We start from the raw sequence: 57671 nt of genomic DNA on the forward strand, positions 1-57671 counted from the left end.
CACACTTCAAGGCCATTTTGTTGCAGCGCTTTTTGCAGTTCAATTTCAAGCCATAAGCGCATGCGCGCTTCTTTGTTCATTTGATCGTTGAACTTAATCAGACGGTTTCTACCACGATCTTTGGCTTCATACATCGCCGTATCGGCGTTTTGCAACAATACGCGTGCATCGCTACCGTCACCAGGGTAGGCGACACTACCTATGGAGCAGGCTAAGCGTTTACTGAAATGGTGCAGATCAAACGGTTGGTTAATCAAAGAAATGATGCGTTCAGCCAACATTTCAGCGGCGCGACTATTTTCAGGATCAGGCAGTATTAGTCCAAATTCATCGCCGCCAAGGTGGCCCACAATCGCTTGTTGCGGTAGTAAACGTTTCAGCCGTGCTGAGACCTCTTTAATGACTTTATCGCCAATATGATGGCCTAAAGAGTCATTGATGTTTTTGAAGTTATCAATGTCTAAATAGAGCATCACAAGGGGTGTTTCATTTTGAATGAACTGTTCTAAACGTTTAGTGAAACCAAAACGGTTATACAAGTTAGTCAGCGAGTCAATGTGGATATCGGCATGCATAGTCGAAGACAACTGCTTAGGTGCATCTTCTGCATCTTGAATCAAAATCAGTTGTGAGCTGTTGCCCAGCACGACGGTGGCTCCAGCGTGCAGTTGAACTTTACGTTCAAAGCCACACTTTGGCCCAGTGAGGCAGACCAATGGTGCCCCTGCGAGTAATAAACTAAGTGGAGAGCTGAATACGGTTTTACTTTTTTCATCGACAAACAAGCGCGATAGCTCTTCACCAAGAAGCTCTGAGGTATTTTCAAAACCGAGTAAACGAGCCGATGCGGGGTTAGCAGAGATAATGCAGTCGTCATCGACCAGCAACAATCCATCGGGAAGCAAGCTAGTCAAGGTTGAAAACTTATTTTCCGACTCTTCTAATGAGCGAATGAGGATCTGTTTTTCGGAGGTGTCGATGGCGTGAAACACAATATTTTCGACTTTTTTATCACCCATGATAGGTGATAAAGAGAAATGCAAACTCGTTTCTAAATCGATCTCGTGAAGCGTCAGTTCGGTCTCAAGCGTTTCTCCTTGAAATGCCCGTTCATAATAGGGTTTGAGATGGCGGTAGAAATGCTCACCCAGAATTTGTGAGTCATTCATTCCAACCAATTCGGTCGTGCTCAAACCTGCAATATCACAATAGCGCTCATTGACCATCACATAGTTATGTTGATCGTTTAAGACAGCAAAAAAAAACGGACTGTTCGACGTGATTTTTGCAAACCAATGTTGTAAATGTTGCGAAGGCATCAAGCTACTACCACTCTCCAGAGCACTTATATTCATGAGGATGTTACAACGTAAGTAACACATTAACTATAACTTTGATTACTAAGCTAGAAAAGGTTCTCAAACAATGTACGTTTTTTGATGCATCACAGGAATTTGCACCCCCACATCCATTATGATTAGGTACTATTGCATTACAAAGTAACGGATAACGCTCGTGATTCACAAGATTCGTACTCAACTAGTTCAAAACGCCGCTTCAATTTTGCGATCCCCAGTCCACTTCTTACCGCAAGTTGTACAAAAAAAAGCCTTGCTAGAAGGGTTGAAAACTATATTTCATGAGGCTTTGCAAGAAGGTGACTTTGAATTTCTTGATGGGAAATGGTTAAAGGTTTCAATTCGCGATTTGAATTTGAATTGGTATATCAGCTATCAAGCGGAACAACTTGTTGTGTCTGATAAGACGGAAGTGGAAGATGTCAGCTTTAGCGGTAACCTAAATGATATGGTGTTGATTGCTGGTCGAAAAGAAGATCCTGATACGCTGTTCTTTCAACGTCGACTCTCCATTGAAGGGGATACTGAACTGGGGTTAGAGGTGAAGAACCTGATGGACAGTGTTGACCTAGAGCTTTTACCAAAACCGTTCCAGATGTTAATAAATCAGCTAGCAGATTTTGTGCATAAGGGCGTACAATCGCCAGTGACACAAAATGAGGTAATGAATGCTTATTCGAACTGAAGCGCCAGCGGATATCTTAGCGATTGACCGCTTATTAAAATCAGCCTTTGAGACAGATGCTGAAGCTAATTTGGTCATGACATTAAGGGAAAACAGCCATTTGACGCTCTCTTTAGTGGCCTGTGATGATGACGGCGAAGTCGTTGGCCATGTGATGTTTAGCCCAGTCTTACTCAATGGTGAAGACTTAAATTGGCAAGGGCTTGCACCGTTGGCCGTGAAAAAAGAGTGGCGAAATCAAGGTGTCGCCGCCTCGTTGGTAAAAGAGGGGTTAATCTGTTTGGCTGAGTTCGATTATCCAGCTTGTGTGGTTTTGGGTGACCCGGATTATTATCAACGCTTTGGCTTTAAAGAGGCGGCGAAATCTGATTTTCGTTGTCGTTGGGATGTTCCAGTTGGCGCGTTTCAGATCGTTGCATTAGTCGACGGCGAATTGAGCGGACGAGCGGGTTTAATTGAGTATTGCCCAGAGTTCAACGATCTTTAATCACCGTATTTCTATTCAAAACAGGGAGCCCAGAGCTCCCTGTTTACTTTTATGCCCTTCTCATTTGAAGCTGCCGTGGTGTTGGCTACGTTCGCTCACCCCAATCACATCGTTTATCTAGGCTCATGGGGATGAATTCACTTGCCGCCTATCTGCAACTTCAAGTTGTTTGGGCATAGCTCTTGAGTCATTGGATGATTAACGGTTTCTGTCTTGGCGCTGATTTGTTAGGATTGCGATGTTCAATGAGGTCATAAACAGATGTCACATCACGAAAATCAATATTTACAAGAAATGGGCATCCAGCGTTGGGAGCTTATCCATCCACAGTGGCTGGCTGGCTATCAACCCGATCCGGTGACGCTGCCGAGCACGTGCCGATTATTACTCGTTTCCCCCCAATACCCGCGACAAGGTGCTCTATTGCTGTTTTCAAGAGTATTGAAGAGTATGGGGCTCGAAATCAGTCAGGCGTGTCATCTTGAGCCTCACTCTCTTAGCCAACTCACAGGCTCCAGTATTGAATGGTTGTGGTTTTCAGGCTGTGAAAAGAAAGAAAGCCCGTTGACCCAGAAAGTGTTAACGTCACCGCCGCTAGTTGAGATAGATGGCAATACCGAGCTGCGCCGGGCGTTGTGGCAGCAAATTTGTTCTTATGAGTCATAAAACCATGAATATTGATGTTGTGCCTTTATCACTTCCTTATCTTGATGCTATTTGGTCTATTGAGCAGCAAGCTCACAGTTACCCTTGGGCTGAATCACTCGTACGCGACTTGGCGAGTCGTGGTGCATGCCACCATGTTATGTTGGTTGATGGCAAAGTTGTCGGTTATTTCTATGCACAGAATATTGTTGGAGAGGTGACCTTGTTGAATATCGCTGTGGATCCGCAGCAGCAAGGTAAGGGTTACGGAAAATTGTTGATGGAGTTTTTCTTAACTTACTGTGAAAAAGCGCAAGCTGAAAGTGCGTGGCTTGAAGTTCGCGAAAGTAACATCCGCGCTTATAGCTTGTACGAATCGCTGGGTTTTAATGAGCTCGATCGTCGAGTGAACTACTATCCCACTCCGAAAGGATCAGAAGATGCGATCATCATGAGCTACTATTTTTTGTAGCTTATTTTCCATCAGCAGATCGTTTGCAAACTCAGGTTTTTTCATGGTCAGGCGTCTCGGAACTATTTCTGGTGCGCCTTATCTTTTTGATGTTCATTGAGTTGATAGCATGGGCTTGCAAAACGCTTGACGACTTCCTTAGCGGTTAACGGCTTATCAAATAAGTAACCTTGGAACTGATCACAACCCAATTGTTTGAGAGTTTCGAGTTCTTGGCACTCTTCCACACCTTCGGCTATTACCTCCAAATTTAAACGTTTCGCAATCATAATAATCGTATCCACAATTGCTTGGTCACTCTCATCTAAATGCAATTGAGTGACAAAAGAACGATCGATTTTGAGCACATCCACCGATAAAAGTTTGAGGTAACGCAGTGATGAATAACCAGTGCCAAAATCATCAATCGAGATGCTCAGCTTACTTTTTTTAAGTTGCACCATTTTTTGAATCGCACTTTCTACATTTTCCAGTAATAGCCCTTCAGTAATCTCCAATTCAAGATGTTCACCAGTAATACCTGCTTGCTGCATTGCATGGTTAATGTGTTCAACAAAAGAATCTTGAGAAAACTGCAACGGACTGATGTTGATGGCTAAACGGCGAAAATGGGGCGGTAATACTCCTTGGCGCTTCCAAGCGGCGTATTGATAGCACGCTTGCTCTAATATCCAGTTTCCAATCGGAATAATTTGCCCCGTTTCTTCTGCTATGGTCATAAACACACCCGGTGGCAATACACCTTTGGTTGGGTGGTTCCAGCGGATCAAGGCTTCCACACCGACAATATTGTGCCGCTCATCGACTTGAGGTTGGTAATAGAGTTCTAACTGTTGGGTATTGAGGGCTTCATGGAGGCCTTTTTCAATTTCCAGAAACGATTCGACTTGAGCCTGCATTTCTGGCTCATAAAACATGTATTTATTGCGTCCATTCGCTTTTGCGCGGTAAAGCGCTGTATCGGCTTGTCTAAGTACATCGATATTGGTTTTGCCCACTGACGGAAAAATCGAGATACCAATACTCACAGTGCAATAAAGCTGGTGGTCATCAATCGAGTAAGGGTTGGAAATCAGAGCCAGAAGCTGCTGAGCTAGCTTCTCTGCTTGTTGGCGAGAGAGATGAGGAATCAACACCGCAAACTCATCGCCACCGATGCGTGCGGCGGTGTAATCGTGTTTAAGCCAGCCATCCATACGCATGGCGATAGCTTTGATTAAATGATCCCCCGTTGTGTGTCCAAGTGAATCATTGATCGTTTTGAAACGGTCGAGATCAAGGTAAAACAACACACCAGAAGTGTGGGTGCGAATACTGTTATCAATCGCATCAGTGAGCAGTTGTAGCAGCAAGCTGCGATTAGCAAGGCCAGTTAACGTGTCGTAGTAGGCTAATTGGTTAAGTTTAGCATCCGCGAGCTCTCGCTCTTTCCATAAAGTATAGAAAGTACCGGCTAACTCACTGAGCTCATTTTTTTGCTGTTGTAATGGCGGCTGTGTTGGACGTTGATTGTTTTGCAATGAGCGAACCCACGAAATTAACGTGGTGATGGGTTTTGACAGCTTGTAGTAAAAAAAGACTAAAAGGATCGAAGTCAGCAACACATTTCGAAAGAGATCAAACAGCAATACTCGTGTGGTTTTTGCAATAAATTCTTTGGCAATGGAAGAGCCGTTGACGGAAAAACTTAAGCTACCTACCACCACACTCGAATTGGGTTGATGCAAGTCAGTTTTAAAGATGGGTATTTCAGGTGTCAGATAATTCGATAAGAGCCGAATAAAAGCCGTCTGCGCTGGAATCTCTCTGTTTTTTTTTGCCAGTGTATCGCCAAAATCATCAATAATTTCAACATGATAAATGGCATTATCAACCATTAAGCTAGAGACGACTTGATTGGCTAATAAGTTGTTGAGGTGATAAGCAGCCTGGCTGGCATTTGAATAATTTTGCAGCAGTTTAAAACGGTAGTGATCTTCAATGCGAGCTTGCTCATGGTGTAGATCGAGCAAAGTATGATACAAACTAAAGCCTATCCCAAGGATCACCGAGACTAGGAACACTGTTTTGGCTTGTTTAAATGCCAGAGAATTTCTTTGTTTGGTTATCAGCATAATACTCGCTTATTCTCTTCGCCCTTTTTAGTTATAGCTCATATTTATTGATAATTTAATTACAAATAGAAAGGTCGTCATTCTCTTGTTGATTTGTATAGCGACGAAAGTTGCTCCCAGATCAAATATAGGGGAGAATACCGCGCAAATTTGAATCGAACTGCTGATCAGCGTAAGCGCTTCGGCTCTCCCTTATATCAGCATATTGAGAAGACCTGTTTCATGTCAAATACTCCTTTTTTGAGTGAAGTTTCTAAACGTAGAACCTTCGCTATTATTTCGCACCCGGATGCGGGTAAAACCACCATTACTGAAAAAGTTCTGCTATTCGGGAATGCCATTCAAAAAGCGGGAACGGTAAAAGGGCGCGGCTCTAACCAGCATGCTAAATCAGATTGGATGGAAATGGAAAAAGAGCGTGGTATTTCGGTCACGACCTCTGTGATGCAATTTCCTTACAATCATTGTTTGGTTAACTTGCTCGATACTCCAGGGCACGAAGACTTCTCGGAAGATACTTACCGCACATTGACGGCGGTTGACTCGTGCTTAATGGTGATTGATGCAGCAAAAGGTGTTGAAGATCGTACTCGTAAGCTGATGGAAGTGACTCGCTTACGTGATACACCGATTGTAACCTTCATGAACAAATTGGACCGTGAAATCCGCGACCCAATGGAATTGCTTGATGAAGTGGAGAATGAGCTGAAGATTGCCTGCGCCCCGATTTCATGGCCTGTGGGTTGTGGTAAAGAGTTTAAAGGCGTGTACCACATTCACCGTGATGAGACGATTCTGTACGCGACCGGCCAAGGTCACACTATTCAAGAAGAGCGCATTGTTAAGGGCCTCAACAACCCTGATCTGGATAAGGCCGTGGGTGATGACCTTGCCGCTCAGCTGCGTGATGAGCTTGAATTGGTATTGGGTGCTTCTCATGAATTTGATCAAGAGCTGTTTTTAAAAGGTGAGTTGACCCCTGTTTTCTTCGGAACGGCATTAGGTAACTTTGGTGTGGACCATATGCTGCATGGTTTAACTGAGTGGGCTCCGGCGCCGATGCCACGTCAAGCTAATGAGCGTATTGTTGAAGCCACGGAAGAGAAATTCTCAGGCTTTGTGTTTAAAATCCAAGCGAACATGGATCCTAAACACCGCGATCGTATTGCGTTTATGCGTATTGTGTCGGGTACTTATACCCAAGGCATGAAAATGAACCACGTGCGTATTGGTAAGCAAGTGAGTATTTCTGATGCAGTTACCTTTATGGCGGGCGATCGCTCTCGTGCTGAAAATGCTTATGCTGGCGATATTATCGGTTTGCATAACCATGGAACGATTCAGATTGGTGATACCTTTACCCAAGGTGAATCGTTGAAATTCTCAGGTATTCCTAACTTTGCTCCTGAGCTGTTCCGTCGTATTCGCTTGCGCGATCCACTGAAGCAGAAGCAACTGCTTAAAGGTTTAGTGCAGTTGTCGGAAGAGGGAGCGGTTCAAGTCTTCCGCCCACTACAAAATAACGATTTGATTGTGGGTGCAGTGGGTGTGCTGCAGTTTGATGTGGTGGTGTCTCGTTTAAAATCTGAATACAACGTCGAGGCGATTTACGAAGGTGTTAACGTTGCAACAGCACGTTGGATTGAGTGCGCAGATGATAAAAAATTCGAAGAGTTTAAGCGCAAAAACCAAAGTAACATCGCACTAGATGGTGGGGATAACCTGACTTACATCGCGCCGACTATGGTCAATTTGAATCTGGCCAAAGAGCGTTTTCCTGAAGTGGAGTTCCGTGCGACACGCGAACATTAAACCTTGTTGATTTTGAAGAGAGTGACATTCTCTTCAAACGTTAAAGATAAAAATGCCGATATTTCAGTATCGGCATTTTTTTATAGGTGGTATTGGAACACTATTTTTTCTTTTTGTTCGCTTTCTTCTTCTTGGAAACCACTTTGACTTTTTTGTCATCGGTTTTCTTTTTCTTTTTGAATACCGGCTTTTTGTGCTGCGGGCGCATATCTTTAATGAAGCGCTCTTTGATCTCCTCATCGACATAACGCGCGACGCGGTCCATCATCACTTGATCATGGGCTTCAACCAAAGAGATCGCATTGCCTTTTTTACCAGCACGAGCCGTACGGCCTATGCGGTGTAAGTACACATCCGCTGAGCGTGGCATATCAAAGTTGATCACGTGACTTACGTCAGGTAAGTCAATACCGCGTGCGGCTACGTCGGTTGCCAGTAGTACGTTGACTGCGCCTTCACGGAATCGCGTAATGGCGTTATTGCGACGATCTTGTGGCATTTCGCCTTGAATCCAAGCACAAGGAATTTGCGCTTTTTCTAGCTCTGTACGCAAATCAGCTAAGCGCTCACGAGTTTTGATAAACACGATAGAACGTTCGGCTTGCTCGGTGAGGATTTTCTTCAATAGCTCAACTTTGTGTACCATGGTATCGGCGCGGTGATACCATTGAGTGATTTTTTTTCGTTCACGACGAGAAGGATCGGCATTGATTGTTGCTGGTTCTTTTAAGAGATCGGCGGTAAAACCTTCCACACCATGACCTTCCAGCGTTGCAGAGAAGAGCAAGGTCTGTTTACGCCAGCGACATTCCGCAGCGAGACGATCGACGATTGGGCCAAAGCCCATGTCCAGCATGCGGTCAGCTTCATCCAAAATAAGCCATTCAATCGCACGACAATCAAAACGCTCGCCTTCAATGTATTCCATCAAGCGACCAGGCGTTGCCACCACAATATCTTGCGTTTTGGCTAAGATGTCGGCGTGCTCTTGATATTGTACGCCGCCAGTGATGGTGACGATATTGAGGCGAGTATTCTTCGCCAGTTCACGAGCTTGATCCGCCACTTGCATCGCCAGTTCACGAGTTGGGGTCAGAATCAAGACGCGTGCAGGGCCGGCTCGCTTGCGCGGAAAATCTAAAAGATATTGTAGAGCGGGTAAAACAAATGCAGCGGTTTTACCGGTTCCCGTTGGCGCAGAGGCAAGAATATCTCGACCATCTAGGGCTTGTGGGATCGCTTCAGCTTGAACTTGGGTGGGACGTTCAAAGCCCATATCTTCAATGGCCGCAATGATGCAAGGGTCAAGATCGAGGTCAGCAAAGGTTTTGATCACAGTGAGTACTCCACAAGCCGTTAGGCTTATTTGGCTATAAAATTAAGGTCGAACATTATAGGGGGATTGGTGATTAGGATCACATGTTATTTCTACATCTTGAGATAAAAATCTTGAGTTAGGGCAATAAAGGCTTCGCTATAACCACTTGATGAGTGAATGACCAACGATGAATCAATCACAGAAGCCGAGGCTAAACTTAGTTCAACCAATAGCCGATGAGCGGGTTTGTGTGCTATGGGTTGTACAGTGCAGCGCCGCTTAAGCTGCCAGCCGAGCGTGAGTGCTTGCTCGATAAATTGTTCCCCTTCATACACGGGCAAAATAAAACAAGCTTGCCCCTCATCGTTGAGAAGACTTTTTGCTCTGACTAATAAAGCGTGATGAGCAAGTTGATTGGTGTGCCTAGCAGTAGCTCGCTGGGGATCATGAGACAGTTCACCACTGTTGAAATAGGGTGGGTTACAAATAATTGCATCAAAGGACGGCGTAAAAGAGGTGTCTAAAATATCACCTTGTAAAACCTGTATGCGTTGCCCCCATGAAGAAGCATTACTGTTGTATTGGGCCGCTTCAAAGGCAAAGGCATCGATATCGACGGCCGTAATTTGTGCATCGCTAAAACGTTGCGCGCACATTAATGCTAATAACCCGGTACCAGTGCCAATATCGAGAATGGTTTTGGGATGGTGCGTGAAAGCCCACGCGCCTAATAGAACCCCATCGGTACTGACAGGCATTCCCGCTTGTCCACCGTCAATGGAAAATTGTTTAAATTTGAAACGCTTATTTTTGGGCGTGTGACTTTTCATCATTATTTCAAAATATAGCTCTAATTAAGTGATAACCACTATTGTTATCTATTTGTTCGGATTATTCTTCTATCTGTTATGAAAGTGTATGATAAAATGATCAACACATCATTCTTTCTATTTTTTAACATTTAGAGTTTTAAACTGGTTTTTCACCGATATTATAAATTAATGTAGCGTTTTTTGCTTTGCCCTTGCGAAGTCTTGAGTGTTTCGTCATTATTCGCCCTTAATTTTTAGATTTAGATGCGGTTTCAACCTCATCAACAATGCATACACAACATTTATCAAATAATAATTAAGGGTTATCTGTGAAGCAGACGTTAAAACTAACAGATATTATCGCGGTCGGCTTTATGCTTTTCGCGTTTTTCTTGGGTGCTGGTAACATCATCTTTCCGCCAATCGCTGGCCAACTTGCTGGAGAGCATTTACTGCCAGCCATGACAGGCTTCCTTATTACCGCTGTCGGTTTACCATTGATGACGATTATTGCGATTGCTGTCGCGGGTGGTTCTTGGGAGCATTTAACCAAAGATCTGCCTAAACAAGCTGCAACTATCATGGCAGTGATGATCTTTATCATCATTGGTCCTGCCTTTGCAGCACCGCGTACCGGCCTTGTGGCGTATGAAATGGCAGTGAAACCATTTTTCATTGATGCGCAACAATCGCATTTGACACTATTTTCGATTCTCTTTTTTGTCGTTGCGATGTTTTTTGCCTGGTCTCAAGGTCGGCTCATTGACATCATTGGTAAAGTGCTAACTCCTGCTCTATTTGTTGGATTAATTATTTTAGCCGTTGCGGTTTTTGTTGACCCGCAAGGTGAGATGGTGACTGCACAAGGCGAATACCTGACTCAGCCGTTGACGAAAGGTTTCCTTGAAGGCTACAACACCATGGATACGTTTGGCGCACTGATGTTTGGGATGTTAATTGTCGATGCACTGCGTAGCAAAGGCATTACTGAGCGCGCGGCAACCACAAAGTATTTAATCAGCGCGGCGTGCATTGCGGCGGTTGGTTTAGCTTTTGTCTATATTTCACTGTTTTATCTTGGTGCGACAAGCTCTGTGGTCGCTTTTGGTGCAGAAAATGGCGGTGCGGTGCTTAGCCAATATGTGCAAGCGCTGTTTGGCCCTTATGGGCAGATCGTGCTTTCTGTCATCGTGCTACTAGCCTGCCTAACCACGGCAATTGGTTTGATTTCAGCATGTTCAGATTACTTTTGCACATTGACTCCAATTGCGTATAAATCTTGGGTGATCATTATTGGTGTTGCTTGCGCTATCGTGGCAAACGTTGGTTTATCGCAATTGATCACGCTTTCTATCCCCGCACTGTATGCGCTTTATCCAGTTGCGATTGCCTTGATTATGTTGACCTTCTTGAGAGGGAAACTACCAAACCCAGCAGTGGCATACCGTGTGGTGCTGCTTGTCTCTTTCCTTTTTGCGTTGATCGACGCGGCAAAAGTCGCTGGCGTTGATGTGTCTGCGTTCAATATGCTGCCACTGTTTGAGGTCGGCATGGGGTGGTTGCTTCCGACACTTGCTGCGATGATTTGCATGTTCTTTATTGCAACTACCGTTCAACAAAGTGTGGTTAAAGAAGCGGCATAATCGCGTTTTTACCCGTAAGCATTAAAGAGGCTGGACATGATTGTTCAGCCTCTTTTTTTAGGCGTGCGCCAGCTTTTATTCCAAGAGATCAAACGAATTTTTCCTGTATCTTCGTCACATTTTTAAGTAGAATTCTTCGGTTAAATTCTACTCATAAATGTTGAGCAAACATGTTTGAAATCAATCCTATTAAAAACCGTCTTCAGGATGTGTCAGAGCGCACAAATATCCTGAGGGGGTATCTTTGACTACGACGCTAAGAAAGAGCGTTTAGAAGAAGTGAATGCAGAACTCGAGCAACCCAACGTCTGGAACGAACCTGAGCGTGCACAAGCGCTAGGTAAAGAACGTGCTTCGCTCGAAGCCATTGTCGATACCATTGATCAGTTAGATCAAGGTGTGGATGATGTGGAAGGGCTACTGGAACTGGCTATTGAAGCCGAAGACCAAGAAACCTTCGATGAAATTGGCCCTGAACTGGATGAGCTGGAAACTAAGCTTGAACAGCTTGAGTTTCGCCGTATGTTCTCTGGCGATCACGATTCTTCAGATTGCTATATTGATCTGCAGTCTGGTTCGGGCGGCACCGAGGCTCAAGACTGGACATCAATCCTGCTACGCATGTATTTACGTTGGGCAGAAGCGAAAGGCTTTAAGACTGAAGTGATTGAAGTGTCTGAAGGTGATGTTGCTGGCCTAAAAGGCGCAACCGTGCGCATTATCGGTGATTACGCTTATGGTTGGCTGCGCACCGAAACTGGCGTACACCGCTTGGTTCGTAAATCCCCATTTGATTCGAGTGGCCGCCGCCATACCTCTTTTGCCTCTGCGTTTATCTATCCTGAGATTGATGAAAATATTGCTATCGACATCAACCCAGCCGATCTTCGTATCGATGTTTATCGCGCTTCGGGAGCGGGTGGTCAGCACGTTAACACCACCGAATCGGCGGTCCGTATTACGCACATTCCAACCAATACCGTTGTTCAATGCCAAAACGATCGTTCGCAGCATAAAAACAAAGACCAAGCGATGAAACAATTGCGTGCAAAACTGTTTGAACTTGAGTTACAAAAGCAGAATGCAGAAAAGCAAGCCAATGAAGATGCAAAATCTGACATTGGTTGGGGAAGCCAAATCCGATCTTATGTATTGGATGATTCCCGAATCAAAGACTTACGCACTGGCGTTGAAAACCGTAATACCCAAGCGGTATTAGATGGTGATTTAGACAAATTTATTGAAGCAAGCCTGAAATCAGGCCTTTAATGCTTTTTTACCGACATATAAGGTACATGTAAAATGACTGATGCTGTTCAAAACGAAATGAATCAAGAGCAAATTGCGCAAGAAGAGAACAAACTCATCGCAGAGCGTCGCAGCAAGCTGGATCACATCCGTAAGAGCTGTAAAGCGAATGGCCACCCAAATGACTTTCGTCGTGACAGCCTTGCGGGCGATCTTCAACAGCAATTCGGTGAAAAGAGCAAAGAAGAGTTAGAAGCCTTAAACCATGTTGTGGCGATTGCGGGTCGTATCATGGCGAAACGTGGCCCTTTCCTTGTTATTCAAGAAACCTCTGGTCGTATTCAAGCTTATGCTTCAAAAGAGGTTCAAACTGAGCTGAAGGAAAAATACCAAGGTCTAGACATTGGTGACATCATCGGCGTGAAAGGTGCGTTGCACAAATCTGGCAAAGGCGATCTCTACGTTAATATGGAAGAGTACGAATTGCTGACAAAGGCACTTCGTCCATTACCAGAGAAGTTCCACGGTTTGACTGACCAAGAGATGCGCTACCGCCAACGTTATGTGGATTTGATTGTTAATGAAAGTTCACGTAATGCGTTCATTGTTCGCTCTAAAGTAATGACTGCAATTCGTAACTTCATGATCTCAAAACAGTTCATGGAAGTAGAAACGCCAATGATGCATGTGATCCCTGGCGGTGCTAGTGCGCGTCCATTCATCACTCATCACAATGCGCTCGACATGCCAATGTACTTGCGTATCGCACCTGAGCTTTACCTTAAGCGTCTAGTTGTGGGTGGCTTTGATCGCGTGTTTGAAATCAACCGTAACTTCCGTAACGAAGGTCTTTCTCCTCGCCATAACCCTGAATTTACCATGATGGAATTCTATATGGCGTACGCAGATTACAAAGATCTGATGGACTTTACTGAGGAGCTATTGAGTTCAGTTGCACTTGAAGTTTTGGGGTCAACGTCAATGCCTTATGGTGATGAAACGGTAGAATTTGGTGGTCAATATGCTCGTATGAGTATGTTTGAAGCCATCAAACACTACAACCCAGAGCACGCTCAAATCCAAGCGTTAACGGAACAGGATCTGCAAAACCGTGAGCTGATGGTATCTATCGCGAAATCGGTTCATGTAGACGTTGAACCTTTCTGGACTTGTGGCCAACTGCTTGAAGAGATCTTCGGTGAAACGGCCGAACCTAAGTTGATGCAACCGACCTTCATCACTGGATACCCTGCGGATATTTCACCATTGGCGCGTCGTAGCGATAACAACCCATTCTTCACTGACCGTTTTGAGTTCTTCATCGGTGGTCGTGAAGTCGCCAATGGCTTCTCTGAGCTTAATGATGCTCAAGATCAAGACGAGCGCTTCTTAGCGCAAGTGAATGCCAAAGATGCTGGCGACGATGAAGCGATGTTCTACGATGCTGATTATGTTGTTGCGTTAGAGCACGGTCTCCCACCAACGGCGGGTCAAGGCATTGGTATTGATCGTTTGGTGATGTTACTCACCAACACCCATACGATTCGTGACGTTATCCTATTCCCTGCGATGCGCCCACAGCAGTAATTGCTACTTTCGTTCCGATAAACCGCCTAAATAGGCGGTTTTTTTTTGCATTAGTTTGAAAAATTTTGTTCACTAGCGTGGACTAACAGACAACAATTTCGAAAGGATTATGAAATAGTTCCCTATATTAAATGGCAAAGTGCTTATTTGTTGTCTAGTCTTATGATTGAGACAGACTACAGCGCCAAGTCTCGTTAATGTAACAGCCGTTTAATGTGCCAAAAGTAGCACTGCATATAAATTTAAAGATAAGGAATAATAGATGGGCACTCAATTCCGAATGGATTCTGTCCCTGGTTCGCTTGTCGTCGTTGGTGGGACATACGAGCCTTGGTTATCTGTACTTGAACAGGTTGGTTGGCGTTGTACACAATGCGCAGATTTACGTAAAGCGGATGCCTTGTTTGCAGAAACAGGCCCATGCATTGGTATTGTTGATTTGAGCCATGATGAATTCAGCCTCAATGGCATTGCAAATTTGGTCAGCAACCATAAACAAGTACGTTGGTTGGCGTTCATTCGCGAATCACAGTTGAGCTCGGATACGATTTGCCAATTCATTGTTAACTTTTGTATTGACTTTTTTACGGCGCCGATTCCCGATGCGCAGCTACTGAGCACCATTGGACACCAACTTGGAATGCTTAAGTTAGAGAAAAAAGTATGGCCACATTATGGAGCAACAGGGGATATTGGTTTAATTGGTGAATCTACTCCCATGAAGCGCTTGCGTGATCAGATCAAACGCATCGGCCCTACGGATGTCAGTATCCTCATTTATGGGGAAAATGGAACGGGCAAAGAGACGGTCGCGAGAGCGGTACACAAAACATCGTCTCGTGCACAAAAACCTTTTATTTCAGTGAATTGTCGAGCTTTATCGGAGAGCCGCTTTGAATGTGAGCTGTTCGGTATTGGTTGTGAAGACTCATCTCAAACTTCATTATTGGAGCGGGCAGATGGTGGGACGATCCTACTTAAAGATATTCTCACGCTACCTAAAAGCCAACAAGCTAACCTCTTGCGCTTCCTGCAAGAAGGAACGATAGAAACTTCAATGGGTGTCAAAGAGGTGGATGTGCGTATTTTGGCCGCCAACTCTTCCGATATTGAAAAAGCGCTGATCGATGGCAATTTTAACGAAGAGCTGTACCACTATATCAACGTATTGCGTATTAATGTCCCGAGCTTAAAAGAGCGGGCGGGTGATATTGCTTTACTGGCACGACACTTCTTGCAGGAGTATTCAAAAGAGTTTAACGCGCAGGCGCGCAGTTTTACTGAAGAAGCGGCGCGCTCATTGGCTCGTTATCACTGGCCGGGTAACGTTCGTGAGCTGATGAATCAGATCAAACGTGTGGTGCTGATGTCCGATTCAGTCATGTTGGATGAATTGCAACTCGACTTACCAAAACGCAGTGATGGTAAGCGCAGCCTAAAAAGCATTCGTGAGCGTTCAGAGCGAGATGCGCTATTACTGGTTTTAGAATCGAACTCAGGGCAAGTCTCAATGGCCGCCAAAGAGCTAGGTGTATCTAGAGCTACTATGTATCGCTTGCTTAATAAACATAACTTAATCACTGAAAATACCTATTAACTTGATGATTCTTCAAGTAAAAATGGTCACATTTAATCCATGTGGCCATTTTTTATAATCATATCTTTTGCGAATAAGTTATTCTCTAGCTGAATATGTCACTTATTTGCTGTCATCGGCTTTCATTTTAGGTTAATGCATTGTTTTTTAATTGTTTGAAAATTAAGAGTTGAATAATCACCTCAGTTGCATAGAATTTAACCGTGAGCCGTGCTCACACACTCATTTCACTTTGGATTAACTATTTGCTTGGAGGCGCAACATGAATCATTTCGTTTTTGTTCATACTGTTCGCGTTTCTATCGATCTTACTGCGCCTAAATCGTCTCTTACTACAGACGCCTGTCGTATGTTTGATGATAAAAAAGGCACCGATTTTTAGTTAATCCGTAACCTTGAGATAGGCTGCGGAAAAATGGCAGCTTATCAAAGTGTTGATCCACCTTGTTCGCCCCCATTTTTCCAGCCGTCAACGTTTAGTTTACTACTGGAGAATACTCATGCGTCATTCAATTTATTTACAACTTGCTACTTTACTGGTCCGTGCTGATTTACGCCGTGAAGAGCGTCAATGGCAACGAAATGTTCGCCGTCATGCTTTTGAGCTGCCTTTTAATAGCCAACACTTGCTTAAAGATATTGGCTTAGAAAGTGATGGACGCACTATTGGCGTTTCAGTCCCTGACTCAATTAAAGCTGAACGTCATATTCGTCATCTTCGCCGTGTGTTAAGCATGCGAATAACAACGTAAAATGAGGGGCTAGTGGCTTCGCTAGCCCCGAAGATATCTACGGACAAGGGTTGGAGTAAGTCGTCCCAATCTCTTGAATTTTAAGAAGCAATTCATTACTGAGTACGACATCTAAACTATCGATATTTGTTTTCAACTGCTCTAGGTTTGTCGCGCCAATGATATTGGATGCGACAAACGGACGTTGATTGACAAACGCCAACGCCATCTGTGCTGGATCAAGGCCATACTGGTTAGCAAGCTCAACATAAGCGTGAGTGGCTTGTACACCTTGCGCCGTAAAATAGCGAGAAAAGCGTTCAAATAGGCTGCACCGAGCACCGTCAGGTCTTGCGCCATTTAAATATTTACCACTCAGGCAACCAAACGCCAGTGGCGAGTAAGCCAGCAGTTGAACACCTTCGAAGTGGCTAATCTCAGATAAGCCAATTTCAAAGCTACGATTCAGTAAATTATAAGGGTTTTGGATAGAGACAATTCTTGCTAGATCGTGTTTTTCTGCCAATTTTAGCAACGTCATTACGCCCCACGGGGTATCATTTGACACACCGATGTAACGCACTTTTCCAGCCTTGACGAGATCATTAAGCGCTTCGAGCGTTTCGATTAAAGTGACTTCTTCTTGCTGATCAGGATAAGGGTAGTTAAGTTGGCCGAACATGTTCGTTTGGCGTTGAGGCCAATGTAATTGATACAAATCGACATAGTCTGTTTTTAAGCGTCTTAAACTATCATCAATCGCTAAATGAATGTTGCGTCTATCTAGTGACATCTTTTCGCGGATGTGAGGCACGTTACGCGGGCCTGCCACTTTAGTCGCTAACACCACTTTTTCACGTTTACCTGATTTTTCTAACCAGTTGCCAATATAGCTTTCGGTCAGACCTTGGGTTTTACCGTTGGGGGGAACTGGGTACATTTCCGCAGTATCGATGAAATTCACACCTTGGTCTAAGGCGTAATCGAGCTGCTCAAAGGCTTGTTGTTGGCTATTTTGTTCACCAAAAGTCATGGTACCTAAGCAGATCTTGCTCACTTCCAGTGTGGAATGAGGCAGTTTGGTGTATTGCATATTTCTTCCTTGATGCTCTCGCTGGTGGAGTGTGTGACGTTTTTACTATAAGCGAAGATGGCAGTGAAACGGAAACGAATTGTGCAGTGAAAGATCAAACGGTTACGTTTTTTCATGAGCAATAACGAGCACTTTTAAATAAAGTGTTGCTCAAGAATGCTCGCGGTAAATTGAGTTCGAAGATAAAAGCCTCGTGGCAGGGTTTTGATAGGTTTACCATTAGCACCGTAGGCTTCGGTTAATGCTCGCCCGTTTGCCGCTTTTGGCCTGAGCTGTAATACTTCACCGTGCTTAGCGGTGATCTGCTCAACTTTGCCAAGAACGATGAATTCCATCAGTTCTTCCCAATCATTTTTTAGCTGCTGTTCTTGTGCAGGTGAAGGGCTCCATAGCAATGGAGAGCCGACATGGCGCTGGGCTAGGGGGATCTCTCGCTCACCCTCTATTGGGATCCACAGTACCCGAGAGAGTTTATTTCGCACGTGGCTTTGCTCCCATGTTAAACCATGAACACCGGTGAGTGGGGCTACACACACAAAGGTTGTTTCGAGCGGTTTTCCAGTGTAACTGATTGGAATACTTTTGAGCTCGATACCTAATTGCTCGAAATCTTGCTGAGGTTTGCTGCCTGCCGTTGCACCCAAATGCCACTCTAATAGCTGACCGACCCATCCTTTATCTTTTTTTAAGTCAGGGGGCACGGCCATCTTGGCTTCTTCGGCCAGTTGACTAAAGCTTAAGCCTGCAATGTCTTGGGCTCTAAGCATTAATTCATGTTCAGTTTTAGGTGCAGGTTTCATGATACTTTGAATGATAAAAACGCGATTGTAGCAAATTCTTATACACAATGTGCTGTCGTTTCTTTTGCTTAAAAGATCATCGCAATCCAAGTTATCCACAGGTTGATCGGAAAAATATTCCATTTTTTGTTTATCTGTATGCATTTACAGGGTTTTGCTTGAGAGAGTGGGCCTCTTAATCAGTAAATCTTATTTCTACTAGAGTGGGGGTGTGGATAACGAGCTAATTGGTGGATCTTTGAGCATGTTGTGAAAGGATCAATTTTTTGTTAATCGCAACGTAATGTGAATAATGGAAAATCCAATTAATTAATTGTTTTTTATGTATTTAATTTATTATTGTCTTTTTTGTATTGGCCCGTATTCTTTTGCTTTTTGGGGAAGTAAGTCGCTATCTAGAGATTCTTCACATAGTTACTCACAGAAAAGGTGAATAAATGTGGCTGGTGTCGCATTATTTTGTTGATAACTTTAAATTTGATGAAAAGTTATCCAATTAATGATTAGGAACACATAAATCTCGTGTTAATCACACTAGTAAGTTTGCTCCTATTGGGGATATGTGGAAAAATCAAAGCAATTAAGATTTTACTAGAGGTTGGTCAGTGATCGATGGCGATGGTTACCGACTCAATGTTGGTATTGTGATTTGTAACAACCATGGTCAGGTATTCTGGGCGAAACGATACGGACAACACTCTTGGCAGTTTCCACAAGGTGGAATTGACGATGATGAAACTCCTGAACAAGCGATGTTTAGAGAGCTTTACGAAGAGGTTGGGCTTACAAAGAAAGATGTGAAAATCATAGCAACAAGCCGTCATTGGTTAAGATATAAATTACCAAAACGGCTCGTTCGTTGGGATTCTCAACCTGTCTGTATTGGGCAAAAACAGAAATGGTTTCTTCTGCGCTTAGAGTGTGATGAATCAAGAATCAACATGCAGCGCGGCAGTACCCCTGAATTTGATGGTTGGCGTTGGGTCAGTTATTGGTATCCAGTGAGGCAAGTAGTCTCTTTCAAGCGAGATGTTTATCGTCGCGCCATGAAAGAGTTTGCATCATTCGCGATGCCATTTAAAGAACGTAATAACAAAGGTAAGCGCAAAAATAAAAGAGGATAGACATGCTCTCTCAGCTAAGGGAAATAGTTGAACAAGTATCCAAGGTAGAAGATGTACACCAAGCCTTGGATATTTTGGTTAAGCAAACGTGCAATGCGATGAGTACCGAGTGTTGCACTGTCTATCTTGCTAACGAAGAAAAACATCGCCTAGAACTGATGGCAACGCAAGGCTTAAAGTTCAAAGGCGACAAAATCCACATCGGTTTTGACGAAGGTTTAGTGGGCTTAGTGAAACGTTCAGCTGAGCCAATCAACATTGCTGAAGCGTCGAAACATCCTAATTTTAAATACTTCAAACAGCTTGGCGAAGAGGTGTATCAAAGCTTTCTTGGTACGCCGATTATTCATCGCAAGCGAGTATTGGGTGTCTTGGTCGTGCAGCAAAAAACACCTCGCTTATTTAGTGAGATGGAAGAGTCTTTTATTGTCACTCTGGCGGCGCAAGTGGCCGTGATTATTGCTCATGCTCAAACACAAGGGCAGTGGCTGCTTTCGAAAAAGCAGTTATCCACCAGTGGCATTGCTGCGTCATCTGGCATCGCGATTGGTGAGTTTTGGTGGGATGACACCCAACCTCAACTGTCTGATGTTTACCCCGCCTCAACGCTCGATATTGAACGAGAACAAGAATGGCTAGTGCTGGCGGTAGAAAGCGCCTTGAACGATTTTCGTCGTTTAAGAAAAAAACTCGATAGTGATATTAATAAAGATGCGTTAGCCATCTTCGATCTCTTTACTCATCTACTCAATGATCCGATGCTACGCAACGATCTGAAAAGCCAGATCCAAAAAGGCGATCGTGCAGATTGGGCATTACGGCAGGTTGTGGAGAGTTATTCCAACCGTTTTGCGAAGATGTCAGATGTTTACTTACGTGAGCGTGCACAGGATATTCGTGAGCTAGGTCAGCGACTGTTATTTTTTTTGCACAACACTGAGCATGATCAGCAGCAACTTGATAAACCGATCATTTTGGTGGTACGCGAACTTACTGCTTCAATTCTCGCCGCTATTCCTAAAGATAAATTACTGGCGGTGGTCTCTTTAGAAGGTGCTGCCAATTCCCACGCAGCAATATTGTCACGGGCGTTGGGCATTCCCGCAGTGATGGGGATTTCACTTAATCTCAAGGAGATCAACGGTAAAAAGGGCATTGTCGATGGTTATAGCGGCAAGGTTTTTATCTCACCAAATAGACAAATTCTGGCGGAATATCGCGCTTTAGCTTATGAAGAAAGCGAACTTTCTCAAATGGTTAATGAAACCATTGCAGAAGCTCCTTTTACGCAAGATGGCACACGTATTGAAGTGATGCTCAATGCTGGATTAAGTGCGGATACCAACATCGCAATTAACCAAGGGGTTGATGGTGTCGGGCTGTATCGAACCGAAATTTCCTTTTTGCTGCAACATCGCTTTCCATCAGAAGAAGAACAAGTGCAGCAGTATCGCAGCGTTTTGAACGCTTATCCTGATAAACGGGTGGTGATGAGAACGTTAGACATTGGTGGCGATAAAGCACTGCCTTATCTACCCATTGAAGAAGACAATCCCTTTCTTGGCTGGCGAGGCATTCGTTTTACGCTCGATCATCCCGATATTTTTTTGATTCAACTGCGGGCGATGATGCGTGCCAGCGGCGATAACCAAAATCTCAGCATTTTATTGCCAATGATTTCAGGAACGAAAGAGTTAGACGACGCAATGCGGTTGATTGAACAAGCGTATCGAGAAGTTTCTAGCGTTGATGATCGGATCATAATGCCCAAGGTTGGCATTATGATTGAAGTACCATCGATGATTTATCTTCTACCATTGATTGCGAGCAAAGTGGACTTTGTTTCGGTTGGAACCAACGATTTAACCCAATATTTGTTGGCCGTTGATCGGAACAATGCACATGTTGCTGATGTCTATGACTCCATGCATCCAGCGGTGGTGATGGCGCTTAAACAGATTTTAGAGACTTGCCAGTCTTATCGTATACCTGTTTGTGTGTGTGGTGAGTTGGCCGGAGACCCTATCGGTTCACTGTTATTAATTGGTTTGGGTTATCGCATGCTAAGTATGAATACCTCCAACGTAGCCAAGGTCAAATATTTAGTGAGGCACTCTCAATTAGGACAGTTACGGCAACTTGCTGACAAAGCGTTGATGCAACCTTACGGCAACGACATTTATAATATGATGCACTCATACTTTGAAGATAAAGGCTTTGCTGGCTTTATCCGCGCAGGAAAAAAATAGGAACCAATGTGAATTTTGAGTTGATGGTGTTGCTGGTGTTATTGGGCTCAGTCGTTGGTTTTATGGCTGGTTTACTGGGCATTGGTGGTGGTTTAATTGTCGTTCCGGCGTTGCTTCTTTTGCTTCCCAAGGCAGGTATTTCCCCCGAACTTAGTATGCATTTAGCGTTAGCGACATCGCTAGCGACCATCATTGTTACTTCGGCTTCTTCGGCATTAAATCACCTTAAATTGGGCAATGTGGATATGTTTGTCGTCAAGTGGCTCATGCCCGGCGTTATCGTCGGTGGGTTTGTTGGCTCAATGATCGCAGACGTGATCCCGACTCAATATCTACCGAAAGTATTTGGCGTGATTGTTTTTTGCCTAGCGATTCAAATGTTTTTATCGATAAAAGCGCAAATGCAAAGATCGATGCCCGGTGCGTGGGTGACCATGCTATGTGGCAGTGGTATTGGTATTGTCTCTAGTTTAGCGGGAATTGGTGGCGGTTCGCTCTCCGTTCCTTTTTTGAATCGTCATGGCGTTGAAATGCGTAAAGCCGTCGGTTCTTCTTCTGTCTGTGGGTGTGTGATCGCAATCTCTGGCATGATTGGTTTTATTTTGCACGGTTATCAAGTGGAGAATTTACCACCTTACAGCATTGGCTATGTCTATTTACCTGCGTTAGTCGCCATTGCTTCGACCTCAATTCTCACTACTCGATTAGGAGCGCGTTACGCGACTCAGTTACCGACGGTGGTATTGAAAAAAATATTCTCCGTTTTTCTGATGGTTATAGCGGCAACTATGCTGTTTTAATCACTTATTATCTTCACCTCATTTTTAGTAAGAGAACACGTTTATGTCTCAGGGTTTTATACAGTTCCCAAATATTGATCCCGTGCTGATTGCGATTGGCCCTATATCCATTCGCTGGTACGGCTTAATGTATTTAGTTGGTTTTGTTTTTGCGATGTGGCTTGCCAATCGCAGAGCGGACAAACCAAATAGTGGCTGGACTCGTGAGCAAGTCTCGGATTTGCTGTTTGCTGGATTTTTAGGGGTGGTCATTGGTGGTCGCGTCGGTTATGTGCTGTTTTACAATTTTGATCTGTTTCTCCAAGACCCGCTCTATCTCTTTAAAGTGTGGACAGGCGGGATGTCTTTCCATGGTGGTCTACTTGGCGTGATCAGTGCAATGTTTTGGTATGCACGGAAAAATAACCGAACGTTTTTTGGTGTCGCCGATTTTGTGGCTCCTTTGGTCCCATTTGGTTTAGGCATGGGACGATTAGGCAACTTCATGAACAGTGAATTGTGGGGGCGAGTAACCGATGTTCCATGGGCGATCATTTTTCCAAACGGCGGGCCTTTGCCTCGCCATCCATCACAGCTTTATGAGTTTTTCTTAGAAGGGATTGTGCTGTTTATTATATTGAACCTGTTTATCCGCAAAAATCGGCCAATTGGTTCAGTCTCAGGGCTATTTTTGATAGGCTACGGGACATTCCGTTTCCTTGTTGAATATGTTCGTGAACCTGATGCACAATTAGGATTGTTCGCTGGATTTATCTCCATGGGGCAAATCCTGTCGCTACCGATGATCATTGTCGGTGCACTGATGATGGTATGGGCGTACAAGGTTAACCATAAAGTGACTCAATAGTGTTAAGGATAGTTTGTGAAACAGTATCTTGAACTTTGTCAGCGAATTGTTGATGAGGGCGTTTGGATCGAAAATGAACGTACAGCCAAACGCTGCCTAACGGTGGTTAACGCTGATCTCACCTATGATGTAGGTCAGAATCAATTCCCGTTAGTGACAACGCGTAAAAGCTTCTGGAAAGCCGCAGTTGCTGAGCTACTTGGTTATATTCGTGGCTACGATAATGCAGCCGATTTTCGCGCTTTAGGAACCAAAACGTGGGATGCGAATGCGAATTTAAATGCAGCTTGGCTTAACAATCCATACCGTAAAGGTGAAGATGATATGGGCCGCGTGTACGGCGTTCAAGGACGTGCGTGGGCCAAGGCGGATGGTGGGCAGATTGATCAACTGCGTAAGATTGTTGATGATCTTTCACGTGGCGTTGATGATAGAGGCGAAATCCTAAACTTTTACAACCCAGGTGAGTTTCATATGGGTTGCTTGCGCCCCTGCATGTACAGTCATCACTTTTCGTTGTTGGGCGATACTTTGTATCTCAATAGTACGCAACGCTCGTGTGATGTCCCGCTTGGCTTGAATTTTAATATGGTTCAGGTCTACGTGTTCCTCGCAATTATGGCGCAAATTACCGGCAAAAAAGCGGGCGTGGCCTACCATAAGATCGTCAATGCGCATATCTATGAAGACCAACTGGCGTTGATGAAAGATGTACAACTTAAGCGTGAACCGCTCCCTATGGCGAAGTTTCATATTAACCCGAAAATTAAAACGCTAGAAGATCTTGAAACTTGGGTTACCTTGGATGATTTCTGGATTGAAGGCTACCAATGCCATGATGCCATCCAGTACCCGTTTTCGGTTTAGTTGCTCTCTCGCATTATTAAAAAGTACTGTTTTCTAGTTGTAAAAAATCCCCGAAGCGTTGCTCGGGGATTTTTTTGATCTGTCGTGTGGTTTGTTCGTTACTTAAGCCGTTAGTGCCAGTATACCGCCAGGCATAATGATAAAGACCGATAGTAAATAACCCGCAACGACCGCTTTATTCTTTGTTGCCATCTCAGCAATCATTTCTGCGCCTTTAATTGGCAGTTCACGTAAAAATGGAACCCCATAGATCAACACAGTGGCTAATACATTAAAGGTTAAGTGGACTAAAGCAATTTGCAAGGCAAATACCGCAAACTCACCAGAAACGGCCGTTGCCGCGAGTAGGGCGGTAATGCAAGTGCCAATATTAGCCCCTAAAGTGAATGGGTAAACATCGCGTACTTTCAATACACCAGTGCCGACCAGCGGAACCATTAAACTGGTGGTAGTTGAAGAAGATTGAACCAATACAGTGACGATTGAACCTGAAAGGATACCGTGCAGCGGTCCGCGCCCAATGGCATCTTTGAGTATCTCTTTCGCACGGCCCACCATCAAACTCTTCATGAGCTTACCCATGACAGTGATAGCCACAAAAATGGTCGCAATACCAAGTACAATCAACATCACGCCACCTACAACTTCACCAAAAGTGATCAGCTGGCCTTTTAGTGCCGTGATAATTGGGCTCGTGATAGGTTTGATAAAATCGAGTCCTTTCATGCTCATATCACCAGTAGAGAGCAAAGGTGACACAAGCCAATGAGAAATTTTCTCTAAAATACCAAACATCATCTCTAACGGTAGGAAAATCAGTACCGCCAAAAGATTAAAGAAGTCGTGAATTGTTGCACTTGCAAAAGCGCGTTTAAATTCGACTTGGCAACGAACGTGTCCAAGGCTAACAAGCGTGTTGGTTACTGTGGTGCCAATATTGGCACCCATAACCATTGGGATCGCCATTTCAACAGGTAATCCGCCAGCCACAAGACCGACAATGATAGAGGTTACGGTGCTTGAAGATTGAATCAATGCTGTGGCGACTAACCCTATCATCAACCCCGCTATTGGGTGTGAGGCAAACTCAAACAGTACCTTAGCTTGATCACCTGTCGCCCATTTAAATCCACTACCTACCATCGCCACTGCAAGTAGCAGTAGGTAGAGCATGAATGCCAAGTTCGCCCAACGCAGCCAGCGAGTGGTACTCGCAATGGGTGCAGCAGTAGTTGTCGCTTGGTTCATTTTCTTTTCTCCATTGACCTTTTGAGTGTTGTTCGGTCTGTTGTTGAATCTGAGCGAGATAGTAGAGAATAATTATTTCATTTATATGACAGTGTGTTTCTCATTGATAACTATGATAAAAACAAGTTTCACGGTGACTTTTAATTCTTTATTTATTGAATTTTCATGATGTTATGCGATTTTAACAACGTGGAGGAGGAGGGCGAGGGACGCTAGTTTTAGATATTTTATGACGAAGTTGTCATTTTTGAACTCTAACTGCTCGGTATTAAGATTAGCTAACGTTCTTAAGTTCGGTTTTTCCGAGTTAATTGCTCATTTGGTTTGGGTTTGTTATAAACAACGACCAGATAAAATTGAGTGTCCTTATCATGTTTCACCTCAACTACAATCATCTTTACTACTTCTGGATGGTATGCAAGCAGGGATCGGTCACTAAAGCTGCAGAAGCACTCTTCTTGACTCCGCAAACCGTCACTGGGCAAATTAAGGCTTTTGAAGAGCGCATGGATGGTAAGCTTACTAAGCGTAATGGTCGTAGCATTGAACCGACAGAACTTGGGCAACTGGTTTTTAAATATGCTGACCGGATGTTCGGCTTAAGTTATGAGATGCTCGATATTGTCAATTATAGTCAGCGCTCTAATCTGCTGTTTGATGTAGGAGTGGCGGATGCCCTCTCTAAACGGCTTGTCAGTAAAATACTGATGACGACGGTCCCGGCCGATAGCAGTATCCACTTGCGTTGTTTTGAATCGACCCATGAAATGTTGTTAGAGCAACTTTCACAACACAAATTGGATATGATTCTCTCTGATTATCCCGTCGATTCCAGCCAAAGCCCGGGCCTGTTCAGCAAAAAACTGGGTGAGAGTCACATGAGTTTTTTTTGTTCAGGCAAGGTTGAAAATGTCTCTTTTCCCGCCATTTTAGAGCAGAGAAAGTTGTTGATACCGGGAAGCCGAACCGCGATGGGGCGTAATCTATTGCAATGGTTTGACCGTCAAGGCCTGAAGCCGAATATTCTGGGGGAGTTTGATGATGCGGCATTGATGAAAGCTTTTGCGCGTTATCATCATGATGCAATTTTTTTAGCGCCCTCAATCTATGTGACTGAAGTTGGTGATGATCTTCCTTTGCAACTCATCGGTCAGATTGATGATTTAAAAGAAGAGTACTACGTCATTTTTGCTGAGAGGATGATCCAACATCCGGCAGTGAAAAATGTTTGCGATGCAGATTTTAATAATTTGTTTGTATGATGCTTTCACTACTAACGATAAATAGATTACTATCTCATTATCTAGCAATATTATTAATTATCGCTTGCCAAGTAATACTAATCTAAACTGGTTATACGCCTTCTGATGCCGTTATTGACGCTCTATTGAATGGTTGCCGTCATAAACGGTATAACAATTAAACTACGTAGAAAAAGGTACTAACCTTACTTATAAACTCATAACCTGTTGGGTTAAGGAAGATGCAAACTTGTGATGCGTTTGATGTAAGAAGTTGTTCCAAGGGAGCTTATTCATGAACCTACAAGAAATGGAAAAAAATTCCGCTAAAGCAGTGGTGTTGTTAAAGGCTATGGCTAACGAAAGACGCCTACAAATATTGTGTTTATTACACAATCAAGAACTGTCGGTTGGTGAGCTATGTGGGAAATTAGAATTGAGTCAATCGGCACTTTCGCAGCATCTTGCTTGGTTAAGAAGAGATGGGTTAGTGGATACAAGAAAAGAAGCTCAGACGGTTTACTACACACTCAGCAGCCATGAGATCAAGGCGATGATTGAGTTGTTACACGGTTTATACTGCCGCTAGTGTTTTGAAAAATACACAATCCGAAATTATGTTTCAGTAACATAGTTCGGATTTTTTATATTAAAATTAGAGTAAATACTTTACTTGACATTGCAGATATAAAAAAACCGGCCTTAGCCGGTTTTTATTTTCGCGTGGAACCAAGTCTAAATTATAGAGCTTTGATTGCTGCAGCGAAACGAGACTTATGGCGAGCAGCTTTGTTCTTGTGAACAAGACCTTTAGTCGACATACGGTCAAGGATTGGTGTAACTGCAGCAAATGCAGCAGTTGCAGCTTCTTTATCGCCAGCTGCGATAGCTGCGATGGTTTTCTTCATGTAAGTGCGCATCATAGAACGACGGCTAGCATTATGCTGACGACGTTTCTCAGCTTGGATAGCGCGCTTCTTAGCAGATTTACTATTTGCCAAGGGTCTAACTCCCAAAAACTTAGTTCGGTGACAATTTAAGGGCGGGGAATATCCCTTATTTGCTCTCAATTGTCAAATGATTTGTGCAAAAACCGTTCTAGGCCAAACAAATTTTGGTATAGGAAGGTCATCGCGGTTAAGATGCGGGGATTCTAACAGTATTTTTTTTCCAATGCTAATACTTATCTGATCTCGCACTGACATTCCTTATGTGTTGCTGTGGATAATGACGTTTTGGCTTGTTTTTCGAGGTAATAGTGAGCAAACGCCTACTCAAATCTGGCTTGATTGTCAGTGCTATGACGTTGATTTCTCGTGTGTTGGGCCTAGTTCGTGACGTAGTTGTTGCGAATTTGATGGGGGCAGGTGCGAGTGCCGATGTTTTTTTCTTTGCTAATAAAATTCCTAACTTTTTACGTCGGCTATTTGCCGAAGGGGCGTTTTCTCAAGCATTTGTTCCAGTACTGACCGAATACCATTCATCCGGAGATATCAATAAAACACGCGAGCTGATCGCTAAAGCATCTGGCACATTGGGGGTGATTGTCACTTTGGTGACTGTTGTGGGGATCTTATGCTCTGGTGCGGTCACGGCACTGTTTGGGGCTGGTTGGTTTTTAGATTGGCTTAATGATGGTCCTGATGCGCATAAGTTTGAGCTTGCGAGTTTATTATTAAAAATCACTTTTCCTTACTTATGGTTTATCACTTTTGTTGCTTTATCAGGAGCGATTCTCAATACCCTGGGCAAATTTGCCGTCTCTTCTTTTACCCCTGTATTTTTGAATGTAATGATCATCGGTTGCGCTTGGTTTTTGTCGCCGCACTTACAGCAACCGGAAATTGGCTTGGCGATTGGCGTCCTTCTTGGGGGATTGGTCCAGTTTCTATTTCAAATTCCATTTTTGCTCAAAGCAGGTTTATTGGTTTGGCCTCAATGGGGTTGGAATGAACCGGGGGTTGTGAAAATTCGCACTTTGATGTTGCCCGCTCTTTTTGGGGTATCGGTCAGTCAAATTAACTTATTGCTGGACACCTTCATTGCCAGCTTCTTACAAACGGGCTCCATCAGCTGGCTTTACTATTCAGACCGTTTGCTAGAATTTCCGTTAGGCTTATTTGGTATTGCGATCGCTACCGTTATTTTGCCTGCATTATCCCGTAAACATGTTGATGCCCACAGCGAAGGATTTTCGCAAACCATGGATTGGGGTATTCGTATGGTTTGTCTGCTCGGTTTTCCTGCGATGTTAGGCCTGATTGTGTTGGCAAAACCGATGCTTATGGTGCTATTTATGCGAGGTGAGTTTACCCCGAATGATGTCAATCAAACGGCGTTGTCACTCTATGCATTTGGTTTGGGCTTGATCAGTTTTATGCTGATCAAAGTGCTTGCACCAGGGTACTACTCTCGGCAAGACACCAAAACGCCAGTTCGTTATGGCATTATCGCCATGATCTCTAATATGGTCTTCAATGCGCTTTTAGCGTGGCATTTAAGTTATGTTGGTTTGGCGTTAGCTACGTCATTATCTGCTTTTATCAACATGGCACTGCTTTACAGAGGGTTACATGTGCAAGGGGTGTATCAGATCACCCGTAAAACTATTGGTTTTATTATTCGCTTAATGGTGGCCAGCAGTGCGATGGTTGTGGTCATTGTTTGGCAATTGGAAGAAATGTCAACGTGGCTAGAGTGGAGCCTGACACAGAGGGCTACATCATTGGTGATGCTGATCAGTATCGGTGCGGTCAGTTATTTGCTTTGCCTAGCCGTGCTTGGCGTGCGTTTAAAAGACTTAAAAGCGGCGACAGATTAATGGTGATTAGTATATAATCCGTCGGTTTCGCACCTTGCTAATTGAGAACTATAGGTTTTAAGCATTTTCTAATGGAATTGATTCGCGGCATTCACAATATCAAGCCACAGCATCATGGCTGTGTATTAACCATCGGAAACTTTGATGGTGTTCATTTAGGGCATCAGCAAGTTTTGAAGCAAGTATCCAAGAAAGCGCAATTATTGGGTTTACCTTCGGTGGTCATGACGTTTGAACCGCAGCCATTAGAATTATTTGCCAAGCACAATGCACCAGCTCGATTAACTCGATTACGTGATAAATTTGTGCAATTGAACAAGCAGTCGGTTGACAGATTGTTATGTGTGAATTTTAACCAGCACTTTGCTAATTTAACGGCAGAAGCTTTTATTCGTGACTTGTTGGTCGCTCAGTTGGGTGTTAAGTTTCTGGTGATTGGTGATGATTTTTGTTTTGGTAAAAATCGCCAAGGTAATTTCAGTATGCTGCAGCAAGCTGGACAACAGTTTGGTTTTGAGGTGGTAAGTACCCACAGTTTTTGCTTGCAACAACAAAGAGTGAGTAGTACTGCTATTCGTAACGCTTTAGCAAGCGATGACTTAGTGTTAGCTAAGCAGATGCTCGGTCGTGATTACGGTATCAGTGGTCGAGTGTCGCATGGTCAAAAGTTAGGGCGAACCATTGGTTTTCCTACAGCGAACATTCCGCTTAAGCGCTGTGTTTCACCGGTCTCTGGTGTTTACGTCGTCAATGTCTATGGCCTTGATAACTCGCCTATCGGAGGAATTGCCAATATTGGTAATAGGCCAACAGTCAACGGGGTTCGCCAACAACTTGAAGTACACTTGTTTGACTTTCATGCCAATTTATATGGCAAACAGCTAGAAGTGGCACTTTTACATAAGCTTCGAGATGAAAAGAAATTTGAATCTTTTGGAGCGTTAAAGCAACAAATTGAATTGGATGCTGATGCGGCAAGGGTGTGGTTGCATCAGCTAAAGAATTAGTCGGATTATTCCACCGATTAATATCATGTCTAACGTCGCCCAATATAACGGAATTAAGAATCGATGAGTGATTATAAAGATACCCTGAACCTACCTGAAACAGGGTTTCCAATGCGTGGCGATCTGGCTAAACGTGAGCCAGAAATGTTAAAGCGTTGGTATCAAGAAGATCTTTACGGCGAAATCCGTAAAGCCAAAAAAGGCAAAAAATCTTTCGTATTGCACGATGGCCCTCCTTATGCCAACGGTGATATTCATATTGGTCACGCACTGAATAAGATTCTTAAAGACATTATTATCAAATCGAAAACCTTATCTGGTTTTGACGCGCCTTACATCCCAGGTTGGGACTGTCACGGCCTACCTATCGAATTGATGGTAGAGAAAAAAGTCGGCAAACCGGGCCAGAAAGTGACCGCGGCTGAGTTTCGTGAAAAATGCCGTGAATATGCAGCAGGTCAAGTGGAAGGCCAGAAAGAGAGCTTTAAGCGTTTGGGCATCATGGGTGAGTGGGATAAACCTTATCGCACCATGGATTTCGCCACCGAAGCGAACATTATTCGCGCATTGGGTAAAATTGCCGATAAAGGCCACCTGCTGAAAGGTTTCAAACCCGTTCACTGGTGTACTGATTGTGGTTCAGCACTGGCTGAAGCGGAAGTTGAATACAAAGATAAAGTGTCACCTTCGATTGACGTACGATTCAAAGCAGCCGATGAAGCGGCGCTGCTTGAAAAGTTCACGCTCGCGGCTGATCACGTCGGCCACGGTGAAGTGTCGATTGTCATTTGGACAACCACACCTTGGACCTTGCCAGCTAACCGCGCAGTCTGCTTACGTGATGATCTTGAATATGTTTTGCTGCAAATTGAAGCAGACGGTGAACGCTCTGCTGAACGCATTATCGTTGCGTCAGAACTTGCAAAAAGTGTCATGGATCGTGCTGGCATCAGTCATTACCACAACCTTGGTTTTTGCCGAGGTGCAGACCTTGAACTAATGCCTTTTGATCATCCATTTTACGCATTTACTGTGCCTGCGATTTTGGGTGAGCACGTAACTACTGAATCGGGTACTGGTGTCGTTCATACTGCACCTGGTCATGGTCAAGAAGACTTCGTGGTCGGTCAGCAATACGGCCTTGAAGTAGCCAACCCTGTCGGTTCAAACGGCGTATATCTAGCAGACACCGAGCTATTTGCTGGTCAACATGTGTTTAAAGCGAATGACTCTGTACTTGAAGTACTGAAAGGAAAAGGTGCTTTGTTGCACCACCATGCCTACGAGCATAGCTATCCTCACTGCTGGCGTCATAAAACTCCAATCATTTTCCGTGCAACACCACAATGGTTTGTCTCTATGGAGCAAGCCGGTCTACGCGCCCAAGCTCTAGAATCGATCAAAGGCGTACAATGGATGCCGGAATGGGGTCAAAGCCGCATCGAAGCAATGATTGAAGGTCGTCCTGAATGGTGTATTTCTCGTCAGCGTACTTGGGGTGTACCGATTGCGCTATTTGTGCATAAAGAGACGGCAGAACTTCATCCTAATAGCCCTGCGCTGATTGAAACAGTGGCGCAATTGGTAGAACAAAAAGGGATTCAAGCGTGGTGGGATGTCGACACTGCTGAGATCTTGGGCGAGGAAGATGCCAAGCATTACGAAAAAGTACTCGATACACTGGATGTGTGGTTCGACTCTGGTGTGACTCACTACGCCGTTGTTGATAAGCGTGAAGAGTTCAATGGCCACGGTGCAGATCTGTACCTTGAAGGTTCAGATCAGCATCGTGGTTGGTTCCAATCTTCATTGATTTCATCGGTAGCAATGAAAGGTGCTGCGCCTTACAAACAAGTATTGACGCATGGCTTTGTGGTCGATGGTCATGGCCGCAAGATGTCAAAATCAATCGGCAACGTGGTTGCGCCAAAAGATGTCACCAATAAACTGGGTGCAGACATCCTGCGTCTATGGGTTGCATCGACTGATTACACTGGTGAAGTGGCGGTTTCTGACGAAATTCTAAAACGTTCGGCGGATGCTTATCGCCGTATCCGTAATACAGCACGTTTCTTCTTAGCCAACCTCAATGGGTTTAACCCAGCAACGGATATGGTTGCAGCTGACGAGATGGTGTCGCTGGATCGCTGGGCCGTAGGCCGTGCCTTTGCGGCGCAACAAGAAATTGTCAAAGCATATGAAGAGTATAATACGCATGGCGTGATCCAACGTTTGATGCACTTCTGCTCAATTGAAATGGGTTCGTTCTACCTTGATGTGATTAAAGATCGCCAATACACCGCTAAACAAGGTGCACATGCACAGCGTAGCTGTCAAACGGCGCTGTATTACATCGTTGAGGCTTTGGTTCGTTGGATGGCACCGATCATGTCATTTACGGCTGATGAAATTTGGAACGAAATGCCAGCGATGCAAGCTAACGGCGAGCCGCGTGAAAAATTTGTCTTCACGGGTGAGTGGTTTGAAGGTCTGTTTGGGTTAACTGAAGGCGAAGAGTTGAACAATGAATTTTGGGCAGAGATGCAAAAAGTTCGTAGCTCGGTGAACAAGTTGCTTGAAACTGCTCGTAGTGAAAAAATCATTGGTGGCTCATTACAAGCTGAAGTGGTGCTGTTTGCTGATGACGCTTTAGTGGCTCAGTTAAACAAGCTTGAAGATGAACTGCGTTTTGTACTGCTGACATCAAAAGCGATAGTGAAGCCTCTGGCTGAGAAAAGCGATGCGGCACAAGCAACGGAAACTGCAGGTTTGTTTGTGTTGGTGAGCGCAACCGAAGCAGAGAAGTGCGATCGTTGTTGGCATCATACTCCTGACGTTGGCACTATCACTGGTCATGAAACTATTTGTGGCCGTTGTGTGTCGAACGTGGATGGTGAAGGCGAAGTTCGTAAGTTCGCTTAATAATATTGGGATTCAATATGGCAGAGCAGACGCTTACTTGGAAACAATCAGGAGTTCGCTGGCTATGGCTAGCGCTTCTGGTCTTTACCCTTGATGTCGGTATAAAGCTGATGGTCATGGATAACATGGGGTATGGTTGGGCAAATCGCATCGAAGTAATGCCTTTTTTTAACCTACTTTATGTACATAACTATGGTGCGGCATTTAGCTTTTTAGGCGATCAAGCGGGTTGGCAACGTTGGTTGTTTACCGCTATTGCCTTTGCTGTGACGGGGCTCCTCACTTACTGGATGAGTAAGCTGCCTGCGCAAGAGAAGTGGCATAATATCGCTTATGCCATGATTATTGGTGGCGCAATCGGCAACGTGTTTGATCGTATCGTGCACGGTTTTGTGGTTGATTATCTTGATTTCTACTGGGGCAATTATCACTGGCCAGCGTTTAACTTGGCTGACAGTGCCATTTGCCTTGGTGCAGCAATGATTATCCTTGATGGCTTTCGTAAAAAAGACGATGCGCACTCATAATGGCTAAAATAGTTGAATAACCCTAAGCGCTGTCTGTTGATTCAGGTGGCGCTTTTTGTTTACTCTTCATCTCTAAAAATACGGTGGTGATAGGCGTACTAAAAACGGGCATTTTTATGTCGTTATGGATGCCTTGTCTCCACACTAAAATAAATAAAGAGAAATCACGTGACGACAATAAAAGCAAACAGTGCGGTAACCCTACACTTCACCATTAAATTAAAAGATGGCTCTATTGCGGATAGCACTCATAATATGGGCAAACCAGCGAAATTGGTTATTGGTGATGGCAGTCTAAGCGACAATTTTGAGTTGTGCTTAATCGGTCTGAGTGCCGGAGAATCCAAAACCATTGAGTTAAAAGCCGAAGACGCGTTTGGTTTGTCTAACCCAGATAACATCCACCATATGGATCGCGCCAAATTTGCCGGTAATACTGAGGTGGAAGTTGGCACGATTATGGCGTTTAGTGGCCGCGATGGCTTAGAAATTCCTGGCATTATCACCGCTATTGCGGGCGATTCGGTAACGGTTGATTTTAACCACCCACTTGCAGGACAAGATGTCATTTTTGATGTTGAAATTTTGTCTGTAGAATAATTGGCAACTTGCGATAACCCTATTCAATGAGCAATGAAATGAAAATATTGTTAGCCAACCCTCGTGGTTTTTGCGCCGGTGTTGATCGTGCGATCAGCATTGTTGAACGCGCACTTGAGCTGTATCAGCCTCCGATTTATGTACGGCATGAAGTGGTGCATAACCGCTTTGTGGTGGAAGGGCTGAAGCAGCGCGGGGCCATTTTTGTTGAGGACTTACACGAAGTACCTGATGACAATATTGTGATCTTTTCTGCTCATGGCGTTTCGCAAGCAGTGAGACTTGAAGCGAAAGCGCGTGCATTAACCGTGTTTGATGCCACTTGCCCTTTGGTGACTAAAGTGCATATGGAAGTGGCTCGAGCCAGTCGCCGCAGTATGGAAGTAGTGCTGATTGGCCATGCAGGTCATCCTGAAGTGGAAGGAACCATGGGCCAATACGCCAGTAAAAAAGGCGGCATGTACTTGGTTGAAAAACCGGAAGATGTTGAATCACTAAAAGCTATCGTTAAAGATCCGACTAATTTACATTATGTTAGCCAAACCACCTTGTCGGTGGATGAAACAGCCGATGTGATTGATAAATTGCGTGAAGTGTTTCCGGATATTCAGGGACCACGTAAAGATGATATCTGTTACGCGACACAAAACCGCCAAGATGCGGTGCGTCAACTTGCATTGGATGTTGATTTGGTGGTGGTGGTGGGCTCGAAAAACTCATCAAACTCTACGCGTTTAAAAGAATTGGCGGAAAAGCTCGGAACGCCGGGTTACTTGATTGATTGCCCTGAAGATATTGATCCAACGTGGTTTGATGGTAAGAAAACCGTTGGCGTCACGGCCGGTGCATCGGCACCCGAAGCATTAGTGAATCAGATCCTAGATCGTATTAAAGAGCTTGGTGCTCAATCGGTTGAAGAAGTGCTTGGACGAGAAGAGAACATGTTTTTTGAAGTGCCCAAAGAGCTACAAATCAAGCAAATCGACTAGTCAAAAAGCATTTGAATTAGACGTACCAATAAAAGAAGAAGGGCTTCCAAATGGAAGCCCTTTTCTATAACGCAAGCGAAGCGTCATTCACACTATGCAGTTTCTGTGACTGCTTTCGGTTTTTCTTCATCGGTAAGTTCGATGTCGCCTTTACCTTTGGAGATTCTAATTACATATATGGTTACGGACAGTGAGAACAAAATACCGGCAATGGTTGATGCTTGCATCGGTAAGCCAAAGCCTAATGCACTGTTATTAAGAATGAAGGTGGCACAAACCGTGGTCATAAACATCGCGGGGATAGTCGCAATCCAATGCAGTTTGTTATGGCGTAGTAAATAGGCGGAAGCGGTCCAAAGCATCATTACTGCTGTGGTTTGGTTGGCAAAACCGAAGTAGCGCCAAATAATACCGAAATCCACTTGAGTGAGAATGGCACCCAAAACAAACAGCGGCAGTGCCATGAACAAGCGATTACGCAGCGTTTTTTGTTCCATATTGAAATATTCAGCTAAGATCAAACGGCTAGAGCGAAATGCAGTATCGCCTGAGGTGATGGGTAGGATAACCACACCCAAGAAGGCGATGATGCCGCCAAACACACCTAATAAGCCAAAGGATGCGCTGTACACAACGTTACCCGGGCCGCCGTTTTTCACCGCTTCTGATAATCCTTCCAATGAACCAAAGAAAGAGAGTGCAATCGCACACCAGATAAGTGCGATAATGCCTTCACCAATCATGGCACCGTAAAACACGAAGCGGCCATTTTTTTCATTTTCCATACAGCGAGCCATCAATGGCGACTGAGTTGCATGGAAACCAGAGATAGCACCGCAAGCAATCGTGATAAAGAGCGCTGGCCAAAGTGGTAGGTCGTTCGGGTTCATGTTGCTGAACATGTCGCTCATTTCAAAACCGCCCATCACAGTGTGTTCACTGGAAAGTGCAATCGCGGTCATTAAGCCAACCGACATAAAGATTAACAATGCGCCGAACAGTGGGTAGAAACGGCCGATGATTTTATCGACAGGAACGATGGTGGCGAGAATGTAGTAAGCGAAAATGATCACCACCATTGAGGTCATGCTCACCGTTAGACTCGTTTGCTCGTTAATCAGATTGGTGATCATCCCCGCAGGCGCAGAAACGAAAACAACCCCCACAAGCAGTAGCAGTACAATGGCAAAAATGTTCATAAAATGTTTGGCGCCATTGCCTAGGTAACGGCCAGTAATGGTGGGCACTGAAGCGCCGCCATTGCGTACCGACAACATGCCTGAAAAGTAGTCATGCACCGCACCTGCAAAAATACAGCCAACGACAATCCACAACATTGCTGCAGGACCATAGAGTGCGCCCATGATTGGGCCGAAAATTGGGCCTACGCCAGCAATATTAAGCAATTGTACCAAGTAGACTTTTTTGGTCGACATAGGAACATAGTCCACGCCATCACTCATGGTGTGGGCCGGTGTTTTACGGTTCTCGTTAATACCAAATACTTTTTCTACAAAAGCGCCGTAGATAAAGTATCCGGCCAGTAGGGCTGCGACACAGGTAAGAAACCACATCATAGCAATTGTCCTTTATGAATGAATTAAGCTCACTGTGGATAATAAAGGGCTCTGTGACGAGAAACATCTGCTTTTCCAGTGAGCGGCACTATAGCCAGTTAAGTGGCTATTTCACACAATAAGTGGTTTAGGGCTCGTCTCATCATCTGGATCAATAATGCTTTGCTGCTGGGAGGCAATGAGTGGCATCTTACAAGCAATCTGCTAGGCTAATTGAATGAAAATAAGAACTTAAGGACAACAATGAAAAAATTAAGTGTATTGTGCGCTGCTATATTGATGATTGGGTGTGCGGCCTCTGATGCTGAATTAGCACAAAACGGAGATTGGCAACAAATTGGTTATCAAGATGGAGTCACAGGTCATACTCAGCGCAGCTATAAAAAGCTTTCTGAGCTGGGTTTGGTGCAACAAGCCGATTACGAAGCGGGATACGTTAAAGGACTAAGCGAGTATTGTAACCCCAATTTCGCCTATCAAATTGGATTGTCAGGACTATATTATGAAGGTGCGTGCGAAGGAACCGAGCAAGCACAGCGCTTTCGCATGGAATGGCAACGGGGTTGGAATGAGTTTTCTAATTAACCCACCTATTGATGGGTTATCCATTTAAGATATCGCTATTAGAGAAAATATATGCATGAAGAGTTTATTGCTTTAGCTATTGCAGCCATTGGCGTTCTTGGTTTGACGTGCCAGTGGTTAGCATGGAAGTTGCGTCTTCCTGCTATTTTATTTTTATTAATTGCGGGCATTGTCGTTGGTCCGTTGACTGGGTGGTTAGAACCTCAGCAGCTATTGGGAGAATTATTATTCCCTTTGATTTCTCTTGCGGTTGCGGTGATTTTGTTTGAGGGTAGCCTCACACTCAACTTCAAAGATATTCGCGGCGTCAACCACACTGTGTGGAGCATTGTGTCGCTTGGAGCCCTAGTTTCATGGGGAATAACCAGCGTTGCGTCGTATTATTTATTGGACTTTGATTGGTCACTTGCGCTGCTGTTTGGCAGTTTGACCGTAGTTACCGGGCCGACCGTCATAGTACCGCTGCTACGTACCGTGCGGCCAAATGCTCGACTTTCCAATATATTGCGCTGGGAAGGAATACTCATCGACCCGTTGGGTGCACTGTTTGTGGTGATGGTGTATGAGTTTATTATCTCTAGCAGTGAAGCGCATAGCTTATACGTTTTCTCTTTAATTATTGGTGTTGGTTTAAGTATAGGAGCGGCTGCTGGCCAAGCCGTCGCTGTCATATTGAAGCGAGGCATGTTGCCTGAATATTTACAGCCTTTTGCTGTATTGGCTGTGGTACTTGGCGTCTTTTCCGCTTCTAATGCCATCGAGTCAGAGTCTGGCTTACTGACGGTGACGGTGATGGGGATGTGGCTGGCAAATGCTAAAAACGTCAATATTCAGCATATTCTTCATTTCAAAGAAAACCTGACTATTTTGCTAATCACTGGCCTCTTTATCCTTTTGGCTGCACGCATCGAGCTGGCTGATTTCCAAGCATTAGGGTGGAGTGCATTGCTGTTGTTGGTGGTAATGCAGTTAGTTTCCCGTCCGATGTCCATTTTTATTGCAACCGTGCGCAGCTCATTATCTTTCAAAGAGAAAGCTTTTTTGGCTTGGGTGGCGCCTCGCGGTATTGTGGCTGCTTCTATTTCTTCTCTATTTGCTATCAAACTGACAGCGGCAGGTGTAGAGGGAGCGACACTATTAGTGCCTTTAACGTTTATGGTCATTATTGGAACGGTGATTTTACAAAGTGCGACGGCGCGTCCTATTGCAATGGCATTGAAGGTGGCAGAACCTGCTCCGCGTGGTTTTTTGATTATTGGTGCGAATGACGTCGCTCGAGCGCTTGGAAAGGCGTTTGCGAAATATGATTGTCGCGTTGTGCTCACCGATTCTAACTGGGACTACATTAGTCAGGCGCGAATGGCGGGGCTAGCCAATTATTATGGTAATCCGATATCAAGCCACGCCGATGAATATTTAGATTTGATTGGTATTGGTCATGTGGTTGCACTTAGCCCTGATAAGCATTTCAATATTATGGCTTGCATGCATTTTCTCAGTGATTTCGGTGAAAAACGCGTATTTTGTTTGAACGATCATGCCAATGACAATAGTAGCGATAAACACAAAGTGGCTCAGGAATATCACGGTTTATCACTTTTTAATGGTGAAGTGAGTTATAAAAAATTAGCCAGTTTGATCAACCAAGGTGCAGAAATTAAGCACACAAAACTGAGCGAAAGTTTCACCTACCAAGATTATCTCCAGCAGAACAAAGAACATTTTGTTTTGCCACTGTTTATGGTGAACGTCAAAGGCCGTATCCAGATGCACCATTCTATTCAGGAGTTTTTACCTACGGAAGGTGAAATAGTCGTCTCGTTGATCAAACAGAGCCAGAGCCACTAGTGGCTCTCGTGTTCACTTTCCATTGCCCGGCGAAGAAAACCATCAGACTCAGTCAATTTATCCATAGCTTCTGCATAACTTAACCCCGTCAAGTGCATCAATATCGCTACTTTTACATTGTTGTTGCTTTGGGCTAATAAGTATTCAGCCTCAGCGCGTTCACAGTCGGTTGCTTGCATCACAATTCGCACCGCTCTGGCGATGAGTTTTCGGTTAGTGGCCTTAACATCGACCATTAAATTTTGGTAACTCTTACCAAGACGGATCATGCTAGCGGTGGTGAGCATGTTGAGTACCAGCTTCTGCGCTGTACCGGATTTTAAGCGCGTTGAACCGGTCAGAGCTTCTGGCCCAACGACAGGGCTAATGGCTATTTGCGCCAATTCTGCAATCGGGGAATCCGGGTTACATGATAGGGCAATGGTTGTCGCGCCCAAATCATTAGCATACTCCAAGGCACCGATGACATAAGGTGTTCGCCCACTAGCGGCAATGCCAACAACCACATCTTGATCCGTAAAATGAATGCTTTTGAGATCTTGAATGCCGAGTTCTGCGCAATCTTCCGCCCCTTCTTTAGCACTGAACATGGCCTCTTTCCCACCGGCAATCAAACCAATCACCATCTGATCGCTAACCCCAAATGTTGGAGGGCACTCTGACGCATCAAGAACGCCTAATCGGCCACTGGTTCCTGCGCCAATGTAGATTAATCGACCACCATGTTTGAATGCATAGGTAATTCGATCCACGGCTAAGGCGATCTCCGGAAGGACTTTTTCGACGGCCAGCGGAACGTGCTTATCTTGTTGATTGAGCCGTTCTACAATTTCTTGTGCTGATAGTAAGTCAATATCCATTGTGTCAGGGTTGCGACCTTCGGAAATAAGGTGAGAAAGCGCAGAGAGCAGCGCGTCATTAGTCATACCATTCCTTACTTATTAATGAGTAAAATAGACCACACCCAACGAAGCGAGAGCGCTTGCTCCGGTTACTTCTGGTAGATTGCTGGGTAAATTATGCAGACGACGTTGAGCAAGCCAAGCAAAAGCCATCGCTTCCATGTAGTCACTATCCACCCCTTTATCGCTGGTGGGCATGATGCGCCAGTGTGCTAAATGGGCCTGCAAACGTTCAACCAATAGCGGGTTACGGGCACCTCCCCCACACAGCAGCAATTCCGGCGCTGGCCCACATTGGTAGTGTGCGACTTGCGTGGCGATGGTGAGTGCTGTGTATTCACAGAGTGTACGTTGCACATCTTCTGCTGCTAACGAAAACTCAGCCAATATCTGCTGAAGCCAAGGGAGATTAAACAGCTCGCGACCCGTACTTTTCGGTGCATTCAACGCAAGGTACGGCTCTTGATTGAGACGTTCGAGTAGTGGTTGGTGTACCTTTCCCGATCTCGCCCACATGCCATTATCATCAAACTTATGGCCTGTCTGTTCAAAGCACCACGCATCCATCAACATATTGCCCGGGCCCGTATCGTAGCCTAATACTTTTTGCTGCGGCCGCAGTACCGAAATATTAGCGATGCCGCCAATATTGAGTACTACAACGCTCGAATCGGTTGATTTGAAAATGGTGTCGTGAAATGCAGGGACTAATGGAGCTCCTTGGCCGCCGAGCGCCATATCTTTGCGACGAAAATCAGCCACCGTGTCGATGCCAGTTTTGCTACTGATGATATTGGCATCACCGAGTTGCATCGTAAAAGGCGTATTACCGTTGGGTTGATGAAAAACCGTTTGGCCATGGCAGCCAATCGCGCGAATATCGCACGCTTGATAGCCTGATTGAGCCAGTAAAGCGATGACTGCATCAGCAAACAGATGGCCGAGCAAGTGGTCTAACTCGCCAATCTCTTGCACATTGGTTGATTGCCCAATACAGACATTCAGCAAACGCTGTTTGAGATCTTCTGGCATTGGGAAATCAGCGTGAGCCAATAAACGAATTTGGTTGCCATCCATTTCGACCAGCGCTGTATCGACACCATCCATGCTTGTGCCAGACATCACACCAATGTAGCGTTCAATGCTCTTCATTCGCTTCTCCTTCAACTCGAAAACAAAATCATTGTAATAGAAATTCAAAGCGAATAACCTCGTTAAATTAACTGTTTAAGTAAATTTTTGGAGTGAGCATGGGACCGTTGTGGCTAGATGTGGCAGGCTGTGAATTGAGCGCTGAAGACAAAGAGATTCTTGAGCATCCCACTGTCGGCGGGGTCATTCTTTTTGCGCGTAATTATCACGATAACGCGCAGTTGCTTGCGCTTAATAAAGCGATTCGCCATGCAGCAAAACGTCCGATTTTAATTGGTGTCGATCAAGAAGGTGGGCGAGTACAGCGTTTTCGTGATGGGTTTTCGCTGATCCCTGCCGCGCAGCAGTATGCCAAGCAGAATAATGGTGAAGCATTAGCTCGCCAAGGTGGCTGGCTGATGGCGGCGGAGTTGATTGCTCATGATATTGATCTCAGCTTTGCTCCTGTATTGGATAAAGGTCATGCGTGTAAAGCGATTGGTAATCGTGCTTTTGGTGATGATGTACAGAGCATCATTCGCCACAGTTCAGCCTATATGCAAGGCATGAAAGAGGCTGGCATGGCAACAACAGGTAAACACTTTCCCGGTCACGGCGGGGTAATCGCTGACTCGCATCTTGAGACGCCCTATGATGAGCGCAGCACGGTGATGGAAGAGGACATGGCAATATTCAAAGCGCAGATTGAAGCTGGAGTGCTCGATGCCATGATGCCTGCACATGTGATTTATCCTCACTATGATGATCAACCTGCCAGCGGTTCTGCGTTTTGGTTGAAGCAAGTACTTCGCCAGCAGTTAGGGTTCAAAGGATTAGTCTTTTCTGATGATTTAACAATGGAAGGGGCATCTGTCATGGGCGGTCCTGCCGAGCGCGCGCATCAATCGCTAGCCGCTGGATGTGACATGATTTTAGTGTGCAATCAACGCGCAGCTCAAATTGAAGTATTGGATAATTTGCCGATTTTGGATGTGCCAGCGGCTGAGTCTCTACTCAAACGTCGTGCTTTTAATCTTCCTCAACTGCAAAGCACTGAACAGTGGAAACAAGCCTCAGAAGCGATGAAACGACTGCTTGGTGAGTAAAAAAAATGGCGCTGTGCGTGAAAGCTTCAGCGCCGTTATTTTCTATTCGTTGCGGTTAGTGAAAACCCAGAACTTCTTTTAAATTTTTTAGATAACGTCGGCTGACGGGCACTTTGTGATCACTCAGGGTGATGATTTCCGCCAGCCCATTGTCCAATAATTTGATCTCTTTAATCGCCCTAGTATTGATTAAATACTGGCGGTGACAACGAACCAGTGGCGTTCTTTCTTCCAAAATTTTGAGCGTTAATTGGCTGGTGGCTCGTTGTAAATGGGTTTGCACATGAACACCACTGATGTCGCTCAAAGCAAACTCGACATCTTTGGTGGCAATGATCACAATTCGATTTAATCCAATGCAGGGAACTTGATCTAACCCTGCTGGTGATAAAATCGAAAAATCCTGCTTTTTGTGCCCTTGGCGAACTAAACGTTGCAGCGTTTTCTTTAAGCGCTCAGGGTCAACTGGCTTGAGTAGATAATCAAACGCATTTTCCTCAAACGCTTGCAGTGCATACTGATCATAAGCGGTGACAAACACCACATTGGGCATCGTATCTGGGTCAAGCATCCCTAGCAGCTCAATGCCAGTAACTTGTGGCATTTGGATGTCGAGAAACACCACGTCTGGCTTTAGCTGATTGATTTTTTTTAACCCTTCGATCGCATTACTGGCGTGACCAATCACATCAACATCGCCCGTCTCTTCTAGTAGCTCAGTCAGTTCTTCCCGAGCGAGCAGTTCGTCATCAATAACCAGTGCCGATAGCATGTTATTCCCTTAGTTAAATCCTTGATGAGGAATGAGAAAGCTCATTCGTGTGTATTGATTAGCCAATACTTCCGTTTTTAGTGCGGCTTGTTCGCCAAATTTATTAGTTAAGCGTTTATTGACAATTTGCATGCCTAAACCATCGTAATCTTCATTCGGAGCTTGGTAACTGCCCGCATTATCTTCCACTACAATTTTGTATCCTTCCGTTTGCGCTTGGCTGTAGATTCGTACCCGTCCGCCTTCTAACAAGTTAGAGGTGCCGTGCTTTATCGCATTTTCTACCAGTGGCTGTAGAGTAAAACTGGGTACATTGCGCTCAAGCAGTAATGCATCATCGATGGAAATATCCACTTCAAGGCGATCGGCAAAACGCGCTTGTTCTATGGTTAAGTAGGCTTTGACATGTGCTAATTCTTCTTTAAGAGTCACTGTCTCAATATTTTGTTTGAGGTTACTACGAAAGAAGTGCGAAAGATGCTGGATAAGTTCTCGCGCTTTGTCGGGATCACGGCGGGTGATGGCACTAATGGTATTGAGCGCATTAAACAGAAAGTGGGGGTTGACTTGAGCATGCAGCAGTTTGATCTCGGCGCGAGAAAGCAGCATCTGCTTTTGCTGGTATTCGCCGTACAGAATTTGGCTCGACAGTAATTGTGCAATCCCTTCCGCCATTGACATGTTAATTGTTGAAAAAAGTTTACGCTTCGGCTCGTACAGCTTTATGGTTCCAATTACGCGATCTCCTGCTCTAAGTGGAATGATTAACGCTGAACCGAGTTTGCAGTTTTTAGAGAGTGAGCATTGATAGGGGGAATCTTTTCCGTCGAGGTAAATAATGCGGTTTTTGGTGATCGCATCGAGTGTACTTTGTGATGAGATCGGCGTATTGGGTTTGTGGTGGTCATCACCGATACCGATAAACGCGAGTATTTTTTCTCTATCGGTGATGGATACCGCGCCAACATTGGTCATTTCGTAAACAATTCGAGCGACTTTACCTGCATTGTGTGGATTAAAACCGTTGGCCAAAATGCCAACTGAACGCTCAGCAATATTCAGTGCGCGACGAGAAAAGGTGGCGGAGTACTCTTCAAAAATGGTTTTTCTGTCTTGTAAAATGCTCATGAATAGCGCTGCGCCGACTGAGTTAGCGATGATCATGGGCGCGGCGATGGTCGAGACTAAGGCGTATGCATCAACAAACGGTTTAGCGACTAACAAAATCACCAACATTTGCACTATTTCAGCAAACAGTGTTACGGCAAAAACAATGCTGGGGCTAAACAGGAGTCGCCCTTTGCCCTTTCTCAGTAAATAGGTGTGCAGCAATCCACCAATCAAACCTTCTGCAGTAGTTGAAATGGCGCATGCCACATCGGTAAAACCGCCTAAAGTGTAGCGATGCATACCGCCAGTAAATCCAACCGCAAACCCCACAATGGGGCCACCAAATAACCCACCCATGACAGCACCTATCGCCCGCGTATTGGCAATCGCATCGTTGATCTGCAAACCAAAATAGGTGCCCATGATGCAAAAGAGGGAAAACAAAACATAGGTACTGATTTTGTGGCTAATTCGACTGGAAATGTTAAGCAGCGGCAAGAAAATGGGTGTTTTACTCAACATATAAGCGAGAACGAGGTAAACACACATCTGTTGCAGTAAGGAAAGAATTAAATCCATGTCAAAAACCCGTTGGTTTGGTGATCCCCTTTTCACTTGAAGCTACAGTAGTATTGGCTTTGTTCATTTTCCTAAGCGTAGAGTTTTCTATATACATTAGGATTTATGTACGGATGGCCAGACTGTAACACCAATCTCTTTGGGTATGATTTACGATTCATCCTCACTATTTTAGGTGAGATAGAGAGAATAAAATACGCGTCAGCTTATATTTTTTGCTTTAATAGAAGATAAATACATGTGTAATTTTATTTTTACACATTATGTTTTTTTAAATTTACACTTGAAATGTTTTTAAAGCCTGTTAATTTGTCTTTTATTGGTGTTTAGGTATGCAATAAGATTTTGTGTAAACAAATAATTACAGGTAATGAGATGCAAAAAAGTGAACTAAGTAATATTAATATCAGTGATGAGCAAGTGCTGATCACTCCGGAACAATTAAAAGCTAAGCTGCCGCTCAGTCATCAAGCTCGCCAGTTCATTCAACACTCTCGTCAGACAATTGCCAATATTATCCATAAAAAAGATCACCGTTTACTGGTGGTGTGCGGTCCTTGCTCTATTCATGATATTGATGCGGCAAAAGAGTACGCAAAGCGCTTGAAATCACTCTCAGAGCAGTTGAGTGATCAACTGTACATTGTCATGCGTGTTTACTTTGAAAAGCCGCGTACAACGGTTGGCTGGAAAGGTCTGATTAACGATCCTCATCTTGATGGCAGTTTTGATATCGAACATGGTTTACACGTTGGTCGTCAATTGTTAGTTGAGCTAGCGGAGATGGAGATCCCTCTGGCGACCGAAGCGCTTGATCCGATCAGCCCTCAATATTTAGCTGATACATTCAGTTGGGCGGCGATTGGTGCACGCACTACGGAATCCCAAACACACCGGGAAATGGCCAGTGGTTTGTCGATGCCGATTGGGTTTAAAAACGGCACCGATGGCAATTTAGCAACGGCAATCAATGCGATGCAGGCGGCGTCATCCAGCCACCGCTTTATGGGCATTAATAGTGAAGGGCAAGTGGCCTTACTTACCACTCAAGGCAACCCAAATGGACATGTCATTTTACGTGGCGGTAAGCAAACCAACTACGATTCAGTGTCGGTCACCGAGTGTGAGCAAGAGATGGCAAAACATAAATTGGATGCGTCGTTAATGGTGGATTGCAGCCATGCTAATTCACGTAAAGATTACCGTCGTCAGCCGTTAGTCGCTGAAGATGTGATTCATCAAATTCGTGAAGGAAATCAGTCTATTATTGGTTTGATGATTGAAAGTCACCTCAATGAAGGTAATCAATCTTCTGACCTTCCTCGTAACGAAATGGAATACGGTATATCGATTACGGATGCCTGTATTAATTGGCCATCAACTGAGGCACTATTACGACATGCTCATCAAGAGCTCGTTCCGTTCTTAGAAAATCGCCTAAAAAAAGGTGAATAAAGGGAAGTGCCATGGCTGTTGAACTTAACGAATTACGTGATCAAATTGATGCTGTCGATAAACAAATGGTCGAGCTGCTTGCACGCCGATTAGCTTTGGTTGAAAAGGTGGGGGAAGTCAAGAGCCGACATGGTCTACCGATTTATGCTCCTGATCGAGAAGCGGCGATGCTGGCTTCTCGCCGCGCTGAAGCGGAAAGAAAAGGCGTCCCGCCACAACTGATTGAAGATATTTTGCGCCGTACTATGCGTGAATCTTATGCCAGTGAAAAGGATTCTGGCTTTAAGTGCTTAAACCCAGAGCTGCGCTCTGTGGTGATTATTGGCGGTCATGGTCAACTTGGTGGCTTATTTGGCCGTATGTTCAAACTGTCGGGCTATCAGGTGAAAGTATTAGGCAGTAAAGATTGGCATCAAGCCGATGAGATACTGCATGATGCCGGTTTGGTTGTAGTGACGGTTCCTATTCACTTAACCGTCGGTGTGATTGAAAAACTTGCTCATTTGCCTGCCGATTGTATTTTGTGCGACCTCACATCGATTAAGTCTAAGCCTCTACAGGCGATGCTTAAAACACACTCTGGCCCAGTGGTTGGATTACACCCAATGTTTGGCCCAGATGTCCCTAGTATGGCCAAGCAAGTGATCGTCTATTGCGATGGGCGAGGAGAAGAGAGTTATCAGTGGTTGCTAAAACAGTTTTCGATATGGGGAGCGAGTTTGTGCCAGATTGATGCCGCAGAACACGATCACGGCATGACCTTGATCCAAGCACTGCGTCACTTCACTTCGTTTGTATACGGTTTACATCTTTCTAAAGAAAATCCGAATATCCAAAAATTACTGCAGCTGAGTTCACCGATTTATCGTTTAGAACTGGCGATGGTTGGACGGCTTTTTGGTCAAGATCCTCACTTGTATGGCGATATCATTTTCTCATCGGAAGAGAACGTTGAGATGATAAAACGTTTTCATGCTTGTTTTGGTGAGGCGTTAACCTTACTTGACGGGCGTGAGAAGCAAGCTTTTGTGGAAAACTTTAGCAAAGTGAGTGATTGGTTTGGCAGTTATTCACAACAATTTATGCTTGAAAGTCAAAACCTGTTAAAACAAGCGAACGATGCCATTCATCGTGTTTAAGGCTGTCTGAACGGCGAGTGCGGTTGTTGTGAATACGGCCGCCGCTCATTCTTCCGGTTCATCCCCTAAATCAGACAAGTATTCCAGTTCGCGATGGAGCAAACTTTCATCACCCATGTTCAATTCAACTAAACGTTTCAAATGGCCAATACTTTCAATATCAATGTGATTGATGCTGACACGAATAATGTTGTTTTGAATGTGGATCAACTTGGCGACTAGATTAATAGTGACATCGCTGTCTGGTAGTGTGAAATGGACTTGTGCCATTTCATTGAGCACTAATTTGTCCGCGTCAGGGCATGAGAGCAATAACCCATGCAGCGACAAATCCTGAATCGTTGTGGTGACGGTATGTTTACCTTGCAATAAGGTGGCAGGCATCTGATAGATGATGCGTGAAAAGCGACGTCTTTCAATCATGGTACTCTCTCTTGTTGAGCGTTGACCTGTGCCAGCTTCGGCTCTGTATCGCTCATTGAAAAATTATACCCATTAAGTTTAGACCTAATTGAAGGCAGTGTCGCGAATCCTGCATCTTGTTGTGTGATGCGTGATGTACAAGTAATAAAAAGGCCGCAATAGATTGCGGCCAGAGACTTCAAATACAGAGTTATTTGGTCATACGCTTGTATTTAATGCGGTGTGGTTCTGCCGCTTGAGCGCCCAATGTCTGTTTTAACCACTCAGTGTATTCGCTGTAATTGCCTTCATAGAACTTCACTTCACCTTCATCACGGTAGTCCAGAATGTGGGTCGCAATACGGTCTAGGAACCAACGGTCGTGCGAGATAACCATGGCGCAACCAGGGAATTCCAGCAGCGCCTCTTCCAATGCGCGTAGCGTTTCAACATCCAGATCGTTGGTTGGTTCGTCGAGTAATAGGACGTTACCGCCAGCTTTAAGCAATTTGGCTAAATGAACACGGTTGCGCTCACCGCCCGATAGCTGACCGAGCACTTTTTGTTGATCGACGCCTTTGAAGTTAAAGCGAGAGCAGTAAGCACGCGCAGGAATTTCAAAATTGTTGATCTTGATAATATCCGCCCCTTCTGAGATCTCTTGGAAGACGGTATTTTTGTCGTTCATGCTGTCACGGAACTGATCAACCGAGGCTAATTTCACGGTTGCGCCCAATTCAATTTCACCAGAATCTGGTTGCTCTACGCCACTTAGCATTTTAAACAGCGTTGATTTACCCGCACCGTTAGCACCGATGATGCCGACAATCGCTCCTTTCGGCATGCTAAATGATAAATTATCAATCAGTACACGATCACCAAACGATTTGGTTAAGTTACGAACTTCCAATACTTTGTCACCTAAACGTTCGCCCGGCGGGATGAAGAGTTCGTTGGTTTCATTACGTTTTTGATGTTCAGTATTATTAAGTTCTTCAAAGCGTGCCATACGTGCTTTTGATTTTGCTTGGCGGCCTTTCGGGTTTTTACGAACCCATTCCAGCTCTTTTTCAATCGTTTTTTGGCGAGCACTCTCTTGAGATGATTCTTGCTTTAAGCGTTCATCTTTCTGTTCGAGCCACGAGGTGTAGTTACCTTGCCAAGGAATGCCTTCACCGCGGTCAAGTTCTAAAATCCAACCAGCAGCATTATCAAGGAAGTAACGGTCGTGGGTGATGGCGACGACTGTGCCTGAATAGTCGACAAGGAAGTGCTCTAGCCAAGCAACAGATTCCGCGTCTAAGTGGTTGGTTGGTTCGTCAAGCAGCAGCATGTCTGGTTTTTCAAGTAGCAAACGGCAGATCGCCACACGGCGGCGCTCACCACCAGACAAAACGGCGATTTTAGCATCCCATTCTGGTAGACGAAGTGCATTGGCCGCACGCTCTAAAGCGTTCTCTAAATTATGGCCATCTTTAGCTTGAATCAGAGCCTCGAGCTCACCTTGCTCTTTGGCTAACGCATCAAAATCGGCGTCGGGTTCTGCATATGCCGCATAAACAGCATCGAGGCGAGTTAGTGCGCCAGCCACATCAGAAACGGCCTCTTCCACCACTTCACGCACGGTTTTTGATTCATCCAGTACTGGTTCTTGAGGCAAGTAGCCGACTTTCAATCCTGCTTGCGGGCGTGCTTCCCCATCAATATCAGTATCGATGCCAGCCATGATACGTAACAGGGTGGATTTACCTGAACCATTGAGACCTAAAACACCGATTTTAGCTCCAGGGAAAAAGCTCAGAGAGATGTCTTTGAGAATTTGACGCTTAGGCGGGACAATTTTACTCACCCGCGACATGGTATATACGTATTCAGCCATTGCCGATTGTTCCTAATCTTAGTAACAGAAGAAAGTGGTCATTTTATACCAAAGTGATCGCATTTGTTACTAGGTACCTAATTTTTAGAGCTTAGATGGTGTTTTTCATCGATAAAAAAGTAACGAAACATTAAGTTACTAAGTTCATATGTCGCACTTTTATGAATTTAATATTATTTACATCTATGGCCTTTACTTTTTTATCTAGAATCAGCGTAATGAAACGGAAATTCCCTTGCTTTGGATAGGACGAGAGCACATGGCGCTCATGCATTTTATAAGACCGCAGCGATTGTTATCATCAATATTAGCGTTGAGCTCCTTGGTGTGCGGCACCGCGTTTTCAGGCGCAATAGAGGATTTGGATAGTCAACGAGAGCTGTACGATCAAGCTCAGAGGTGGCTTGATGAAGATAAAGTTGATGAAGCTAAAAAAATTAGAAATAAGATCAAAAACTATCCATTGACGCCTTATCTGGATTATCGAACTCTGCTGGTCGATATTGGTAATAAACCGCCATTAGCGGTTCAGGTTTTTATCGATACACATCAAGATTTCCCGTTTTCAAACCGCATTCGAGCACCGTATTTAGATGCGTTGGCGGCGAAAGGGAAATGGGCCACCTTGCTTGATTTTCAAAAAGCGGAGCCGAATGATGAGCCTTATCGCTGTCATTACTACAATGCGCATTACCAAACAGGCCAGCGAGATATTGCGTTCAAAGGCGCACAAAAATTATGGCTCAGTGGCAGTAGCATTTCTGACGCCTGTGATCCACTCTTCACCGCATGGAGTGAGCAAGGCGGGTTAACCGATGATTGGTTGCTTAAACGAATGTTATTGGCGTTTGATGGGCGTAATTTAACGCTAATGAAATACTTACAGAAAAAATTAGTTAAGCCAAAATCACAGGCGACAGCGCAAGCGATGATGGATCTCTACCGCTCGCCAGAAAATGTGCTGACTTTTGCCCAGCAACACTCCAATGGTGATTTTAATCAGCAGTCGATTCAATTTACGTTAGAAAAGCTAGCACGCCAAGATGCAAAGCTTGCGCAAAGTGTGTATCAAACTCTTCTCGATCAGAAAATACTGGCGGATGCTTATCAACGTCCTATTGCAGAATATATAGCCAGAATATTGCTTGATACCGAGGAGCAAGCACTCGCAAACTGGCGAGATAGTGTGATAGCGCAAAGCTCAAACAGTCTTTTGCTCGAGCAGAGGATCCGCAAGGCACTGACCGTTGGTCGTTGGGATGAAGTTAAATTCTGGACAGAGCAGCTCCCCGCTGATGAAAAAGCCAGCTTACGTTGGCAATATTGGCTTGGGCGCGCTGATATTGCGTTGGGTGATGAAGCCAAAGGATTACAACGTTTAAATGCGATGATTGGGCAACGTAATTTCTACAGTGTCGCGGCCGCTAATATGGTGAAACAGTCAGTAAATTATCCCAGTACATCGATTAAGCTTAATCCTAATTTATTGACGCCGTATAAAAAAGCCTTAGTACGGATCCAAGAGCTGATTGAACGAGATAAAATCGCTGCTGCAAAAAGTGAATGGAAATGGTTACTCGATCGTGCAGATACAAAAGAAAAAGAGATGCTAGCGGCCTACGCCGACTCCCAACGTTGGTATAGTTTAACTGTGACAGCCTCTATTTCGGCGCGGATGTGGGACAACATGCAATTGCGTTTTCCATTAGCCCATCAATGGTGGTTTAACTTCTATGGCCAGAAACACGACATCGACCCAATTATGCTGATGTCACTTGCTCGTCAAGAAAGTGGAATGGATGTTGAGGCTCAATCGCCCGTTGGCGCTCGTGGTATCATGCAGATTATGCCGAGCACGGCTAAGTATACGGCTAAAAAATATCAGCTGACCTATAACGATGAGCAAGAGCTATATGAGGTGGGCAAAAATATCGAAATAGGCAGCCATTACTTAAATGGATTATTAGAGCAATACGGCGACAATCGAATTTTTGCATTTGCTGCCTATAACGCTGGGCCAAATCGCGTCAATCAATGGCGAGAGAAAACACAAGGCAAGTTAGATGCTTACGCTTTTATTGAAGCGATCCCTTTTCGGGAAACCCGCGGGTATGTGCAAAATATTTTGATGTTTGAGACTTACTATCGAGATTTGATGGGCATTGAAGGTGAATTTCTCAACCAAGATGAGCTCAATACAAAATATTAATTCCAATACGAAGTGAAAGTTCTACAATAGCGGAACGTATCACTTTGCGAGTACATTCATGCCACACCAACCTGAGTACACTGATTGGCAGCAGCTAATGGAATTGGTTAAATCAGCCACAGAGCAAGAGCAGCACGCAATGCTACTCACCATGATGATGACCCCAGATGAGCGAGATGCGCTCGTGGCGCGTGCGAACATCTTATGTGAGCTACTTAAAGGGGAGTTATCACAGCGGCAGATTAGCCAATTGCTCGGAGTAGGAATTGCGACCATTACGCGTGGCTCAAATGAGCTCAAAAGTAAATCAGAACAAGAAAAGTCGCAATTAGCCGCTCTGCTACTCAAGGTGTCTTAGTGACCCCTTGAGTTCGCTAACTTTTTATAAATTAGCAGGGAAATGCTCTGTGTTGATAAAAGGGATCAGAGCAAGGATCAGTGCTTGATGATAGACCGAGCTGCGAGTGAGCTGGTTATGAGTGAGTAGGCTGATCGCACCGCCTTTCTGTTTGATATTTTGGCAGTCAAACAGTTTATCCATCACATCGCCTAGCTCATTTTCGTGACTTAATAGCTCTAATACTTGAGGTGGTAGCATTAAGCTGGCTGAACGCGATTCTCCTCTATGAGTGGCGGATTCAATCACCATCCACGCAAAAGTCACGGTATTCTCAATGCCCGCTTCTAACCCGACGTAATAATCTGCCGTGGGATCTTGTTCTTTCGCATTTCGTACTCGGTTAAGTGCGCCTTGGTGGGTTTCTTCATCTGTCATCGGTTGATCCGCGACACCACTGGGCACACTTGCCCCTTTAAATGAGAAAGTATCCTGTGGAAAGGTACTTTCAAATGCACTTTTGACTGCATTGATTTTTGCTGGGTTAAGAGAGGCAATGATCACATTTTTCATAAACAGCGTTTAACTCTTTTTGTTGTTGATACCATGAAACCAACGCATTTAATGGCATTGGTTTGGCAAAATAATAGCCTTGCATGAAATCACATTGGTAATCAGCAAGCCAATTATGCATCTCTTTACTTTCAATACCTTCAGCTGTGACTTGCATTGATTGAGAGTGGCAAAGTTCGATCAAAGGCTTAATGATCTTGTGATTGTCAGTGGTGATGAGTGTATCTAAAAAAAGCCGATCGAACTTGATTTTTTGTACTGGATATTGCACCAATTGAGTAATGGAGGTGTAACCAGAACCGAAATCATCAATCGCCAATCCGTAGCCTAAATGCGATAGTTCGTGAAGCAGTGGAAAACCTTTTGAATTGGCAGAAAAAGTTTCTGTAATTTCAAAATCAATCAAATGGGGAGGAACTGCATTCTCCTGCGCATGTTTATGAATGTAATGAGCTAACTGTAAAGAGTTTAATTCTGCTGATGAAAGGTTAATCGATAACTGAACAGGGTGTTCAAACATTGCTTGCAGTGCATGGAACTCCTCGAAAGCTGAACGGACGACCCAGCGATCAATGTTGCCAAATAACCCAGTTTGTTCAGCTATCGGAATAAATTCTTTTGGTGAAATCGTACCGAGCAGCTTGGATTCCCAACGAAGTAAAACTTCAAATCCTGAGACTGTATTGCCAGCACGATTTAAATAAGGTTGGTAGACCAAGCTAAATTCCTGATCAAAATCACCTCGGCGTAATGCTTGCTCAATATTGGCTCTGCGCAGAACACCCTTATTGAGCTCTGGCGAGTAGTAAGCTATTTGGTTCTTCCCAGCATTTTTTGCTTGATACATGGCCGTATCAGCATTAGATAATAATTTTTCTAAGGTATAGCCATCGGTTGGGTAGGTAGCGATACCAATACTTGCTGTGATAGGGAAATTTCCGAGTGGTGAGTTATGCTGGTTTTGTAATGGGATCAGTAGCTGAGTGGCAAATTCGCTTGCCGCTTGTATAAAACTACTATCAGGTGTAGAAATAAAAATTGAAAACTCATCCCCTGATAGTCGCGCTGCTAGGCTTTTTACTTGATACTTTTCAAAGAAAAAGTTGCGCAATGAGCCAATATGCTGTGCAAAGTTGACTAATAATGCATCACCGACCTGATGTCCATATTTATCATTGACGTATTTGAAATTATCTAAATCAATATACAAAACCCAGATGTTATCGGTGTGTCTTGCGTTTGCTAGCACTCTTTCTACTGATTGTTGAAAGTGGTGGCGATTGGCAAGTTTTGTTAAGTGGTCGTATTCTGCAAGTGCTTTTGTTTTCTTATATGTGGTATCAAGCTCCTGATACATATCGTAAAAACGAGAGGATAGCCGGCCAATTTCATCGTTACTCTTGAGAGTTTCGATATTGTCACGCTGCTTATTCTCTACTTCTTTCAATTGTTGATCTAATTGGGATATGGGCTTGATTACATATCGGTATAATAAATACAAAAGCAGCAACACAGTCACTAGAGTCGATATTCCAAACGACAACGCTAACCGTTTTTTAATGGCATAAAGTTTGTCGTTAATTAGATACTGTGCAGGATCAAGCGTGGCATAAAGATCTGATTTTAATTCAACAGTTTGCGTTAATCCTACCTTTTTAATATCCGCTGCGTCAGTGAAAAAAATGGTACTTCGGTTATCAAATTCTATTTTCTTCATCAGTCGATTAAAGGGTTCTAGTACGACGAAAACAACAACAAAGAAAATTTTATCGCGGTTATAGCTAAGCGGTGTCGTAAGTGTTTGAGTATCTAAAACATCATACCGAACTAGAATACCTTCACCGCTGGAATTTGTCGTATAGTCAACATAAGAGGTTTTCTGTGTGCTATCGAAAGTGTTTTGTATGTGGTTGAGAATTTTTGTATCGATTTTGGCGAAGGGGTCACCACTATTTTCGGCATAATAAAGAACATTTTTGCTGCCATCCAAAATAGATAACGCAATAAAATTATTCTCTTGTGATTGGAGAATCTCCAATGTTTGCTGAAAGTTATCAACCAGTTCTAACTCTCGATAAGGGTTGCGCTCATGTGCAACGTAGTGACGAATGATATCGCTTTTCGTTAGGGTGTAAGCGTAGCTATTCACCAGGTATTGGGTCTGACGAAAGTGACCCGCGAGTTTTTCCATGCTCAGTTGAAGATAGCTTTCTTCTCTTTTCAGCAAAGCATCTTTTTGATTGGAGTAGATAATGTAACTAGATGCCACTGCACTGAGAAGAATAACCGGTGTTATCAGCAACAGAATTCTATTGTTGAGCTTCATGTTGTTCCAAAATACTGTTAATGATTTTTGCTCTCAAACTAATATCGGCAGGGAGCAATTCGCTATCAATAATGCCTTGTTCTAACAAAGCTGGGTTTGGAAATAATGATGCATCATTTCGGTAACTATCTGGCATTAAATTTAGGGCACTTAAGTTTGGTGTCGCAGCTTTAATATCTTTTGCATTTATTGCGGCAACTTCTGGGCTCAATAAGTGGTTTATAAACTCTTTTGCATGCTCTTTATTTTTTGAATTGCTGTTGATGGCTAAACAATCCACCCAAATATAGGGTCGGCCTTGCGGGGTGACAAAATCCCAATCATTGTTGCCAAAATACTTATTCAATGAAAATTGGTCACCGCTATATGCGAGTGCCATATCTAAGCCATCACTGTCAGGATGGCTTCGGACGTAACTCAATATATATTCATAGGTTAAGATATTGCGATTCACGGATAGCATCTTTTGATAAGCCTGTTTCAGTGCATTATCGTTATTTGTAATTGGCGATTGTTGTTGGGCATACAATGCTGGCAACAGGGTTTCAACTGTATCGTGAAGCATCCCCACATGGCCTTGGAGTGCTGGTGGCATGTCGATGAGATCAGCCCAGTTTTTGGGTTTGGCTGGAAATTTACTTTTTTTGTAGACGATGCCTACGGTTCCCCAAAAGTAAGGAATAGCGTGGCTACCGCACGCTTGATTCCATTTCGTATCATTATGCTTTCTATTCGGTAGAGCACTAAGATCTTCAAAGGTGTTGAGCCGAGAGTAGATAAGAGCTGATACGTTATCTAACACTACAATATCAAAAGGTAGCTGGACACTTTTGACCATCAATAGACTGCGTTCATCGTCATTATCAAAATGATATAGATTAATATCGATGCCGCTACTTTGCCGCCATTGATCAACGATTTGCGGTGACATAGTGTCTTCCCACAAATAAATATTGAGCTCTGAGCTTCGAATGTGCGCTGAAATGCCTAGCAGAAATAGCATTAAAGCCAAAGGATGGATTTTCATCATGATATAAGTAGATGAACCTTATTTATTGGAAAAGGGCATCGTTCACAATGAAAGTGTCACAGATATCTTATGACGTGTGGAATATATTCCGTGAATTCAAAGTAAGCTGACAGCCCAAAACATAGTGATTAATTATGTGTGAAATGATTGGGCATTATATGAACTATGTTGATGTCTGTCAGCTGACTTATGTCAAATATTTGACTTAAATGTGATTATTGAAGTTTTACTTGGGTCGGTTTAACATTTTCGCTTGGGTAGCAGCCTAATACTTTTAAATGCTTAGTGATTTTTGTTAGCTCATTCAATGCTTGCTGCATTTCAATGGAATCAAGATGAGATTCAAGATCAACATAGAACATTTCTTCCCAAGGATTACCCATAATAGGTCTCGATTCCAATTTGGTCATATTGATCCCGTAGCGTTGCAGCACTAACAAGCTTTCAACAAGTGAACCAGCTTGTTGCGATGTCGACATGATTAATGTCGTCTTCGCTGGAATTTGAGTAGAGACTTCCACGGGTTTTCGCGCAACAACAATAAAGCGAGTCTGGTTTTCTGTTTGATTGGCGATATTAGATTTGATCGATTGTAAGCCGTACAGTTTACCGCTGGAGGCATTGCCAATTGCGGCAACATCGTTGCGATTAAGCTGCTGTACTTTTTGCATCGCATCAGCGGTGCTCGCACAGGTTTCAAGTGTAACGCCTTTTAGGCGGCTTAAAAATTCGCTGCACTGCTGGTGGGGCTGTGGGTGTGAATAAAGGATTTTAAGCTCTTCCAAACGTAATTCAGAGGTGGCGACCAAGCAGTGCTCAATCGGTAAAGTGAGCTCACCGACAATGTACAAGGTAGTATGTTGCAGCAAATCATACACTTCGTTAATTGAACCTGAACTGGTATTTTCAATCGGCAATACCCCATAGTCGGCATGACCCGATTCAACTGTTTTAGTGACTTCTTTAAACTGATCGCAATTGAGTTCGATCAACTCTGTATTTTTACGACTGAAGTACTCACGGGTTGCAAGATGGGAGTAAGAACCTTTAGCACCTAAAAAAGCAAC

General features: G+C 44.2%; 49 protein-coding genes (2 of these 49 cut by a window edge). 30 read left to right on the plus strand and 19 right to left on the minus strand.

The features are described 5' to 3' along the window. Positions 1-1319, minus strand: the 5' portion of a protein-coding gene (locus AACT42_RS22490; protein WP_088728628.1) for a bifunctional diguanylate cyclase/phosphodiesterase. The gene continues 730 nt to the left of window position 1, outside the view; the window shows 1319 of its 2049 coding nt (coding positions 1-1319); the start codon lies at positions 1317-1319; the stop codon falls past the left edge of the window. Positions 1320-1515: 196 nt separating this feature from the next. Here AACT42_RS22490 and ubiT point away from each other — a divergent pair, with 196 nt between their 5' ends. From ubiT to rimI, 4 genes are all read left to right on the plus strand, one after another. Continuing rightward, positions 1516-2043: a ubiquinone anaerobic biosynthesis accessory factor UbiT gene (gene ubiT, locus AACT42_RS22495; protein WP_010318913.1), complete on the plus strand. Its 528-nt coding sequence runs from the start codon at positions 1516-1518 to the stop codon at positions 2041-2043. Beyond that, positions 2027-2530, plus strand: coding sequence for a GNAT family N-acetyltransferase (locus tag AACT42_RS22500; RefSeq protein WP_094132022.1), 504 nt, complete (start codon positions 2027-2029; stop codon positions 2528-2530). Before ubiT ends, AACT42_RS22500 begins: the two co-directional genes overlap by 17 nt. Before the next feature lie 261 nt (positions 2531-2791). Next, positions 2792-3196, plus strand: coding sequence for a DNA polymerase III subunit psi (locus AACT42_RS22505; protein ID WP_094132021.1), 405 nt, complete (start codon positions 2792-2794; stop codon positions 3194-3196). A gap of 4 nt (positions 3197-3200) precedes the next feature. After that, the gene (gene rimI, locus AACT42_RS22510) at positions 3201-3647 is read left to right on the plus strand and encodes a ribosomal protein S18-alanine N-acetyltransferase (protein ID WP_094132020.1); all 447 of its coding nucleotides are present in this window, start codon (positions 3201-3203) and stop codon (positions 3645-3647) included. 62 nt (positions 3648-3709) lie between these two features. Here the strand turns inward: rimI and AACT42_RS22515 are convergent, their stop codons facing one another. After that, positions 3710-5761, minus strand: a complete 2052-nt coding sequence (locus AACT42_RS22515) for a putative bifunctional diguanylate cyclase/phosphodiesterase (RefSeq protein ID WP_094132019.1) — start codon at positions 5759-5761, stop codon at positions 3710-3712. A 222-nt stretch (positions 5762-5983) separates the two neighbouring features. Between AACT42_RS22515 and prfC the strand changes: the two genes are divergently transcribed. Beyond that, positions 5984-7573, plus strand: a complete 1590-nt coding sequence (gene prfC / locus AACT42_RS22520; RefSeq protein ID WP_026028084.1) for a peptide chain release factor 3 — start codon at positions 5984-5986, stop codon at positions 7571-7573. 100 nt (positions 7574-7673) lie between these two features. On the opposite strand, the gene srmB is transcribed toward prfC, so the two are convergent. Further along, positions 7674-8909, minus strand: coding sequence for an ATP-dependent RNA helicase SrmB (srmB, locus tag AACT42_RS22525; protein WP_013857603.1), 1236 nt, complete (start codon positions 8907-8909; stop codon positions 7674-7676). A 92-nt stretch (positions 8910-9001) separates the two neighbouring features. Further along, the gene (locus AACT42_RS22530; protein WP_094132018.1) at positions 9002-9724 is read right to left on the minus strand and encodes a tRNA1(Val) (adenine(37)-N6)-methyltransferase; all 723 of its coding nucleotides are present in this window, start codon (positions 9722-9724) and stop codon (positions 9002-9004) included. 308 nt (positions 9725-10032) lie between these two features. Between AACT42_RS22530 and brnQ the strand changes: the two genes are divergently transcribed. From brnQ to AACT42_RS22555, 5 genes are all read left to right on the plus strand, one after another. Beyond that, the gene (brnQ, locus tag AACT42_RS22535) at positions 10033-11346 is read left to right on the plus strand and encodes a branched-chain amino acid transport system II carrier protein (protein ID WP_047690133.1); all 1314 of its coding nucleotides are present in this window, start codon (positions 10033-10035) and stop codon (positions 11344-11346) included. A gap of 170 nt (positions 11347-11516) precedes the next feature. Continuing rightward, positions 11517-12615 (plus strand): peptide chain release factor 2 gene (prfB, locus tag AACT42_RS22540; RefSeq protein ID WP_096000859.1). Its coding sequence is split into 2 segments (ribosomal slippage): positions 11517-11591 and positions 11593-12615, totalling 1098 coding nucleotides; the frame shifts between segments, so codons are not numbered across the junction. 33 nt (positions 12616-12648) lie between these two features. Continuing rightward, entirely contained in the window at positions 12649-14181 is a 1533-nt protein-coding gene (gene lysS, locus AACT42_RS22545; RefSeq protein WP_094132017.1) for a lysine--tRNA ligase, read from the plus strand. Positions 14182-14443: 262 nt separating this feature from the next. After that, a complete protein-coding gene (vpsR, locus tag AACT42_RS22550; protein WP_017043264.1) occupies positions 14444-15778 on the plus strand; it encodes a cyclic-di-GMP-binding transcriptional regulator VpsR in 1335 nt (444 codons plus the stop codon). Positions 15779-16278: 500 nt separating this feature from the next. Beyond that, entirely contained in the window at positions 16279-16530 is a 252-nt protein-coding gene (locus AACT42_RS22555) for a hypothetical protein (protein WP_094133224.1), read from the plus strand. 37 nt (positions 16531-16567) lie between these two features. Here AACT42_RS22555 and AACT42_RS22560 read toward each other — a convergent pair whose 3' ends face one another. Together AACT42_RS22560 and mutH are read right to left on the minus strand one after the other, a co-directional pair. Beyond that, positions 16568-17602, minus strand: a complete 1035-nt coding sequence (locus AACT42_RS22560) for an NADP(H)-dependent aldo-keto reductase (RefSeq protein WP_013857595.1) — start codon at positions 17600-17602, stop codon at positions 16568-16570. Positions 17603-17736: 134 nt separating this feature from the next. Then, a complete protein-coding gene (gene mutH / locus AACT42_RS22565; protein ID WP_010319132.1) occupies positions 17737-18402 on the minus strand; it encodes a DNA mismatch repair endonuclease MutH in 666 nt (221 codons plus the stop codon). A gap of 605 nt (positions 18403-19007) precedes the next feature. Between mutH and rppH the strand changes: the two genes are divergently transcribed. Genes rppH through AACT42_RS22590 form a run of 5 tightly spaced genes read left to right on the plus strand, consistent with a single transcriptional unit; the run spans position 19008 to position 24289 of the window. Next, positions 19008-19526, plus strand: a complete 519-nt coding sequence (gene rppH / locus AACT42_RS22570) for an RNA pyrophosphohydrolase (protein ID WP_010319133.1) — start codon at positions 19008-19010, stop codon at positions 19524-19526. A 2-nt stretch (positions 19527-19528) separates the two neighbouring features. Next, entirely contained in the window at positions 19529-21775 is a 2247-nt protein-coding gene (gene ptsP / locus AACT42_RS22575; RefSeq protein ID WP_017047904.1) for a phosphoenolpyruvate--protein phosphotransferase, read from the plus strand. Between the two features lie 8 nt (positions 21776-21783). Then, positions 21784-22575 carry a sulfite exporter TauE/SafE family protein gene (locus AACT42_RS22580; RefSeq protein ID WP_088728632.1) on the plus strand — a complete coding sequence of 264 codons (792 nt, stop codon included), beginning with the start codon at positions 21784-21786 and terminating at the stop codon, positions 22573-22575. A gap of 43 nt (positions 22576-22618) precedes the next feature. Beyond that, on the plus strand, positions 22619-23422 hold the full coding sequence (gene lgt, locus AACT42_RS22585) for a prolipoprotein diacylglyceryl transferase (RefSeq protein WP_013857591.1): 804 nt from the start codon (positions 22619-22621) through the stop codon (positions 23420-23422). Between the two features lie 15 nt (positions 23423-23437). Beyond that, a complete protein-coding gene (locus AACT42_RS22590; RefSeq protein ID WP_017043268.1) occupies positions 23438-24289 on the plus strand; it encodes a thymidylate synthase in 852 nt (283 codons plus the stop codon). A 102-nt stretch (positions 24290-24391) separates the two neighbouring features. On the opposite strand, the gene AACT42_RS22595 is transcribed toward AACT42_RS22590, so the two are convergent. Further along, positions 24392-25537, minus strand: coding sequence for a Na/Pi symporter (locus AACT42_RS22595; RefSeq protein WP_017047902.1), 1146 nt, complete (start codon positions 25535-25537; stop codon positions 24392-24394). A 371-nt stretch (positions 25538-25908) separates the two neighbouring features. Here AACT42_RS22595 and nhaR point away from each other — a divergent pair, with 371 nt between their 5' ends. Both nhaR and AACT42_RS22605 read left to right on the plus strand, forming a co-directional pair. Then, positions 25909-26799, plus strand: coding sequence for a transcriptional activator NhaR (nhaR, locus tag AACT42_RS22600; RefSeq protein WP_026027442.1), 891 nt, complete (start codon positions 25909-25911; stop codon positions 26797-26799). A 274-nt stretch (positions 26800-27073) separates the two neighbouring features. Then, complete coding sequence (locus AACT42_RS22605; RefSeq protein ID WP_026028082.1) at positions 27074-27367, plus strand: ArsR/SmtB family transcription factor; 294 nt, start codon at positions 27074-27076, stop codon at positions 27365-27367. A 151-nt stretch (positions 27368-27518) separates the two neighbouring features. On the opposite strand, the gene rpsT is transcribed toward AACT42_RS22605, so the two are convergent. Next, positions 27519-27779, minus strand: a complete 261-nt coding sequence (gene rpsT, locus AACT42_RS22610; RefSeq protein ID WP_026027444.1) for a 30S ribosomal protein S20 — start codon at positions 27777-27779, stop codon at positions 27519-27521. Between the two features lie 257 nt (positions 27780-28036). Here rpsT and murJ point away from each other — a divergent pair, with 257 nt between their 5' ends. From murJ to ispH, 6 genes are all read left to right on the plus strand, one after another. Next, the gene (murJ, locus tag AACT42_RS22615) at positions 28037-29599 is read left to right on the plus strand and encodes a murein biosynthesis integral membrane protein MurJ (protein WP_026028080.1); all 1563 of its coding nucleotides are present in this window, start codon (positions 28037-28039) and stop codon (positions 29597-29599) included. A gap of 71 nt (positions 29600-29670) precedes the next feature. Further along, on the plus strand, positions 29671-30606 hold the full coding sequence (gene ribF, locus AACT42_RS22620) for a bifunctional riboflavin kinase/FAD synthetase (RefSeq protein ID WP_026028079.1): 936 nt from the start codon (positions 29671-29673) through the stop codon (positions 30604-30606). Positions 30607-30669: 63 nt separating this feature from the next. Then, complete coding sequence (gene ileS, locus AACT42_RS22625) at positions 30670-33528, plus strand: isoleucine--tRNA ligase (protein ID WP_094167997.1); 2859 nt, start codon at positions 30670-30672, stop codon at positions 33526-33528. Between the two features lie 17 nt (positions 33529-33545). Then, complete coding sequence (gene lspA / locus AACT42_RS22630) at positions 33546-34055, plus strand: signal peptidase II (RefSeq protein ID WP_026028078.1); 510 nt, start codon at positions 33546-33548, stop codon at positions 34053-34055. Positions 34056-34223: 168 nt separating this feature from the next. Next, positions 34224-34655, plus strand: a complete 432-nt coding sequence (gene fkpB, locus AACT42_RS22635; protein WP_013857554.1) for an FKBP-type peptidyl-prolyl cis-trans isomerase — start codon at positions 34224-34226, stop codon at positions 34653-34655. A gap of 26 nt (positions 34656-34681) precedes the next feature. Further along, the gene (gene ispH / locus AACT42_RS22640) at positions 34682-35644 is read left to right on the plus strand and encodes a 4-hydroxy-3-methylbut-2-enyl diphosphate reductase (protein ID WP_013857553.1); all 963 of its coding nucleotides are present in this window, start codon (positions 34682-34684) and stop codon (positions 35642-35644) included. A gap of 92 nt (positions 35645-35736) precedes the next feature. On the opposite strand, the gene AACT42_RS22645 is transcribed toward ispH, so the two are convergent. Next, positions 35737-37221: a carbon starvation CstA family protein gene (locus AACT42_RS22645; RefSeq protein WP_017043277.1), complete on the minus strand. Its 1485-nt coding sequence runs from the start codon at positions 37219-37221 to the stop codon at positions 35737-35739. Between the two features lie 243 nt (positions 37222-37464). On the opposite strand from AACT42_RS22645, the gene AACT42_RS22650 reads away from it, so the two are divergent. Together AACT42_RS22650 and AACT42_RS22655 are read left to right on the plus strand one after the other, a co-directional pair. Continuing rightward, positions 37465-37806: a DUF2799 domain-containing protein gene (locus AACT42_RS22650; protein WP_064624503.1), complete on the plus strand. Its 342-nt coding sequence runs from the start codon at positions 37465-37467 to the stop codon at positions 37804-37806. Between the two features lie 51 nt (positions 37807-37857). Then, positions 37858-39654, plus strand: coding sequence for a cation:proton antiporter (locus AACT42_RS22655; protein ID WP_013857550.1), 1797 nt, complete (start codon positions 37858-37860; stop codon positions 39652-39654). Here the strand turns inward: AACT42_RS22655 and murQ are convergent. Next, positions 39651-40580, minus strand: a complete 930-nt coding sequence (murQ, locus tag AACT42_RS22660; protein ID WP_017048824.1) for an N-acetylmuramic acid 6-phosphate etherase — start codon at positions 40578-40580, stop codon at positions 39651-39653. The genes AACT42_RS22655 and murQ overlap by 4 nt on opposite strands. A 15-nt stretch (positions 40581-40595) precedes the next feature. Continuing rightward, positions 40596-41708, minus strand: coding sequence for an anhydro-N-acetylmuramic acid kinase (locus AACT42_RS22665; protein ID WP_026028077.1), 1113 nt, complete (start codon positions 41706-41708; stop codon positions 40596-40598). 98 nt (positions 41709-41806) lie between these two features. Between AACT42_RS22665 and nagZ the strand changes: the two genes are divergently transcribed. Beyond that, positions 41807-42793, plus strand: a complete 987-nt coding sequence (gene nagZ / locus AACT42_RS22670) for a beta-N-acetylhexosaminidase (RefSeq protein WP_038220500.1) — start codon at positions 41807-41809, stop codon at positions 42791-42793. A gap of 55 nt (positions 42794-42848) precedes the next feature. On the opposite strand, the gene btsR is transcribed toward nagZ, so the two are convergent. Together btsR and AACT42_RS22680 are read right to left on the minus strand one after the other, a co-directional pair. After that, the gene (gene btsR / locus AACT42_RS22675) at positions 42849-43565 is read right to left on the minus strand and encodes a two-component system response regulator BtsR (protein ID WP_017046291.1); all 717 of its coding nucleotides are present in this window, start codon (positions 43563-43565) and stop codon (positions 42849-42851) included. 9 nt (positions 43566-43574) lie between these two features. Further along, positions 43575-45254, minus strand: a complete 1680-nt coding sequence (locus AACT42_RS22680; RefSeq protein ID WP_094133059.1) for a sensor histidine kinase — start codon at positions 45252-45254, stop codon at positions 43575-43577. Positions 45255-45629: 375 nt separating this feature from the next. Here AACT42_RS22680 and AACT42_RS22685 point away from each other — a divergent pair, with 375 nt between their 5' ends. Beyond that, the gene (locus tag AACT42_RS22685) at positions 45630-46709 is read left to right on the plus strand and encodes a 3-deoxy-7-phosphoheptulonate synthase (protein WP_094133058.1); all 1080 of its coding nucleotides are present in this window, start codon (positions 45630-45632) and stop codon (positions 46707-46709) included. 11 nt (positions 46710-46720) lie between these two features. After that, positions 46721-47848 carry a bifunctional chorismate mutase/prephenate dehydrogenase gene (gene tyrA / locus AACT42_RS22690; protein WP_017043283.1) on the plus strand — a complete coding sequence of 376 codons (1128 nt, stop codon included), beginning with the start codon at positions 46721-46723 and terminating at the stop codon, positions 47846-47848. A 45-nt stretch (positions 47849-47893) separates the two neighbouring features. Here the strand turns inward: tyrA and AACT42_RS22695 are convergent, their stop codons facing one another. Continuing rightward, on the minus strand, positions 47894-48271 hold the full coding sequence (locus AACT42_RS22695) for a PilZ domain-containing protein (RefSeq protein ID WP_013857542.1): 378 nt from the start codon (positions 48269-48271) through the stop codon (positions 47894-47896). A gap of 190 nt (positions 48272-48461) precedes the next feature. Further along, on the minus strand, positions 48462-50129 hold the full coding sequence (gene ettA, locus AACT42_RS22700) for an energy-dependent translational throttle protein EttA (RefSeq protein WP_010319161.1): 1668 nt from the start codon (positions 50127-50129) through the stop codon (positions 48462-48464). Positions 50130-50388: 259 nt separating this feature from the next. Here ettA and AACT42_RS22705 point away from each other — a divergent pair, with 259 nt between their 5' ends. Next, on the plus strand, positions 50389-52338 hold the full coding sequence (locus AACT42_RS22705) for a transglycosylase SLT domain-containing protein (protein WP_141193207.1): 1950 nt from the start codon (positions 50389-50391) through the stop codon (positions 52336-52338). Positions 52339-52396: 58 nt separating this feature from the next. Continuing rightward, positions 52397-52696, plus strand: coding sequence for a trp operon repressor (trpR, locus tag AACT42_RS22710; protein WP_013857539.1), 300 nt, complete (start codon positions 52397-52399; stop codon positions 52694-52696). Positions 52697-52720: 24 nt separating this feature from the next. Here the strand turns inward: trpR and yjjX are convergent, their stop codons facing one another. The 4 genes from yjjX to pheA all read right to left on the minus strand — a co-directional run. After that, the gene (gene yjjX, locus AACT42_RS22715) at positions 52721-53248 is read right to left on the minus strand and encodes an inosine/xanthosine triphosphatase (protein ID WP_017043286.1); all 528 of its coding nucleotides are present in this window, start codon (positions 53246-53248) and stop codon (positions 52721-52723) included. Further along, the gene (locus tag AACT42_RS22720; RefSeq protein ID WP_094167996.1) at positions 53220-55574 is read right to left on the minus strand and encodes a putative bifunctional diguanylate cyclase/phosphodiesterase; all 2355 of its coding nucleotides are present in this window, start codon (positions 55572-55574) and stop codon (positions 53220-53222) included. Before AACT42_RS22720 ends, yjjX begins: the two co-directional genes overlap by 29 nt. Then, entirely contained in the window at positions 55558-56604 is a 1047-nt protein-coding gene (locus AACT42_RS22725) for a polyamine ABC transporter substrate-binding protein (protein ID WP_094134200.1), read from the minus strand. The genes AACT42_RS22720 and AACT42_RS22725 overlap by 17 nt, the downstream gene beginning before the upstream one ends. Before the next feature lie 215 nt (positions 56605-56819). Next, positions 56820-57671: the 3' portion of a prephenate dehydratase gene (gene pheA / locus AACT42_RS22730; RefSeq protein WP_094134199.1), read on the minus strand. It continues 327 nt past the right edge of the window; the window shows 852 of its 1179 coding nt (coding positions 328-1179); its start codon lies off the right edge, out of view — the gene reads right to left on this strand; the stop codon is at positions 56820-56822.

Source organism: Vibrio sp. V15_P4S5T153 (genome assembly GCF_963874485.1).
GTDB lineage: Bacteria > Pseudomonadota > Gammaproteobacteria > Enterobacterales > Vibrionaceae > Vibrio > Vibrio anguillarum.

Coding starts and splice junctions, on each gene's coding strand:
- AACT42_RS22555 (WP_094133224.1), top strand. CDS start 16,279: ATGCGTCATTCAATTTATTTACAACTTGCTACTTTACTGGTCCGTGCT.
- trpR (WP_013857539.1), top strand. CDS start 52,397: ATGCCACACCAACCTGAGTACACTGATTGGCAGCAGCTAATGGAATTG.
- yjjX (WP_017043286.1), bottom strand. CDS start 53,248: ATGAAAAATGTGATCATTGCCTCTCTTAACCCAGCAAAAATCAATGCA.
- AACT42_RS22680 (WP_094133059.1), bottom strand. CDS start 45,254: ATGGATTTAATTCTTTCCTTACTGCAACAGATGTGTGTTTACCTCGTT.
- mutH (WP_010319132.1), bottom strand. CDS start 18,402: ATGAAACCTGCACCTAAAACTGAACATGAATTAATGCTTAGAGCCCAA.
- lgt (WP_013857591.1), top strand. CDS start 22,619: ATGTCTCAGGGTTTTATACAGTTCCCAAATATTGATCCCGTGCTGATT.
- AACT42_RS22560 (WP_013857595.1), bottom strand. CDS start 17,602: ATGCAATACACCAAACTGCCTCATTCCACACTGGAAGTGAGCAAGATC.
- AACT42_RS22595 (WP_017047902.1), bottom strand. CDS start 25,537: ATGAACCAAGCGACAACTACTGCTGCACCCATTGCGAGTACCACTCGC.
- AACT42_RS22500 (WP_094132022.1), top strand. CDS start 2,027: ATGCTTATTCGAACTGAAGCGCCAGCGGATATCTTAGCGATTGACCGC.
- prfC (WP_026028084.1), top strand. CDS start 5,984: ATGTCAAATACTCCTTTTTTGAGTGAAGTTTCTAAACGTAGAACCTTC.
- ileS (WP_094167997.1), top strand. CDS start 30,670: ATGAGTGATTATAAAGATACCCTGAACCTACCTGAAACAGGGTTTCCA.
- ribF (WP_026028079.1), top strand. CDS start 29,671: ATGGAATTGATTCGCGGCATTCACAATATCAAGCCACAGCATCATGGC.
- lysS (WP_094132017.1), top strand. CDS start 12,649: ATGACTGATGCTGTTCAAAACGAAATGAATCAAGAGCAAATTGCGCAA.
- AACT42_RS22695 (WP_013857542.1), bottom strand. CDS start 48,271: ATGATTGAAAGACGTCGCTTTTCACGCATCATCTATCAGATGCCTGCC.
- AACT42_RS22605 (WP_026028082.1), top strand. CDS start 27,074: ATGAACCTACAAGAAATGGAAAAAAATTCCGCTAAAGCAGTGGTGTTG.
- AACT42_RS22705 (WP_141193207.1), top strand. CDS start 50,389: ATGGCGCTCATGCATTTTATAAGACCGCAGCGATTGTTATCATCAATA.
- nhaR (WP_026027442.1), top strand. CDS start 25,909: ATGTTTCACCTCAACTACAATCATCTTTACTACTTCTGGATGGTATGC.
- AACT42_RS22515 (WP_094132019.1), bottom strand. CDS start 5,761: ATGCTGATAACCAAACAAAGAAATTCTCTGGCATTTAAACAAGCCAAA.
- ispH (WP_013857553.1), top strand. CDS start 34,682: ATGAGCAATGAAATGAAAATATTGTTAGCCAACCCTCGTGGTTTTTGC.
- AACT42_RS22530 (WP_094132018.1), bottom strand. CDS start 9,724: ATGATGAAAAGTCACACGCCCAAAAATAAGCGTTTCAAATTTAAACAA.
- AACT42_RS22650 (WP_064624503.1), top strand. CDS start 37,465: ATGAAAAAATTAAGTGTATTGTGCGCTGCTATATTGATGATTGGGTGT.
- ptsP (WP_017047904.1), top strand. CDS start 19,529: ATGCTCTCTCAGCTAAGGGAAATAGTTGAACAAGTATCCAAGGTAGAA.
- ettA (WP_010319161.1), bottom strand. CDS start 50,129: ATGGCTGAATACGTATATACCATGTCGCGGGTGAGTAAAATTGTCCCG.
- murQ (WP_017048824.1), bottom strand. CDS start 40,580: ATGACTAATGACGCGCTGCTCTCTGCGCTTTCTCACCTTATTTCCGAA.
- rimI (WP_094132020.1), top strand. CDS start 3,201: ATGAATATTGATGTTGTGCCTTTATCACTTCCTTATCTTGATGCTATT.
- AACT42_RS22720 (WP_094167996.1), bottom strand. CDS start 55,574: ATGAAGCTCAACAATAGAATTCTGTTGCTGATAACACCGGTTATTCTT.
- lspA (WP_026028078.1), top strand. CDS start 33,546: ATGGCAGAGCAGACGCTTACTTGGAAACAATCAGGAGTTCGCTGGCTA.
- AACT42_RS22685 (WP_094133058.1), top strand. CDS start 45,630: ATGCAAAAAAGTGAACTAAGTAATATTAATATCAGTGATGAGCAAGTG.
- AACT42_RS22655 (WP_013857550.1), top strand. CDS start 37,858: ATGCATGAAGAGTTTATTGCTTTAGCTATTGCAGCCATTGGCGTTCTT.
- tyrA (WP_017043283.1), top strand. CDS start 46,721: ATGGCTGTTGAACTTAACGAATTACGTGATCAAATTGATGCTGTCGAT.
- AACT42_RS22645 (WP_017043277.1), bottom strand. CDS start 37,221: ATGATGTGGTTTCTTACCTGTGTCGCAGCCCTACTGGCCGGATACTTT.
- AACT42_RS22505 (WP_094132021.1), top strand. CDS start 2,792: ATGTCACATCACGAAAATCAATATTTACAAGAAATGGGCATCCAGCGT.
- vpsR (WP_017043264.1), top strand. CDS start 14,444: ATGGGCACTCAATTCCGAATGGATTCTGTCCCTGGTTCGCTTGTCGTC.
- nagZ (WP_038220500.1), top strand. CDS start 41,807: ATGGGACCGTTGTGGCTAGATGTGGCAGGCTGTGAATTGAGCGCTGAA.
- AACT42_RS22665 (WP_026028077.1), bottom strand. CDS start 41,708: ATGAAGAGCATTGAACGCTACATTGGTGTGATGTCTGGCACAAGCATG.
- btsR (WP_017046291.1), bottom strand. CDS start 43,565: ATGCTATCGGCACTGGTTATTGATGACGAACTGCTCGCTCGGGAAGAA.
- AACT42_RS22725 (WP_094134200.1), bottom strand. CDS start 56,604: ATGATGAAAATCCATCCTTTGGCTTTAATGCTATTTCTGCTAGGCATT.